Source organism: Nonomuraea sp. ZG12 (assembly GCF_052068115.1).
GTDB lineage: Bacteria > Actinomycetota > Actinomycetes > Streptosporangiales > Streptosporangiaceae > Nonomuraea.
The window spans coordinates 449,593-505,080 of sequence record NZ_JBQHCW010000001.1 but is presented as its reverse complement, the minus strand read 5'-3'; the positions used below and the strand labels follow the sequence as shown (position 1 = coordinate 505,080).

Genomic DNA, 55,488 nt, shown 5'->3' with positions numbered 1-55,488 from the left:
TCCAGCCCGGACTCGCCGCCGGGGGCGGACACGAAGATCTGCTTGAAGAACGGCATCACGGCGCGGGCGCTCGGCCCCGGCAGGGCGCGGTCGACCGGCACGTCCCGCCAGCCGAGCACGGTGAGGCCCTCTTCGGCGGCGATCTCCTCGATCATGCCGACACCGATCGCGCGAGCCTCGTCGTCGATCGGCAGGAAGGCGATGCCGGTGGCGTACCGGCCGCTCTCGGGCAGGGTGAACGGCACGTTCGCCCGGTAGAACCCATCAGGGATCTGCGTCAGGATCCCGGCTCCGTCGCCGGTGTCCGGCTCGCTACCCTTGGCCCCCCGGTGATCGAGATTGCACAGTGCCGTCAGCGCCTTGACCACGATGTCGTGCCCCCGGCGACCAGCGACGTCGGCGACCATCGCGACACCGCAGGCGTCATGCTCGTTCGCGGGGTCGTAGAGGCCCTGGGGCTCGGGGAACCCGAGGTGGGCAGCAGGCATTGAATCCCTCCCGTCGTCTTCGTCTGTCTGAACTGCTTTACAGGCGGGGACGACGTTGGCCCTGCTGCGTATCGATAGAGGTTACCGCACGCTGCCAGAATGGTGCCCGCCCTGTCCACCCAGCGAACATTCACCACATTTCCGGACATTCTGCTTAGCTTCTGGCCCTCGATAGGGTTGCCCCATGGAGCGTGACGGGGTGGAGCGCCTGCTGGATGCGGCCGGGGCGGACAGCAGGAGGCTGAGGCACGCCCTGACCCTCCTCTGCGACGGCCAGTGGTGGACCCTGGCCGACCTGGTCAGGCAGAGCGCCACGTCCAGGCGCACGATCGAGGAGCTGCTGCGGGAGCTGCGCCTGGAGCGCTCCGGCGACCGGTTCCGGGTGCCGCCGGAGCACTCCCCCGACTACCAGGACCTGCTGGCCGTCGCCCCTCCGCCCGAGGACCCCGTCGCCCACCTCCTGTCCCACTACGGGCCGGTGCTGGAGCGCCTGGGCGAGCTCATCGCCAAGGCGCCACGCGCCCGGCACACGCTCGACCACGTGGCGGCCACCCCCGACACCGTCCTGCGCAGGGCCCTGCTGCTCGGCGCCCGGTTCTGGCTGCCGGGCGCCCGGCTGCTCTGCGTGGGCGACCACGACCTCACCTCGCTCGCCGTCAAGCTCGTCCACCCGGAGACGGACGTCACGGTGGTCGACGTCGACGAGCGCATCCTCGCCTACATCGACGAGCAGGACCTGGGCGTCCGCACCCGCTGGGCAGACCTGCGCCTCACCCTGCCCCCGTCGGCCCGCGACCACGACCTGGCCATCACCGATCCGCCGTACACCCCTGAGGGCATCAGCCTGTTCACCGCCCGCGCGATCGAGGGCCTGAAGGACGACGGCCGGATCCTGCTCGCCTACGGCGCGAGCGAGCGCACCCCGGCCTTGGCCCTCAAAGTGCAAAATTCGCTCGCGGCGTTGAACCTAACTTTCGACGCCATATACCCGGATTTCAACCGATATTTCGGTGCGGAGGCCATCGGGTCCGCCGCCGACCTCTACATTCTCCGCCCCACCACGAAAACCCGCCCCGCCGCGGCCGCCCGCCTCGACCGGGCCGTCACCGCCATCTACACGCAGGGCCCCCAGTCGATCGAGTCCACCCGGACCGGTGCCGAGCCCGCCACCTCCACGGCCGACCTCCTCGTCGGCGACTGGCCCAAGTCCCTCCCCCAGCCCAGGGCCAAGCTCACCACCTGGCTGACCAAGCCCTACGCGGCCACCCTCGGCAGCGTGGCCGTCGCCGTGCCCGCCGGCCTGGAGAGCGCCGTCCCCCGCCTCCTGCTCGCCACCCGCGCCACCCACGTCGACCTCCACCTGACCGAACCCCCGGCCCGCCTCCCCGCCGTCCTGGCCACCGTCTACGACTGCACCACCGACGGCACCGTCCTGCACGCCACCCGCCGCCCCCAGCCGGCGGACCCCGAGGACCAGGTGCTGCGCCGCATCCTCGACCACGGCCACGCCAAACTCGCCAACACCTGGCGCGAGGCCCTCATCTCCCTGGCCCGCGCCCAGGGCTCCACCCTCACCAAGAACGAGGCTCGCACCCTCATCCGCCAGGCCGCCCCCTGGGCCGAAGACCTCACCCCCCTGGAAACCCCCCTCCACCACCTGGCCTCCCTCCCCGCCCAAGTCACCACCACCATCCACGCCCTCACCACCACCACCTGATCCCCAACCCCGCGATCCCCCCAGGCCCGAAGTCCGCCCACCGCACCACCCAACCCCCCCATCCCCAGGCCCGGATTGGCGTCTCGCCTCACCTCCTGACCTCCTGACGGCACAAAGTGCCGCGCCCTGCCTGGTGGCCATCCGGCCCACCGTCGCGCCAGGGCCAGCTCGGCGTGCCGCCCTCCCAGCGCGCGACGCGCTGTTGGCTGAGGGCGACATTGTGTACGGCGCGGCCCGGGGAACACCGGCCTCCGGCCCACCATCGGGCGCGCTGGCGGCGTGTCCCGAGGGTGGGGTGATCTCTCGCCGTGACGGCGCTTGCTTCACCCTCCAAGGGGCGAGACCCGGCCATGCGGCCCACTCGACACACAGGACCCGCGGTCAGCGGGTCGGCTCAGGTGGCGGCCAGGACGCGGGCCTGGATCGCGTTGCCGAGGGCGTCGAGGGCGATGAGAGGGCGGACCAGGTCGGTGCCTCGCGCTGCGGTGGTGGCGCCCAGCCAGCTCACCGTGACGTAGTGGCCCAGGGCACGGACTTCGGCGCGGCTCCGGGCCGGGTCGAACGGCGTCGCCTGCCGTACGAAACCGTCCGCGCGCAGGGCGGCCACCAGGGCGTCGGCGGTGCGGCCGTCCGGGAGGTTGAAGATGACGAACTGGCCGGCGACGGACGAGCCTCTGTAGGTGGCTCGCAGGGCCTGGGTGCAGCCGGGCGCGGAGGCGCCCCAGAGGGCGTCGTCGCAGTCGACGAGCTCCTCCACGGCCTCCCTGGTCAGGTCGCCGAGAGTCTGCGTGCCCGGGGTGAAGATCTCGGCCACCGTCACGGGGGCGGCGTCGGCCTGGCGGGAGTCGACCAGGGCGTACAGGGCGGAGGTGGGCTCGGCGCGGAGGGCGGCGGGGCGGGGCAGGTCGCGGCCGAACCACAGCCAGGCGCCGCCGACCGCCACGGCGAGCGCGGCGGCCACCAGGGAGACGGTGAGGCGTCGCGCCATCAGGAAGCCGGTCCCGTGATCGCGACGACCCGCCGGTAGACGGCCTTCTCGGCGCCCCTGAGGGTGAGGGCGAGGGAGACGTAGTCGTCCCTGGCGGTGGGCTCCGCGCCGTCTGCCCTGCCGATCCAGACGAGGCCGACATAGTGACCGAGGGCGTAGGCGCCCGCCTCGGTGTAGCCGCCCGCGGGATAGGCCGCCTTGGTGCTCTCCAGCGGCAGGGTCCAGCCGCCCCGGTGCAGGGTTTCGAGCGACTCGACGAGCTCGGCGGCGGTTTCGCCGTCACGGAGGTTCAGCAGGGTGTACTGGCCGACGTAGCGGCGGTCGGAGCTGAGGTAGAGGCCGCGGACGGCCTGCGTGCACTCCGCGTTCGTCACCTGCTCGATCAGGTCCTCGCCCCACAGCGCGGCGGAGCAGTCGGCGTCGAGCTTCCGGCTGACGAGCCGCAGCGAGAGTTTCTTCTCGCCGGTGAGGGTCTTCTGGCCGAAGACCTCCTTGGCGGTGAGCGGCGCGGTGTCGTTGGCGCGGTCCGAGATCGGCGCGAACAGCTTGGGCGAGGTCCACCCCTGGAAGTCGCGCGGCAGCGCCGCGCCGGAGCGGACGACGGCGGCCGCGCTGGCCTGACGCTCGGGGGTGTAGCTGCCGAGCGAGCCGATGACGGCGACCAGCCCGACGGCGCCCACGAGGACGCTCGCGGCGGTGGCGATGATGACGAGGAGCCGCTGCTGCTTGGGCCGGAAGCCCCAGTGCGTCAGGAGCGGCAGCTCCCAGTCGGAGCGGGGAGGACGACGCCGCTTGCGGGGCCTGCTGCCGCTCACAGTCCGGACGCCCCGATCGCGTTGCCGAGCGCGAACGTGAGCGCGGCCGCCACCGAGCCCACCACGAGCTGGCGGAGCCCTGAGTACCACCAGCTTCGCGCGGTCACGGTGGAGACGATGACCCCGGCGATGAACAGCGCCGCGCAGGAGAGCACGGCCGAGACCCAGAGGTTGACGACGCCGAACAGGTACGGCAGCAGCGGCAGCGCGGCCCCCACGCTGAACGCCAGGAACGACGACATGGCCGCCAGCTTGGGCGAGGGCAGGTCACCCGGCTCGACGCCGAGCTCGTTCTGGGCGTGAACCTCCAGGGCCTGCTCGGGGTCACGGGAGATCTGCCTGGCCACCTCGACCGCCAGCGCGGGCTCGACGCCCCTGCCGATGAAGACCTGGGCCAGCTCCTCCAGCTCGGCCTCGGGATGGCGGTCGAGCTCGCCGGCCTCGACGGCGATCTCGGCCTGGGCGAGCTCCCGCTGGCTGGCGACGGAGACGTACTCGCCGCCGGCCATGGAGAACGCGCCCGCCGCGAGCCCGGCGACGCCCGCGAGCGAGATGATCTTGGTGTCGGAAGTGCCGCCGGCGACACCGGCGATGAGCGCGAAGTTCGACACCAGGCCGTCCATCGCGCCGAACACCGACGGCCTGAGCCAGCCACCGGTGACGTCGCGATGCTGGTGGTGGCTCTCCGCGCGGCCGTTCATCGCGAGTTCTTCTCCTCCGGCACGCCTGAAGCCTTGACCTCGTGCTCGGACCCGGACTCGGAGGTGACCCCGGACTCTGACTCGACCCCTGAGCCGGACCCGGAAACCGACTCGGCCTTAGCCTCGGCCTCAGGCTCGGAAACCGACTCGGCCTTGGACTCGGGCTCGGAAACCGACTCGGCCACGGGCACCTCGGTCTCGGCCTCTTTCTCGCCCGCGGGTTTCTCCGGCTTCTCCTCCTTCTCGGAGGAGTCCGCCGCGGTGGCCGTCGAGGTCACGACCTCGTGCTCGGAGTCCGCCAGGCTCGACGGATGGGCGGGATCGGCGTCCCCATCGACGATGACGGACTCTTCGCCCGTCTTGTTCCTGGTGGCCCAGAAGTAGATCAGCGCGCCGACGAAGAGCACGATCGCGGTGTACTGGTTGATGCGCAGCCCGAAGAACTCGACCGCGTGGTCGACCCCGCCGACCGGGTCGATGCGCAGCCCCTCGATCCAGAAGCGGCCCAGGGTGTAGCCGGCGACGTAGAGGGCGAACAGCCGGCCGTGCCGCAGCCCGAGCCGCTTGCCGATGATGATCAGCGCGATGCCGAGCGCCAGGTTCCACAGCGACTCGTACAGGAAGGTCGGGTGATAGAGCACCCCGGGCTCCCCGCCGTGCTGCACGTCGATCTCCAGGCCCCACGGCAGGGTGGTGGGCGCGCCGTACAGCTCCTGGTTGAACCAGTTGCCCCAGCGGCCGATGGCCTGCGCGAAGGCGATGCCCGGCGCGACCGTGTCGGCGACCGCGCTCAGCGACAGGCCGCGCCGGCGGCAGGCCAGCCAGACGCCGACGCCGCCGAGCGCGACCGCGCCCCAGATGCCGAGCCCGCCCTCCCAGATGAACAGGGCCTGGTAAGGCTCCTTGATCGCGCGGGCGCCGAAGTAGGTCTGCCAGTCGGTGATGACGTGATAGAGACGTCCACCGATCAGACCGAAGATCACCGCGGGCACGGCGATGTCGATCATCGTCCCCGGCTGGCCGCCGCGGGCACGCCAGCGGCGCTCGCTCAGCCAGACGGCGAGGACGACACCGAGCACGATGCACAGGGCATAAGCCCGGATCGGCACGAATCCGAGATACCAGACCCCCTGGGAAGGGCTGGGAATCGAGGCTAGGGGCATGTCAGGTGAGAGTAGCGGACGCTGAGCTACTTGGCGGCCTCGGTGACCGTATCGCGAAGCTCCTGAGGCGCGGCGGCGACACCGTTGTCGATGGCCTCGCCGTTGAGCTTGATGGTCGGCGTGCCCTGCAGCTGCTGATCGGCCATGACTCGCTTGCTGTAGTCGAGCTGGGCCTGCGCGTGCTTCTGCGAGGTGACACAGGCCTCGAAGCCGGGCGTGGTGACGCCGGCCTCCTTGCCCCAGGCCAGGAGCTGGTCGGTGGTGAAGCCCTCGACGGTCTCGCTGGGCTGGTTTCGGTAAAGAATGTCGTGGAAGGCCACCCACTGCTTACCGTCGGCCACGCAGCGGGCGGCGGCTCCGGCCCGCACCGAGTTGGACTTGGTGGGCTCCTGGGAGAAGATCGTGATCGGGTGGTAGACCACCTTCGCCAGGCCCTCGGCGGCGAGGTTCTTGAAGGTCGGGCCGCTGACCCGCTCCAGCTCCTTGCAGGCGGGGCACTGGTAGTCCTCGTAGATGTCGAGCACCGGCGCGTTGACGCCGGGGTTGGCCATCACCACCGTCCCGTCGGCCTGCACCGTCGTGGGCGCCAGCGACTCTCCCGCCACCTCCGACTGCGACCTGCTCGCGGTGTACCACCAGCCCGCGCCCACGGCGGCCAGCGCCACCGCGCCCGCCGTTATGTAGGTGACCACACGCTTACGCTGATCCCGCGCACGGTCGGCGGCCTGCTGCTCCCTGATCTTGTCACGCGCCGACTTCGCCCGGCCGCCCTTGCTCATCACCGTTCTCCTCTTCGTCGAGCAGGTGCTCCGCACCCGCCAAGCCCAGTGGCCGGTCCAACGCGAAGCGTCCCGGCGGGAAACGCACGATCCAGGCGCCCAGCAGCACGAGGCCGAAGTCGCGCACGATGTCGAGCAGGTAGGTCGGCTCCTGCCCGGCACCGAGCTGACCACCGCCGCCGAAGCAGCCGCAGTCGATGCGCAGCCCGTGAGCCCACGCCCAGGCAATGCCGAACACGAAGGCGAACATGAGCAGCGCGGCGATGACGGCAGCCACCCTGGTCATGAGGCCCACGATCAGCAGCACCCCGACCACTACCTCCACAATAGGCAGGCCGTAACCAGCGGCCGTGGCCACCTGCTCGGGCAGCAGTTCGTACGCTCTGACCGCCACCACGGAGTCGGCCGGGTTGCCGATTTTGAGCCCTCCGGCCGCTATCAGCACCCCGCCCAGGACCAACCTGGCAACGGTCGTGACCCAGGGTATCGCTGATCTCGCGCTCTGTGACGCAGCTGACGCGTTCACGGGGCATCTCCTCTTCCTCTGTGCCGGTAGCCGCACAGTATCCGGGTCCTATCCGATCACGCTTGAGATAAGAGTCGGCTAAGGAGCGTTTCCCGGCCAGGCCTGCCTCCGAACTGCGGGAAGGTCAGCATTTCGCTGGACGCGGAAACCCGGCGCCCAGTCGGCGGCACCGGCTGGAGCGCCCATGACCACACCCAGAAAGTCCCGAAAGCCCGTACGAGTCACCGGCGAACGCGGCAGAGCACGTCGAGGGGGCCCACGCAGGGCATCTCGAGGATGTACCCGAAATCAGGAAAGCCCACCGAACCCCGGGACCTGCACCCGAACCATGGGAGCCGCACCCGAACCCGCGGAAAGTCCACCGAACCCGGAAGCCGCGCCCGGAGCCCCACGGGTGGCCTGCCGAAGCCCGAAACCGTACTGAACCCCGGAAACCGTAACGAACCCCTGAAAGGAGTCAGGCGCGGGAGCGGACGCCCTGGGACATGTCGCGGGCCAGTTCGGCGATCGAGGCGTAGCCCGCGGCCTCGTCGGGAGCGTCCAGGATGCGGCGGATGAACGCCGAACCCACGATGACGCCGTCGGCGTAGGCCGCGACGTGGGCCGCCTGCGCGCCCGTGCCGACGCCCAGGCCGACGCAGACCGGCAGGTCGGTGTGCGCGCGGGTGCGCTTGACCAGGTCCTCGGCGGCGACGTTGACGGTCTCGCGCGCGCCCGTGACGCCCATCAGCGAGGCGGCGTAGACGAAGCCGGTGCAGCAGTCGACGACGGCCTTGATGCGCTCCTCGGTGGAGCTGGGCGCCACCAGGAAGACGGTGTCGATGCCCGCCGCCGCCGACGCGGTGCGCCACGGCTCGGACTCCTCCGGCGTGAGGTCGGGCGTGATCGTGCCGACGCCGCCCGCGCTCGCCAGATCGCGGGCGAACCGCTCGGCGCCGTAGCGGTCGATCGGGTTCCAGTAGGTCATGACGAGCGTGGCCGCGCCGGTGGCGGCGACCCCTTCGACGGTGCGCATGACGTCGGCGATGCGGGTGCCGTTGAGCAGCGAGCGGTGCACCGCGTCCTGGATGGTCGGCCCGTCCATGAGCGGATCGGAGTAGGGCAGGCCGATCTCGATGACGTCACACCCGGCCTCGACCAGGGCCGTCGCCGCGGCGATGGCGCCGTCCTTGGACGGGAAGCCCGCCGGGAGGTAGCCGACGAGCGCGGCCCGGTTGTCCGCCTTCGCCTTGGCGAACACCGTCTGAAGAGTCGTCATTGGTCGTCCGTTCTCACATCGTCGAGCCCCGCCTCCCCGGGCTCCGATCGCCGCGTCCCCCACCGCGACGGCGGTGGGGGACGCCCGGCGTGCTCGCGGGGCGGCCGACCCGGTCAGGGTCGTCAGAGATTGAAATACTTCATGGCCGTGCCCATGTCCTTGTCGCCACGCCCGGAGAGGTTGACCAGGATGGTCGCCTCGGGGCCCAGCTCCCGGCCGAGCTCCAGCGCGCCCGCGAGGGCGTGGGAGGACTCGATGGCCGGGATGATGCCCTCGGTCCTGGCCAGCAGCGAGAAGGCGGACATGGCCTGGTCGTCGGTGACGCCGTGGTAGGTGGCGCGGCCGGTGTCCTTGAGCCAGGCGTGCTCGGGGCCGACGCCGGGATAGTCGAGCCCGGCCGAGATCGAGTGGGACTCGATCGTCTGGCCCTCGTCGTCCTGCAGCACGTAGGTGCGCGAGCCGTGCAGCACGCCGACCGAGCCCGCGGTGAGCGTGAGCGCGTGCTCGCCGCTGTCGAGCCCGTGTCCGGCCGCTTCGTAGCCGTGGAGCTGGACGGCCTCGTCGCCGATGAAGGCGTGGAAGATGCCGATGGCGTTGCTGCCGCCGCCGACCGCCGCGCAGATCGCGGTGGGCAGGGCGCCGGTCAGCTCCAGCATCTGGCGGCGGGCCTCGACGCCGATGATGCGGGCGAAGTCGCGGACGATCTCCGGGAACGGGTGCGGCCCGGCGACGGTGCCGAACAGGTAGTGGGTGGTGTCGACGTTGGTCACCCAGTCGCGGAACGCCTCGTTGATGGCGTCCTTGAGCGTCTGCGAGCCGTTGGTGACGGGCACGACCTTGGCGCCGAGCAGCTTCATCCTGGCCACGTTGAGCGCCTGGCGCTCGCAGTCGACGGCGCCCATGTAGATGACGCACTCCAGGCCGAGCAGGGCCGCCGCGGTGGCGGTGGCCACGCCGTGCTGGCCCGCGCCGGTCTCGGCGATCACGCGCTTCTTGCCGAGCCGCTTGGTCAGCAGCGCCTGGCCCAGCACGTTGTTGATCTTGTGCGCGCCGGTGTGCGTGAGGTCCTCGCGCTTGAGCACGATCCGCGCGCCGCCCGCCTGCTCGGCGAAGCGCGGCACCTCGGTCAGCGTGGTCGGCCTGCCGGCGTACGTGCGCAGCAGGTGGTCGAACTCGCGCAGGAACTGAACGTCGTTCTTGGCCGTGGCGTAGACCGCGGCGACCTCGTCGAGCGCCGGGATGAGCGCCTCGGGCACGTAACGGCCCCCGAAGATGCCGAACTTGCCGCGCACGTCGGGGTCGTCGCCGTGAACGCCGTTGCCCGCCAGGTCGGCGGCCGTCAAGATGGAGCCTTCGTGTGCCACTGCTATCCCTCTGCTCCGTGGTCGGGGCGGGTCGCCGGGTGGGCGCCGGCGGTCACCAGCGCCTCCACGGCCTTGCGCGGGTCCTTGCCGGTGACCAGGCTCTCCCCCACCAGGACGGCGTCGGCGCCTGCCCTGGCGTAGGCGAGCAGGTCGTGCGGCCCGCGCACGCCTGATTCGGCGATCTTGATGACATTATCCGGGACCTTGGGCGCCAGCTTGGCGAAGACATCCCGATCGACCTGGAGTGTCTTCAGATTGCGGGCGTTGATCCCGATGACGCGGGCGCCGGCCGTGACCGCCCGGTCGAGCTCTTCCTCGGTGTGCACCTCGACGAGCGGGGTGAGCCCGATGGACTCGGCCCGCTCGATCAGCGACACCAGCGCCTCCTGCTCCAGGCAGACGACCATCAGCAGCGCCAGGTCGGCGCCGTGGGCCCTGGCCTCCCAGAGCTGGTAGGAGGTGAGGATGAAGTCCTTGCGCAGGATCGGGATGTCCACCCGGGCGCGGACGGCGGCCAGGTCGTCCAGGCTGCCGCCGAACTTGCGCCGCTCGGTGAGCACGCTGATGACGTGCGCGCCACCCGCCTCGTAGTCGGCGGCGAGCGCCGCCGGGTCGGCGATGGCGGCGAGCGCGCCCTTGGACGGGCTCGAACGCTTCACCTCGGCGATCACCGAAACCCGGTCACCGCCGACGGCGGCGAGCGCGTCACGGGGCGCGGGAGCCCGGTCGGCCCGCTGCTTGAGGTCGTCAAGCGACACGGTCTGCTGCCGTGTGGCGAGGTCGGCGCGCACCCCGTCGAGGATGTCGTCGAGGACACTCGGTCCTTCGGTCCGCTCACTCACCGCTTGGGGTCCCTCCGGTCGACAGTGGGGGTGGAGACCAGGAGTTCGCGTCGCGTCCGCTCCTGGCCTTGTCTTGCGATGGTATCGGCCCGGGGAGGGCTTCTGGTCACAGGGGCGCGGCTACGGCGCCAGGAACTCCCCGAAGGGAAGGTTGCGCACCACCCAGTACACGAGGACCAGCGCGAGGAACGCCCACAGGTAGGCGGGATGCGCCAGTGTCGTGCGCCGGGGCCTGCCCCGCCAGGCGTTGACCAGCCAGCGCCCCCACCAGAACAGCAGGAAGGGCACCATGGCCAGGGCGAGCGGGTTCAGGCCGATCGCCGTCACCGGGTCCAGGTGGGCGAGGGCGTGGATGGTGCGCATCGTCCCGCAGCCCGGGCAGTACAGACCGGTCGCCCACAGGAAGGGGCAGGTGGGGTAGTGGCCCGGCTCGTTGGGGTCGATCACGCCGACGACCGCGAAGACCGCTCCCGTGGCCGCGGCGACGCCGAGCGGCGCGAGCACCGACCTGAGGCGGTCGGTGCCGCGCCGTTCGAGGTTCGCGTTCGTCATGGTGGTCAGTACGTGGTGGTCGGAATGGTCGAGACGCTCGCCGCGATGATGACGAAGAACAGGACGTAGGCCACGACGATGAGCACCCAGGCGATGGCGCCGAAGATCAGCGACCGCTTCCACCAGGTCTTGGCCTCCTCGGAGGCCTCCATGGCGCCCTGGTAGTCGCCGGACTGCCACTTCTGGTTGACCTGCGACGACTTGACAATCGACACGATACCGAGCGGCAGACAGCAGAACAAGGTCGTGAGGATGGCCGCGACCAGGTGGTTGTCCGGGGGCGCGCCACCGGGAGGCTGGGCTCCGTAGCCGGGGGGCGGGTAGCCGCCACCGCTCGGCGGCTGCTGGCCGTAGCCACCGCCGCTCGGCGGCTGCTGACCGTAACCGCCACCACTCGGCGGCTGCTGACCGTAGCCACCGCCGCTCGGCGGCTGCTGACCATAGCCGCCACCGCTCGGCGGCTGCTGACCGTAGCCGCCACCGCTGGGCGGCTGCTGGCCGTACCCGCCACCGCTCGGCGGCTGCTGACCATAGCCGCCGCCACTCGGGGGCTGCTGACCGTAACCGCCACCGGGAGGCTGCGACCCGTAGCCGCCGTCGCCCTGATTTCCGTAACTCATCCGTAAGACTCCTATGTCGTCATGTTTGCGCTGACTTGCGCGCGGCAGCCTAGCGACAAACCTTGGACGACATGCAACAACGTTCGCCTTGCGAACAACTTGTAACCTGCCTGCACGTCTGCGTGACCGCACGTTGTCCCAGGTGAAGCCGGAACCTGCTCGATGCCGAACGAGTACGCGTCACGGGAAGCTAGCGCGACGCGGTGGGGTCGTCCCCCCGGTCGAGCGCGTCCCACAGGGCGCGGTCGTCGGCCGGGCGCGGCGCCGCCGGGGCGGGGGTCCGCTCGTACCGGTCCGACATGCCCGCCCACCTGCCGCCCCACGCGACGGCGGCGACGCCGCCCGCGAGCATCAGCGCCGCCCCCAGACCGGCCAGCACGGGCCAGAGCGCGACGGTGTCCCAGGTGGCCGAGGCGGTGCCGGCGAGCACATGGTGCTCGCGCAGCCAGGTCCGCACGCCAGCGTCGTCGGTGGCCGTCCAGGTGCCGAGGCCGGCGGCCAGCCCGCACAGGGCCAGCAGCGCGCCGATGAGGCGGCGGCCGAGGCCCTTGGCCGCCAGCACGGCCACCACGCCTGCCAGGCCCGCCAGCGCGAGCGGTGTCAGCACGGGGCTGAGGTCACCGCCCGTCGGCGAGGCCATCTCGGCCAGGCCGCCGGGATCGCGCGCGTTCGTCACCCAGGCGCGGCCCGCGGCGAGCAGCACGAGCAGGCAGCCGGCCGCCGTGACGGCCGGCCAGGTCCACCGCCCGCGCCGCCGCCCGGAGTCGCGCTGCGGGGCCATGCGCGTGGCCATCTAGCGCTCCGCGCGCGCGGTCGTGACGCCGCCCTGGACCGGCGTCAGCGGGTCGGCGTCGAAGCAGGTGCGGTCGCCCGTGTGGCAGGCGGCGCCCACCTGGTCCACCTTGAGCAGCACGGTGTCGCCGTCGCAGTCCAGCGCAATGGCCTTGACGTGCTGCACGTGCCCCGAGGTATCGCCTTTCACCCAGTATTCGCCGCGGCTGCGCGACCAGTAGGTGGCTCTGCCGGTGGTGAGGGTGCGATGCAGCGCCTCGTCGTCCATCCAGGCGAGCATGAGCACCTCGCCGGTGTCGTGCTGCTGAACGATCGCGGGCACCAGCCCGTTGCCGTCGCGCTTGAGCCGCGCGGCGATCCTGGCGTCAAGGGACATGTCGTCATTCAACCAGGCGGTACGAGTGGTCCGGCGGCGGCGGTGCCGTTAGTCGAGCGCCTGGGACAGGGTGTCGTAGATGGGGAACAGCGGCGCGAGGTTGGTCCTGCGCAGCCGGCGCAGCACCTGGCCGTCGGGGGCGACGAGCGCCATGGTGCCGTCGCGGTCCTGCAGGGTGGCGAGCTGGCGCACCAGCATGCCCAGCCCTGTCGTGTCGATGAAGGTGAGGCTGCTCATGTCGACGACGAGACGTGGTCCGTGTGTCTCCACCGCCTCTTCGAGGCATTTGCGGACCTTGGACACGTTGTCCGCGTCGACTTCGCCCGCGAGGCTGACCACCACCAGCTCCCCGTAGCGTCGACGCGTCATCTGCAGCTCGTCCACGTCATGCTCCTCACGCCCCTGCCACAAGGCGGCTCCAGATGAAGCTACACCTTCCAGGGTCTATCACACTGCGTTTTACAGAGAACGCGGAACGTGATAATCCTCCGGATGGCAAGCGCATGGAAACGTCTGGTAAGGAGGACGCCATCGTGCTACCCGCCGCCGACGCCGTCCTCGATCCGGACTTCGGGGACCACGTCTGCCTGCCGTTCCGCGGCGAACAGGAGCGCCGGGCGGCGACCGGGGCGTTCACCCTGAACGGCCTGCGCCGGCGGGCGAACGTGCTGATCATCACGCACGCCGACTCCCCCGGCCGGACCCGTGCGTGGCTGGCGCCGCTGGTGCCCGGGTTCGCCGCCGCCGAGTCCGCGGGCGAGATCGCGATCCGCGCGAGCACCGCGACGCACTTCACCGGCGGCCGCCTGGATTCCGGCCGGGCCCTGGCCTGCCTGACCGAGGCCGGCGAGCGGGCGCGCCGGCAGGGCCGCCACGGCGTCTACGCGCTGATCGACGCCTCGTGGGGGGCGCACGACCCGCCGGGGCAGATCGCCTTCGAGGCGGCCACCAACGAGCTGTTCGGCCGGCGGTGGCTGGCCGTGGTCTGCCAGTACGACCGGGCGCTGTTCGCGCGCGAGGCCATCGACCGGGTGGGCTGCGTGCATCCCATCTCGCCCGACCAGGCGGCGCTCCGCTACGAGCGCCGTCACCACCCCGCCGGCCTGCGGCTGTGGGGCGAGGTCGACCTGACGAACCGGCACGCGTTCTCCACGGTCCTGATGCCGCTCCGCCAGGAGGCGGGCGAGGTGGTGATCGACGCGGGCGGGCTCCACTTCATCGACGCGGGCTCGGCCCAGCTCCTGGTCGCCACGGCCACGGCCAGGCCGCACGGGCGGACGGTGCTGCGGTGCGGCGAGCCGATGGCCAGGCTGCTGCACCGGATCGGAGCGGACGGCGTCATCGACATCCGCCCGGTGGACGATGCGTAGGCAGGTGCTCTGCGCGAGCTTCTCGCGGGGGCACATCACCGTGCTCCGCAGGACCGTCAGCGAGCGGGCCGTCAGGGAGGGACTGACCGGCAGGGGCCTGGAGGACTTCGTGGTGGCGGTCAACGAGATCACCACCAACGCCGTGCTGCACGGCGGGGGCGGCGGGCGGCTGCGCCTGTGGTGGCAGCACGACCGGCTGTGGTGCGAGGTCACCGACGACGGGCCCGGCCTGCCGCTCGGCTGGAGCAGCACCACCCCGCCGCCGTCCGGGTTCGAGGGCGGCGGCAGGGGGCTGTGGCTGACCCGTCTGCTGTGCGACCAGGTCACGATCGTGTCGGGTCCCGGCGGCACGATCGTGACCTTCGCGGCGGCGACGTGAACGCCGGCGGGCGCGCGGTCAGGAGTGGGCCGCCGACACCCAGGAGGCGTGCATGTCGGCGTACACCCCCGGCTCGTCGACCAGCTCCGCGTGCGGCCCCCGCTGGACCAGGCGGCCGCCGTCGAACACCAGCACCTCGTCGGCGTTCTCCGCGGTGGACAGCCGGTGGGCGATCGAGACGGCGGTGCGGCCGCGGGTGACCCCTTCGAGCGCGCGGGCCAGGCGCACCTCCGTGGCCGGGTCGACCGCCGAGGTGGCCTCGTCGAGCAGCAGCAGGTCGGGGTCCGCCAGGTAGGCGCGGGCCAGTGCGACGAGCTGACGCTCACCCGCCGACAGCGACTCGCCGCGCTGGCCGACCGGCGTGTCCAGGCCCGCCGGCAGGCCGTCGAGCCAGTCGGCCAGGCCCAGCTCGGTGAGCGCGAGCCCGATCTCCTCGCGCGTGGCCGCCGGCTTGCCGTACCTGACGTTCTCCTCCAGCGTCCCGTCGAACAGGAAGCCGTCCTGGGGGACCATCACGATGCGCGCCCGCAGCGAGGAGAAGCGGACGTCGCGCAGGTCGTGGCCGTCGACCGTGACCCGGCCGCCGACGGGGTCCATGAGCCGGGTGAGGAGCTTGGCGAAGGTGGTCTTGCCCGAGCCGGTCTCGCCCACGACCGCGACGCGCGAGCGCGGCTGGATCCGCACCGACAGCTCCCGCAGCACGGGCGGGCCGCCGGGATAGGAGAAGTGCACCTGTTCGAAGGCCACCGAGATGGGGCCGCGCGGCAGCTCGACGCCGTCGTCGCCGGGGTCGGCCACGTCCGCCGGGGTGTCGATCACGCCGAGGATGCGCCGCCAGCCGGCGACCGCGTTCTGGGCCTCGTTCAGCACCTCGGTGGCGGTCTGCAGCGGGGAGACGAACAGCGTGATGAGGAACAGGAAGGCGATCAGCTGCCCGGCCGAGATGTCGCCGGACACGCCGAGCCGGACGCCGAGCACGACGATCCCGGCGATGGCCACGGCGGCCACGATCTCGGTCAGTGGGAAGACGAATCCGACGATGGTCTGCGCCCTGACCTGGGCGGCCTTGTTGGCGTCCACGGACTTGTCGATGCGCTCGGCGGTGCGCCGCTCGGTGGCGTACGCCCTGATGACGGCGGCGCCGACGACCGACTCGCTGACGGCGGCGAGCATGTCGCCGGTGCGCTCGCGGACCACGGTGTAGGCCCGCGACAGCCAGCGCTGGAAGCGCGGCAGGGCGATCATCAGCGGGATGAAGCAGATCCAGACGAGCAGCGTGAGCTGCCAGGAGTAGATGATCATCAGCACGCTGGCCACGAAGAGCTGGCCGAACGCCACGATGATCATCAGCCCGCCCCACTGCATGAAGGTGCTGATCTGGTCGATGTCGTTGGTGACCCGGGAGACGAGGGCGCCGCGGCGCTCGGTGTTCTGGGTGAGCACCGACAGGTCGTGCACGTGGCGGAAGCCGCGCACCCGCAGCGTGGCCAGCGAGGCCTCCGTCGCCTTGTACAGGCGCACGTTCATCAGATAGGCGGCCAGGGCGGTCAGGATCACGGCGGCCGCGCAGAGCACGACCGCGCGGGTGATGTACGGCATGTCGGGGGCGCCGTCGCCGATCCCGGTGTCGATCGTCTGCTGCACCGCGATCGGTACGATGATCTTGCCGAGGGTGGCGATGACGGCCAGGGCGAGCGTGCCCACCAGTCCCTTGCGGAACTCGGGCGTCAGCGCCAGTCCTCGGCGGATGGTGGCCCAGGCCGAGCCGCCGGCCCCGGCGCCGATGCGCTCCTGCTCCGGCGCGATCTCCACGGTCATGCGCTGACCTCTGTCTCTTCGAGTCCGAGCGCGGCGTCGGCGTCGAGCGCGGCGCGCACGGCCTCCTCGCGCTCGTAGGCGGTCACCAGGTTGCGGTAGCCGGGGCAGCGCTCCAGCAGCTCCTTGTGCGTGCCGCGGTCGGCCACCCGCCCCCGGTCGAGGTAGACGACCTCGTCGGCGAGCGCGATCGTGGCCAGCCGGTAGGCGACGACCACGACGGTGGACGCCTCGGCCCGGTCCCGCAGGCCGTACAGGATCCTGGCCTCCACCTGGGGGTCCACGCTGGAGGTGGCGTCGTCGAGAATCAGCAGGCGAGGGCGGCGGGCGATCGCGCGGGCCAGCGCGAGGCGCTGGCGCTGGCCGCCCGACAGGGACGTGCCGCGCTCCCCCACGCGGGTGTCGAGCCCGGAGCCGAGGCCGCTCACGAAGCCGTCGGCCTGGGCCACGCGCAGCGCCGCCCAGACCTGCTCGTCCGGCATGCTCAGATCGAGCGCGACGTTGCCGCGCACGGTGTCGTCGAACAGGAACGTCTGCTGCGGCACCAGGGCCACCGACTCGGCGAGTTTGCCGTAGGCGAGCTCGCGCAGGTCCGTGCCGTCGAGCAGCACCCGGCCGGTGTCGGGGTCGACCAGCCGGACGAGAAGCTGGACCAGGGTGGACTTGCCGGAGCCGGTGGGCCCGACGAGGGCGACGGTGCGGCCGGGCGGCAGGTCGAAGGTGACGTCGTGCAGCACCTCGGTCTCGCCGTAGGAGTAGGACACGTCCGAGACCGCCAGGGTGGCGGGCTCGTCGCGGTCCGGGGCCGCCTCGCCGTAGGCCATCGAGCCCTCGGCCTCCAGCACGGCCTGCACCCGGCTCCAGCCGACGACGCTGCGCGGCAGCTCGGCCAGCACCCAGCCGAGCGCGCGGATCGGGAAGGACAGCAGCGTGAACAGGTAGGCGATCTGCACGAGCTGGCCGGAGACGATGTCGCCGGTGGACAGGCGCATCGCCCCGACGCCCAGGACGGCGAGCACGCCGAGCGTGGGCAGGGCCTCCAGCATCGGGTCGAACATGCCGCGCACCCGGCCGACGGCGACGTTGGCGTCGCGCAGCTCGTGCGCGCGCCGCCGGAAGCGCTCGGTCTCCAGGTCCTCGCGGCCGAGCGTCTTGACCACGAGCGCGCCGTCGAAGCTCTCGTGCGCGATCTCGCTGACCTCCGCGCGCAGCTGCTGCGCGCGGGTGACCAGCGGGCTGAGCTTGCGCTGGTAGACGAGGTTGAGCACGGCGATCGCCGGGAAGACGAGGAAGCCCACCAGGGCGAGCACGGGGTCGGTGATCAGCATGCCGACCGCCGCGGTGACGAGCATGACGACCACGCCGACGGCCATCGGCAGCGGCGCCAGCGGGGCCCACGCCGCCTCGGCGTCGGAGCTGGCGTTGGACAGCAGCTGCCCGGTCGGGTGCCGCTGGTGCCAGGCCAGCGGCAGCCGCAGGTACTGCTTGGTGACGTCGCGGCGGGAGCGGGCCTGCATGCGGTACTGCATGACGCCGGCGAAGATGCGCCGGCCGGCGATGCCGATCGACTTGAGCAGCGCCGTGCCGATGATCAGGAACACACCGGTCCAAAGCGCGCCCGCGGCGATCTCGCCCTTGCCGAAGGTGGGGATGATGACGTTCTGCGTTGCCCAGCCGAGCGCCCATGCGGAGGCCACGGTCATGCCACCGTAGAGCGCGCTGGCCACGACGGCCGACGCGAACACCGCCTTCTCGGTGCGGATGGCCACCCCAAGGACGCGGAGTCCCTGACGCATGACGGCCGAGGTGACCTTATTCGTCACTCGGTGTGTTTCCTTCCAGAGCCGAATTTTCCACATACTGACAATCACGTCTGATCAATGACTTATTCCCCACGGGTAGGGTTGCGATGTGACTCACGCTCGTGGCGAACGCGCCGCACTGTGCGACCTGTTCGACCGGCTGGGCCCGGACGCCCCGACCTTGTGCGAGGGCTGGGACACCGCCGACCTCGCCGCGCATCTGGTGCTGCGCGAGCGCAGGCCGGACGCCATGCCCGGCATCGCGGTGCGGGCGCTGGCCGGTCACACCGCCTCGGTGCAGCGGCGCCTGAAGGCCAGGCACCCCTTCCCCGAGCTGGTCTCCCTGGTTCGCAAGCCTGGCGGAGTCTACGGTGTGCTGCCGTTCCTCGACACAGCGGTCAACACCCTGGAGTTCTTCGTCCACCACGAGGACGTACGGCGCGCCCAGCCCTCCTGGGAGCCCCGCGAGCTGCCGGCCGACTTCGAGCGGCTGATCTGGAAGCGGGTGTCCGCCGGGGCCAAGATGATGCTGCGCCGTTCCCCCGTCGGCGTGGTGCTGCACCACCCCGGCGCGGGCGGCGCGCGGGCCGTGGTGCTCGGCGGCGCGCAGGAGGGCCCCAAGGTCGAGGTGATCGGCGGGGCGGGCGAGTTGCTGCTGTTCTGCTTCGGCCGCCAGGCGCACGCCCGGGTGGAGTACGCCGGCGACCCGGACGCGATCGCCCGACTGAAGACCACCGGCTTCGGCGTCTAGCCGGTCGCCCGGTAGGTCTCCACCGACAGGTGGGCCTGCGCCAGCCGGCGCATGGCCGCCAGCAGCGTGTCGCCGAGCAGCGTGCCGATCACCACGACCTCCACGGCCCGCTCCCGGTCGGTCACGTCGCCCAGCACCCGCAGGTCCACTCCGGCGGCCGTCTCGGCGGCGTCGGCGTAGTCGTCCAGCGCGCCCAGGATGTCGTCCAGGCCCAGCTCCAGGAGGCTCACGAGCACGCCGGCCAGGGTCCGGGCGGCCTGGTGGCCGGCGGTGCCGGCCCATCCCCTGCGGGCCAGCAGGTCCGCCACGAGGCGCTCGGCCTGCCGGACGTGCTCACCGGCGCGCGCGTCGTCGCGCGCCGTGACGGTCCCCTGGGCCACGCCGAGCAGCTCGGTCCGGGCGACGCCAGGATCGTCCAGGTGGCCGACCAGGTCGCGGATGGCGGAGATGCTGAGGCCCGCGTGGTCGGCGAGGGCTCGCACCAGCCTCAGCCTCTTGACGTGTGCCGGGCCGTACTCGGCCTGGTTGCGGCCCAGCGGCCGGCCAGGAGGCAGCAGGCCCTCCCGGAGGTAGTACTTGATCGTCGGGACCGGAACCCCTGTGCCCGCACTCAGGTCCGCCATGCGCACGACCGAGACCCCCATGAAGTAGTGACTGGAGAGTGTAGCTATCGATAGTGAAGCTATCCAATTGCTGCCCGTCGCGGCGGACAGATCACCGAACCTTCGGCGGAGAAGGCGCTCCCGTCCCGTTCTCAGGCCGTACGATGGCTGAGGAAACACGCCCCCCGGTTATGATCAAAAACATCTTCACAGAAGATGCCAGTGATCGCCCAGATCCGGGTATATACGGCTGGGAATGGACTGCAGGAGGCCCCCCATGCAGGTCAAGAAGGTGATCACGTACGTGGCTGTCGCGTTCGTGGTCTTCTACCTGTTCACCCGGCCGGCCGACGCGGCCGCCGCGGTCAACGGTGTGTTCGACGGGATCGTCAATGGAGCCAATCAGCTGGCTGTCTTCTTCACCAATGTTCTGACCTGATCCTTGGTCCTGCCTGCCCGGTCGTGTTACGCAGGCAGGATGAGAGATCGTACAGGCACCGCCAAGCCCGGCCCGTCCGATCCCGGCCTCACCCGCATCCGCGAGCGAGCCGAGGTCGAAGAGGTCGAGCTGATCCGATTCCTGTATGCCGACCACGGTGGTGTCATACGTGGCAAGGCGGCATCCCGGGCACGGCTCGCGGATCGGCTGGACACCGGCATCGGGCACACGGTGGCCATGATGGCGATGAACATGCTCGACCAGCTCCAGGAGGTCGAGGACATGGGTCCGGTGGGCGAGGTGCGCATCGTTCCCGACCCGTCCACCTATGTTCCGCTGCCGTACGCACCGGGAGCGGCGGCGATGCTGTCGGATCTGCGGCTGCCCGACGGCTCCCCCTGGTCCGCCTGCCCGCGTACCTTCCTCAAGGACGCGATCGGCACGCTGGAGGCCGAGGGCTACACGCTGGTGGCCGCGTTCGAGCCGGAGTTCACGCTCGGGCGGCGGGTACCCGACCCCGGCGGCGGCCTCGACCGGCTGGCGCCGATCGACGACTCACTCTGTTACGCCGGCACCGGCTTCGACGCCGCCCACGACTACACGATCGCACTCATGCGCGCCCTGCAGAGCCAGGGGATGCAGGTCGAGCACTGTCACCCGGAGCTGGGGCCCGGTCAGCAGGAGATGTCCGTACGCCACGCGCCCGCGCTGCGTGCCGCCGACAACCACGTCCTCTACCGGGAGACCGTGCGCGGCGTGGCCATGCGGATGGGCCTGTGGGCCTCGCTGGCCCCCAAACCGCTGGCCGATCAGGCGGGCAACGGGGCCCATCTGCACCTATCCCTGTGGAGCGAATCCCATAACCTTTTCGGCGGCGACAGCGACGTGCAGGAGTGGTTCGTCGGCGGCCTGCTCGCCCACCTGCCCGCGCTGACCGCGCTCACCTGTGGCAGCGTCAACAGCTTCCGCCGGCTGGCGCCCCGGTCCTGGGCGGGCGCCTACGCCGTCCACGGGCCCGACAACCGGGAGGCGGCCGTACGCGTCTGCTCGCCGCTGGGTGCGAGCGGTGAGCCCAACCTGGAGCTGAAGCCGTCGGACTCCTCGGCCAACCCCTACCTGTCGCTGGGCGCGGTCATCCATGCCGGCCTCGACGGCATCCGCCGCAAGCTCGACCCCGGCGAGCCGGTGGACGTCGACCCGGACACGCGCCCGGGCCGCTATCAGCGCCTGCCGTCATCGCTCGGCGAGGCCCTCGACGCGCTGGAGGCCGACGAGGTGCTCATGGAGGCGCTGGGGCCGCTGCGCCGCCGTGCCTATCTGGCGGTGAAGCGCTCGGAGGCGACCGCGTTCGGCGCCGAGGACGCCTCCTACGAGCTCTTCCACCACCTGCGCGTCTTCTAGCGGCCGCTAGCGGACCGGGTGGCCCGCCAGCGCCAGAGTCCGCTTCACCTCCGGGATCTTCAGCGTGCCGAAGTGGAAGACGCTCGCCGCCAGCACGGCGTCGGCGCCTGCCGCCACGGCGGGCGCGAAGTCCTCCAGGCGGCCCGCCCCGCCGCTCGCGATCACCGGCACGCGTACGGCCGCCCTGACCGCGCGCAGCATCTCCAGGTCGTAGCCGTTGAGCGTGCCGTCACCGTCCATGGAGTTGAGCAGGATCTCGCCCACGCCCAGCTCCTCGCCACGGGCGGCCCACTCCACGGCGTCGATGCCGGTGCCGCGGCGACCGCCGTGTGTGGTCACCTCGAACCCGCTCGGCGTGCCCGGCGCCCTGCGCGCGTCCACCGACAGCACCACGCACTGGGCCCCGAAGCGCCGCGACGCCTCGGTGAGCAGCTCGGGCCTGGCGATGGCCGCCGTGTTGAACGACACCTTGTCGGCGCCGGCCCGCAGCAGCCGGTTCACGTCGTCCACCGAGCGGACGCCGCCGCCCACGGTGAGCGGGATGAAGACCTGCTCCGCCGTCCGGCGCACCACGTCGAGCATGGTCTCGCGCTCGCCCGACGACGCGGTGATGTCGAGGAAGGTGAGCTCGTCGGCCCCCTCCTCGTCGTAGCGCCTGGCCAGCTCGACCGGGTCGCCCGCGTCACGCAGGTTCGCGAAGTTGACCCCTTTGACGACGCGTCCGGCGTCGACGTCCAGGCAGGGGATCACCCTGACGGCCACGGTCATGCGCGCATCGCCTCGATCTCGATCTCGACCAGCATCTTCGGGTCCACCAGCCCGGCCACCCGCACTCCGGTGCAGGCGGGCCGCACCTCGCCGAACACCTCGGCGATGGCCCGGCCGACCAGGTCGAAGTGCCGTTGCTCGACGACGTAGTAGCGGACCATGACCACGTCGTCCCGGGTCAGGCCGCCCTTGGCGACGGCCTCCAGGGCGATCTCGATGGCCGTCAGGCTCTGCCGGTAGGCGTCATCCGGGTGGCGGACCTCCCCGTCGACGGTCGCCGTGCAACCGGACACGATGACCCGCTCGCCCACGACCACCGCACGGGAGTATCCGTACTTTTCCTCCCAGATTCCACCCGAAAACACCCTCATTCCGGTGCTTTCCATGCTTGTACTGCCCATCACGCCCCCTCCCGACTCTTAAGCGCTCACTGTGGCCAGCGCGCTCTCCAGCGTGAAATTCCGGGCGTACAGGGCTTTGCCCACGATGGCGCCTTCCACGCCGTCTGGAACGAGACAAGACAGTGCGATCAAGTCATCAAGGGAGGAGACTCCGCCGCTGGCCACGACGGGCTTGTCGGTGCGGGCGCACACCTGCCGCAGGAGGTCCAGGTTGGGGCCGCGCAGGGTGCCGTCCTTGGTGACGTCGGTGACGACGTAGCGGGGGCAGCCGTCCGCCTCCAGCCGGTCCAGCACCTCCCACAGGTCGCCGCCCTCCTCGGTCCAGCCGCGCGCCGCCAGCGTCGTGCCGCGCACGTCCAGGCCGACCGCGATCCGGTCACCGTGCTCGGCGATGATCTCGCGGCACCAGGCGGGGTTCTCCAGCGCGGCCGTGCCGATGTTGACCCGGCGGCAGCCGGTGGCCAGCGCGGCGGCCAGGGAGGCGTCGTCACGGATGCCGCCCGACAGCTCGACGTTCACATCCAGCTTGCCGATCATCTCGGTGATCAGCTCGCGGTTGGAGCCACGGCCGAAGGCGGCGTCCAGGTCGACCAGGTGGATCCACTCCGCTCCGGCCTCCTGCCAGGCCAGCGCGGCGGCGAGCGGCTCGCCGAAGCCGGTCTCGGTCCCGGCCTCACCCTGCACCAGGCGCACGGCCTGGCCGTCCGCCACGTCCACGGCGGGGAGCAATACGAGCGACATCAGGTCCTCCGGTCGAAAGCGAGAGTCACGAGAACAGGAACCAGCAGCAGGGAGAAGATCAGCACGCCGAAGCTCAGCAGCGCCGACCCCCAGACGATCCAGGCGAGCACCTGGACGATCACGAAGGCCAGCGCGACGACCGCGTTCTGGGCACGCTGCCGGCGGGCGATCAGCCCTCCCTGCCGGGCCAGGCGCACCGGGCGCGGGGTCAGGCGCAGGATCACCGCACGGCGGCGTGCCCTGCGCGCCTGACGCTCCGCGTTGCGCCGGATGGCCAGCGCGCGCTCCGCCTCGCGCACGGCGCGACGGTGCGCCCGCTCCTTACTCAACGGTGCCGAGCCAGTTTTCCAGCAGCGCGGCCCCGGCGTCACCGGACTTCTCCGGGTGGAACTGGGTCGCCATGAGCGGGCCGTTCTCGGCGGCGGCCACGAACGGCACGCCGTGCTCGGCCCAGGTCACCACCGGCTCGGCGAACCCGTCGCCGGGCCGCAGCTCCCACTCGCGCACGCCGTAGGAGTGCACGAAGTAGAAGCGGGTGGCGGGGTCCATCCCGGCGAACAGCACGCTGCCCTCCGGCGCCTTGACGGTGTTCCAGCCCATGTGCGGCAGCACCGGCGCCTCGAGCCGCTCGACCGTGCCGGGCCATTCGCCGCAGCCCTCGGTCTCCACACCGTGCTCGACGCCTCGGGCGAACAGGATCTGCATGCCGACGCAGATGCCCAGCACCGGCCGGCCACCGGCCAGCCGGCGGCCGATGATCTGCTCGCCGCGGACGCCCTTGAGGCCGGCCATGCACGCCGCGAACGCACCGACGCCCGGCACGACCAGCCCGTCGCAGTCGAGGGCCGCGTCGAAGTCGGCCGTGACGGTCACCTCGGCGCCTGCCCTGGCCAGGGCGCGCTCGGCCGAGCGCAGGTTGCCGGAGCCGTAGTCCAGCACCACGATGTTCTTCACCACCACAGCACCCCCGCCGTTACCGCCATCACCGCGCCGACGCCACAGAGCGCCGCACCGATCTTGAGCCCCTGCCTGGCCAGCGCGATCACGCCGCCGATGAGGAACAGCCCGACGAAGACCAGCGCGATCGCGATCACGTTCTCGGTCATAGGACTCCCTTGGTGCTCGGCACTCCCGTCGCCCGCGGGTCGAGCTCGGAGGCCGCGCGCAGCGCCCTGGCCAGCGCCTTGAACTGGGCCTCCACGATGTGGTGGGCGTTACGGCCGTAGGGCACCCGCACGTGCAGGCAGATCGCCGCCTGGGCGACGATCGACTCCAGGACGTGCCGGGTCATCGTCGTGTCGTAGTCGGGGCCGATCATCGGCGCCATGCCCTCGGGCTCGGTGTGCACGAGGTAGGGGCGGCCCGACAGGTCGACGGTCACCTCGGCGAGCGACTCGTCCAGCGGGCAGGACGCGTTACCGAACCGCCTGATGCCCGACTTGTCGCCCAGCGCCTCACGGAACGCCGCACCCAGCGCCAGCGCGGTGTCCTCGATCGTGTGGTGAGAGTCGATGTGCAGGTCGCCCTCGGTCTTGACCGTCAGGTCGAACAACCCGTGCTTGCCGAGCTGCGCCAGCATGTGATCGAAGAAGCCCACCCCGGTGGACACCTCCACCAGCCCGGTGCCGTCGAGGTTCACCTCGACCAGGACGGACGTCTCCTTCGTCGTACGCTCGACGCGACCTACGCGACTCACAGAATCCCCTCCAGCGCGGCACGGAAGGCCGCCATCTCCTCGCCGGTGCCGATCGACACCCGAAGCCATTGTGGCGGCCCGACCTCGCGGATGAGCACGCCCCTCGCCAGCAGCCCCTCCCACACCGCGCGCCGGTCGGGAAACCGCCCGAACAGTACGAAGTTCGCGTCGGAGTCGGCGACCGTCAACCCCTTGTCGCGCAGCCACCGGACCGTGTCGTCGCGCTCCCGGCGCAGCGCGTCGACCGTGCCGAGCAGCTCCGCGCGGTGCCGCAGCGCCACGCGCGCCGCCGTCTGGGTGAGCGTCGACAGATGGTACGGCAGGCGCACCAGCAACAGCGCCTGCACCACGGCCGGGTGCGCGGCCAGATAGCCCAGCCTGGTGCCGGCCATGGCGAACGCCTTGGACATCGTCCGCGTGACGATCAGGCGCGGGTGGCTCGGCAGCAGCGTGAGCGCCGACGGCGTGCCCTGCCGGGCGAACTCGGCGTAGGCCTCGTCCACCACGACCATTCCGGGGGCGACGTCGAGGATGGCCTCGATCGTCGACAGCGGCTGCGCGGTGCCGGTCGGGTTGTTGGGCGAGGCCAGGAAGACGATGTCGGGACGGTGCTCCCCGATCGCCGCGACGGCCTTGCCGGGGTCGAGCGAGAAGTCCTCCTCCCGGACCGCCTGGATCCACTCGGTGTTGGTGCCGGTGGTGATGATCGGGTGCATCGAGTAGGAAGGCTCGAACCCCAGCGCCGTGCGGCCGTGGCCGCCGAAGGCCTGCAGGATCTGCTGGAGGACCTCGTTGGAGCCGTTGGCGGCCCACACCTGCTCGGCGACCAGGCCGTGCCCCAGGTAGGAGGCCAGGTCGGCGCGCAGCTCGCCGGCGTCCATGTCGGGGTAGCGGTTGAGGTCGCCCGCGGTGCGCCGGATCTCCTCGGCCAGGTCGCCGACCAGCTCCGGGGAGGGCGGGTAGGGGTTCTCGTTGGTGTTGAGCCGGACCGGGACGTCGATCTGGGGCGCGCCGTACGGCCTCTTGCCCCGCAGGTCGTCGCGGATGGGCAGGTCGTCGAGGTTCACGAGGGCACCTGCCAGTCGAAGCGGGCGCGCACGGCCGCGCCGTGAGCGGGAAGGTCTTCGGCGTCGGCCAGGACGGACACGTGCGCCGCGGCCCCGGCCAGGGCCTCGCGGGTGTAGTCGACGACGTGGATGCCGCGCAGGAACGACTGCACCGACAGGCCGCTGGAGTGGCAGGCGCAGCCGCCGGTGGGCAGCACGTGGTTGGACCCGGCGAGATAGTCGCCGAGCGAGACGGGCGCGTAGGGGCCGACGAAGATCGCGCCGGCGTTGCGGATCCGGGCCGCCACCGCGGCGGCGTCCTCGGTGTGGATCTCCAGGTGCTCGGCGGCGTAGGCGTCGACCACCTTGATGCCGTCCTCGATGCCGTCGACCAGGACGATGGCCGACTGCCGTCCGCCGAGAGCCTCGGCGATCCGCTCGGAGTGCCGGGTCGCCGACACCTGGCCGGGCAGCTCCTTCTCGACGGCCTCGGCCAGCTCGACGCTGTCGGTGACGAGCACGGCCGCCGCGATCACGTCGTGCTCGGCCTGGCTGATCAGGTCGGCGGCCACGTGGACCGGGTCGGCGGTGTGGTCGGCGAGGATCGCGATCTCCGTCGGACCGGCCTCGCTGTCGATGCCGATGCGGCCCTTGAGCAGCCGCTTGGCCGCGGCCACCCAGATGTTGCCGGGCCCGGTGACCATGGTCGTGGGCTCGCACTCCTCGGTGCCGTAGGCGAACATGGCCACGGCCTGGGCGCCGCCGACGGAGTAGACCTCGTCAACGCCCAGCAGCGCGCACGCGGCGAGGATCGCCGGGTGCGGCAGCCCGCCATGATCCTTCTGGGCCGGACTGCTGACGGCCAGCGAGGGCACCCCGGCCTCCTGGGCGGGCACCACGTTCATCACCACGCTGGAGGGGTAGACGGCGCGGCCGCCGGGGACGTAGAGCCCCACCCGGTCGACCGGCACCCACCGCTCGGTCACGGTGCCGCCGGGCACCACCTGCGTGGTGACGTCGGCACGCCGCTGGTCGCGGTGGACCAGCCTGGCCCGCCTGATCGACTCCTCGAGCGCCGCCCGCACCTCGGGCCGCAGCTCCGCCAGCGCCCTGGTGATCGCCGCACGCGGCACCCGGGCGCTCTCGATCTCGACGCCGTCCAGCTCGGCGGTCAGCTCCCGTACGGCTGCCGCCCCGCGATGGCGCACGGCCTCGCAGATGGGCCGCACCTTCTCCAGGGCGGCCTCTACGTCGAGCTCGGCGCGGGGCAGCACGTCGCGCAGGTCCGCAGGGAGGGAACCTCGCATGTCGATACGGGAAATCACCCTCATAGTTTACGGAGTCCAACCCGTGAATCCCGTTCCGTCCACCATCCGGACAACGGCGTGGCGTATCGTCCCCGGCTTCGGGCGTGTCCCGGGCCAGAGATTTGACGGGAGCTTTGTAGGCACTTGTCTTTTATGTCCGTTCCCGTACTCTTTGCGCATGGGAGTCTGGCGCGGCCCGAACGGCATCCTGGTGGAAGCGATCATGCTTGACGACCGGCCGACGCTGCGCGTCTCGCACCTGGTCAACGGGCAGGTCTACCTGCAGGGCTACTGCGCCTCGGTCGCCGAGCTCGGCCGGCACGGCGTCGACCTCGCGCAACTCGTGGAACAGCCCCGGGACGCCGAACATTTGACGTGACCAGCCGCACTGCGACCGCGCGAGGAGGGGTATGGCAGCGTGCATGGCGTCGCTGCCGACCTACGCGCCGATGCTGGCCCAGCTCGGCTCCCTGCCGTCCACGGACGAGGACGAGTGGGCCGTCGAGATGAAATGGGACGGCGTCCGCGCCCTCGCCTACCTCGCCGACGGCGCCGTACGCCTCATGTCACGCAACGGCAAGGACATCACCGCCGGCTACCCCGAACTGCAGCTCATGGCGGGGGCCACCGGCCGCCGCCCGGCCGTCGTCGACGGGGAGATCGTGGCCTTCGACGAGGCCGGGCGCCCCAGCTTCGGCGCCCTCCAGCCGCGCATGCACCAGCGCAACCCGCTCAGCGTCGCCGAGCTGGCCAGGACCGTGCCGGTGACCTTCCTGGCCTTCGACATCCTGCACCTGGAAGACGGCGAGGCCGGCGGGAGCACGATCGCGCTGCCCTACACCGAGCGGCGTGAGCTGCTGGAGGCCACCTTCGTGCCCGGATTCCGGTGGCAGGTGCCCGTGTGGTTCCGCGACCACGCCGAGGACGCCTTCGGCTTCTCCCGGCGGCTCGGGCTGGAGGGGGTCGTGTGCAAGCGGCTGACCTCCCCCTACAGGCCGGGCAAGCGCACCTCCGAGTGGACCAAGGTGAAGAACGTCAGGGCCGTCGAGGTGGTCATCGGGGGCTGGAAGCCCGGGGGCGGGCGGCGCTCCGGGACGATCGGCTCCCTGCTGCTCGGCTCGTACGACGACGCCGGACGGCTGCTCTACATGGGGCACGTCGGCACCGGGTTCACCCAGGCGATGCTCCGGGACCTGCACCAGCGGCTGGCCCCGCTGCGACGGCCCGACCCGCCCTTCGACGAGCCGGTGCCGCGCGAGTTCGCCCGCGACGCGCAGTGGGTGGAGCCGGTGATGGTGGGCGAGGTGCAGTTCGCCGAGGTGACCGGGGACAACAGGTTGCGCCACCCCTCCTGGCGCGGACTCCGCCCCGACCGCGACCCCCGCGAGGTGCGCGCGACCGGCGGCGAGGGGCCCGGCGACGCGTCCGCCGTCGGCTGAACGACCGAACGGCCGGGCCGGGCATAGGGGCCGGGCGTCACCCCTTCCGGCCCGCCGGTGGGGCGGCCGTGCCGGTGGCGTCCGTCTGGGACGGCTCGGTCAGGGTGCGGGCGAGCAGCCAGGCCAGCACCGGGAACGGCACCAGGCACGCCAGCGCCACCCGCAGCGACACCGCCTCGGCCACCATCCCCACCAGCGGGCTGGCCAGCCCGCCCACGCTCACCGCCAGCCCCAGCGTGACGCCGCCCGCCGTGCCCACCCGGCGCGGCAGGAAGTCCTGCCCCAGCGTCACATGCAGCGAGAACGGCGCGTAGAGCGTGATCGACGCCGCCGCGATGAAGACGTACGCCCCGATTCCCGGCGCCAGCACCACCCCCGCCACGGCCGGCACGGCGGCCGCGTACGCCAGCCGCATCGTGCGCACCCGGCCCCAGCGGGCGGCGAGCCTGCCGCCCAGCACCGTGCCCACGGCGCCCCCGGCGAACAGCACGAACAGCGCCACCGCCCCCGCCGCCCCGCCCCCGAGGTAGAGGGCCACGAACGTGCTGAGCCCGACGTACACCACCGACCGGAAGACGATCACCAGTGACAGGCGGACGAACGACGGCCAGTCGTCACGGCCGGCGGGCGGCGTCGCGCGGCCCGCCCGCGCCGGCCCGGTCACGGAGCGGAGGACGGTGAGCGTCAGCAGCGCGCCCGCCACGGCGGGGATCACCAGGTACGGGGACGCGCCCAGTCCGCCGGCCGACAGCAGCGGCGTGACGATGATCGGCGCGGAGGCGAACCCCAGCGTGCCGCCGAGCGAGAACCAGCTCATCCGCACGTGACTGCCCTGGCTGGCGATCCTGGCCAGGCGGGCCGCCTCCGGATGGTAGGCGGCCACGCCGAGCCCGGACAGCGCCACGGCCAGCCAGGTCAGCGCGTACGAGCCCGCCACGCCGCTGAGCGCCACCCCGAGCCCCGCCGTGGTCATGCTGACCGGGATGAGCCAGGGCATCCGCCACCGGTCGGTCAGCGCGCCGAAGACGGGCTGGACGACCGACGACAGCAGCGTGGCGGCCAGCACGACGCCCGAGGCGGCCACGTACCCGTAGCCGCGCTCGGCCACGAGGAACGGCACCAGCGCCGGCACCGCCCCCTGGTAGACGTCGACGCAGGCGTGCCCGGCCGCGAGAAGCGTGATCCTGTTCGACTTCACGTTCCGATGGTGGCCCGCGGTGCTCTGGCATGCTTCCGATAAAATGCCAATCCATGCTGGAAATTCGCCATCTGTCGCAGGCGCCCACCGGCAGGCGCCCGCTGGCGCCCGGTGGCGGCATCGGCGCCCACCGGCACGACACCCACCAGATCGTGTACGCCTGCCGCGGCGTGCTGTCGGTCACCACCGACGCCGGGACGTGGGTGGCCCCGGCGAACCGGGCCATCTGGATACCGGCCGGCACCGTGCACGAGCACCGCGCCCACGGCAGCACCGACCTGCGCCTGGTGGGCCTGACCAGCGACCCGCTCGGGCTGGCCAGGCCCGCCGTGCTCGCGGTCGAGCCGCTGCTGCGCGAGCTGATCATCGCCTACACGGCGGACCCGGGCGACGGCGCGGAGCGGGACCGGCTGCTCGCCGTCCTGCTCGACCGGTTGCGCCGCTCCCCCGAGCGGCCGTTCCACCTGCCGACCGCCCGGGATCCACGGCTGGCGGCCGTCTGCGCGATGCTGGGCGACGATCCGGCCGACGGCCGCACCCTGGCCCAGCTCGCCGCCCAGGCCGGCACCAGCGGCCGCACGCTCGCCCGGCTCTGCCGTGCCGAGCTCGGGATGACGTTCCCGCAGTGGCGCACGCAGCTCCGGCTCCAGCGCGCGCTGCTGCTCCTGGCCGACGGGATGAGCGTGACGGCTGTCGCGCACCGCTGTGGCTGGGCCTCCGCCAGCGCCTTCATCGACGTGTTCCGGCGGGCGCTCGGGTACACCCCAGGCCGCGCCTTTACATTGTAGATTCGCTACACTGGAGTGCTGTGAGCAAGAAGACCAAGGGCGGCGGCACCCCCGCGACCGCGGCGCTGGCCCAGGCCGGGGCGGAGTTCACGCTGCACCCCTACGAGCACGACCCCGCCGCGCAGGCCTACGGCGAGGAGGCCGCCGACGCGCTCGGCCTGCCCTACGAGCGGATCTTCAAGACCCTGGTGGCGGAGCTGGAGAGCGGGCTCGCGGTGGCCGTCGTGCCGGTGTCGGGCAAGCTCGACCTCAAGGCGCTCGCGGCGGCGCTCGGCGGCAAGCGGGCCGCCATGGCGGACGCCGCCAAGGTCGAGCGGGTCACCGGCTACGTCGTGGGCGGGATCAGCCCGCTCGGGCAGCGCAAGCGGCTGCCGACCGTGGTGGACGCGTCGGCGCTGGAGTTCGGCACGATCTTCTTCTCGGCGGGCAAGCGCGGCCTGCAGATCGAGACCGCCCCCGCCGACCTCATCCGCCTCACCGAAGCCGTGACCGCCCCCATCGGCAAACCCGCCTGACCGCCGGGCCGGACTCACCGGAGACCGGGCCCGACCGCCCGGCCTGGCGCGGGCTCGACGGTCGGCTTCGGGCGGGCTCACCTATGGTGGCGGTCGCGCCTGCCGTGCGCGGGTTCGCGTCCGTGGTCGCGTCGCACGCGCGGGTGCCGCTGCCTGGCCTGTGGTCGCTCCCGTCGCGCCTGTGGATGCTCCCGGGCCGTCCTCGGATGCTCGCGGGAGGCCCGTGGGCGGTCGTGACGCGGGCGTCGTGGGTGCTCGCCTCTCGGGTGATCGGCGTCCGGCCGTGCCCGGCGGCCGCGCGGCTCGCCACGACCGCGGTCCGGACGTCCCAGCAGCCACTCGAACAGCCCGCCGTGCCGCCTGGAGTGCGCCCTGTGCCCCCCGCGGCGGCGGCCCCGGTCCTCGCGTGCCTCGCGCTCCTCGGCCTCCTCCAGCCCCGGCGTGTGCCCGCCGCCGAAGCGTGACATGTCCGGCCCGGGGAAACCCTTCGGTTCCGTGTCGCGCAGTGCGTCGCTCATCGAGTCCACCCAGATCGGCCCCGGCAGCGACGCCCCCTGCACGGAGCCGTAGTACTGGTCGCCGATCTGCACCCCCGTCAGCGGATGTTTGTAGGAGCCGCGGATGTCGCCGACGCTGACCGCCGCCGCCAGGTGCGGCGTGTAACCGGCGAACCAGGCCGAGGTGTAGCCGTTGTTGGTGCCCGTCTTGCCCGCCGCCGGCCGGCCGAGCCCCTGCCCCCGCATGGTGCCCTTGTCGAAGACGCCCTCCAGGACGTGGTTGACCGCGTCGGCGACCTGCCGGTCGATGACCTGGTCGCAGGCGGGTGACACGGGGGTGCGCCCGCCGTCCCTGCCGACGATCTCCACGATCGCGAGCGGCCGGCAGTACCTGCCCCGGGCCGGGAACGTCGCGAAGGACGCCGCCACCGTCAGCGGGTCCATCTCGTTCACGCCCAGCGTGAACGTGGGCACCTCGCGCAGCGGCGTGCCGTCGGCCCTCCTGACGCCGAGCTGCCGGGCCGTCTTGACCACGTTGCACAGGCCGACCTTGCGCTCCAGCATCATGTAGAAGATGTTGACCGACTGCCAGGTGCCGGTCTCGATGCTGTACGGCCCGCCCTTGCCCTCGCCGCTGGCGTTGTGGATGCTCGTCCCCGGCGCGTTGACGGGCCGGCCCGCACAGTCGCGGTAGCCCTCCGACGGCTCCAGCACCCCTGGCGTGTCGAAGCCGTCGCCGAACTTCCAGCCCTGCTTCAGCGCCGTGGCCAGGGTGAACACCTTGAACGTGGACCCGGCCTGGAGTCCCTGGCCGCCGCCGTGCCGTACGTCGGCGACGAGGTTGAAGGTGGTCCTGGGACCGTTCTTGTGGTCGCCCGGGTTGCGGCCGAACTTCTTGCTCGCCGCCATCGCCCTGACCCAGCCCGTGCCCGGCTCCACCATGGCCTCGGCGGCCACCTCGGTGTCAGCGGGCGCGACCCGCTGCCGGATCGCCCGCTCCGCCGCCCGCTGCGCCACCGGGTCCAGGCTGGTCCTGATCACCAGCCCGCCGCTGGCCATCCGCGACCGCCGCGCCGTCGCCGTGCTGCCGAACGCCTCGTTCGTCATCAGCTCGCGGTGCACGTACAGGCAGAAGTACGGATGCTCGCTCTGCGCGCAGCCGCCGGGCTCGGGGCGCAGCCTGATGGCGAGCTTGCTCCGCTTGGCGTGCGCGGCCTCCTGCTGGGTGATCAGTTTCAGCCCGGCCATCCGGTCGAGCACGAGGTCGCGCCGCGTCTTCAGCTTCGCCCGGTGGGCGTCGCCGAGCGAGGGGTCGGTCGAGTACGGAGTCCGTACGGCGCCCGCGAGCGTGGCCGCCTGGGTCAGGGTCAGGTCGGCGGCCGTGGTGGAGAAGAAGCGCCTGGCCGCCGCCTCGATGCCGTGCGCCCCGGCGCCGAAGTAGGCGATGTTCAGATATTTCTCCAGGATCTCGTCCTTGCGGTACTTCTTCTCCAGGGCCAGCGCGAGCCGCAGTTCGCTGATCTTGCGGGCGAGGTTGGGCGCGCGGGCCCGGTCCCGCTCGGCGTCCGTGCGTGAGCTCTCCACCAGGATGTTCTTCACCAGCTGCTGGGTGAGCGAGGAGCCGCCCTGCCTGATGCCGCCCGCCTGGGTGTTGGTGAGCAGTGCCCGGAGCGTGCCGATCACGTCGAGCCCGCCGTGCTCGTAGAAGCGGGCGTCCTCGATGGCCACGATCGCCTTGCGCATCACCGGCGCGACCTTGGCCAGCGGCACCGCCGTCCGGTTCGCCTCGTAGAACTGGGCAAAGGTCCGGCCGTGGATGTCCACCAGCCGGGTGACCTGCGCAAGCGGTTCCTCGCGGGGCGCCGGCGGCAGGTCGAGGAAGGTGGTCGCGACATTCTTCGTGGCGAGTCCGGCCCCGCTGACCACGGGGGCGGCCATCGCCGCCACCAGCACCCCGCTGAGCGCCCCCGCCACCCCGAGCCGGGTGATGGATTTGAGCACAGTCACGCAGATGATCTGCTTCCAGAAGATCAGCGGGAAACGCCCGGCTGTTGATTCTTTACTGTCCTCGGCGGATGTTCAGACCAAGGGACTCGAACTGCTCGAACGGCTGGTGGTAGCCGCGTTCGATGTGGTGCACCCCGCGCAGCGTGGACGGCCCGTCGGCCACCGCGGCGGCCAGCACGGCGGAGAAGCCGGCCCTGATGTCGGGCAGCGTCACGTCGGCGCCCCTGAGCTGGGAGACGCCCCGCACCACCGCCGAATGCCTGGCGTTGGTGTCGTGGTAGCGGCAGGCCGGGCCGCCGAGGCACTGGTCGAAGACCTCGATCTCGCAGCCCATGCTCTTCAGCGCGGGCACGTACACCAGGCGGTTCTCGAAGACGGTCTCGTGCAGCACCGACATGCCCTGGCTCTGCGTGAACAGCACCATGAGCGGCGTCTGCCAGTCGGTCATGAACCCGGGGTGGGTGTCGGTCTGCACGGCCGCGGCGCGCAGCCCCTCGGGCGGGGCGGTGGCGCACAGGTACTCGTCGTTGATGGCGAACTGGGCGCCCATCCTGGCCAGCGTGGTGATCGCGGTCACCAGGCGGTCCTGCGGGCACCCGTGCACCCGCACCTCGCCGCCGGTGATCAGGCCCGCGACCAGGTAGGAGAACGCCTCGATGCGGTCGCCGGCCAGCCAGGTGGAGGCGCCGCGCAAGCGCTCGACGCCCTCGATCACGATCCTGCGGTCGGGCGACAGCTCGATCCTGGCGCCCATCCGCTGCAGGAACAGCGCGAGCTCCACCACCTCGGGCTCCATCGCGGCGTTCTTCACCACGGTCTTGCCCTCGGCCAGCACGGCCGACATCAGGATCGTCTCGGTCGCGCCCACGCTCGGGTACGGCAACTCCAGCCGGGTGCCGTTGAGCCGCTTGGCCTTGGCGAAGATGCCGGTGTCGCCCACCTCCACCTCGGCGCCCATCGCCCGCAGCGCCTCGACGTGGAAGTTGACCGGCCGCCGCCCGATCGGGTCGCCGCCCACCAGCGGCACGAACGCCTCCCCCGCCAGGTGCAGCAGGGGGCCCAGCATGAGGATCGGAATGCGGTTGAGCCCGGTGAACGCGTCAGGCACACGCGGCCTGATCTCGGCGCCCGGCTCGATGCGGATCTCCGTACGGCCGATCTCCACGTTGATGCCCAGGGCGGTGAGCATGTCCGCGGTGATGCCCACCTCGCCCACCTCGGGGGCGTTATGGATAGTGCTCTCGCCGCTGCCCAGCATGGCGGCCACCATGTGCTTGGACACGCCGTTCTTGGAGCCGCGCACGACGACGTCGCCTCGCAGCGGGCCAGAGGGTTCGATGTGCCAGAGCTTCTCTTCAATCACGAAGTGAGCCTAACCGGGAGATACCATCGATCTGGTTCGGACGCCGATGTGAAGGGGAGTGGCGTGGCGAGGCACATTCGCGCTTTCGCGGTCACCGTCCTCACACTCGCCGCCCTGGGGGTCCCCGCCGGGCTGGTCTGGTCCGCCCTGTCTCCCCGGCCGCCCTACCGGATCACCGACCAGGCCTCGGTGCTCGCCGATCCCGCGACGCAGACGCTCATCGCCGCCGACGGCTGGTTCGCCACCATCACCGGCGGGCTCGGCCTGGCCTGCGGCGCGCTGGGCTGGTTCCTGAGCCGCCGTCGGCAGCTCGCCGTGCTGCTCGGCCTGTGCGCCGGCGGCGTGCTCGCCTCGTTCGTGACGCTCTGGACGGGCACCACGTTCACCCTCGGCGTGGTCGCGGTGGAGGCGTCGGCCGCGCCCGGCGTCACGCTCGTCGCCGGGCCGCTCGCGCTGACGGCCGACGGCGTCCTGGTGTCCTGGCCGCTGCTCGCCGTCGGCCTGTTCGGGCTGCTCGAAGGCATGCACGGCTATCGCGAGTCGCCGCTGCGCACTCCGTACGGGATCGGCCCGGGAACGCCCGCGGCGGACCCGTACCGGATCGGTGAGCCACCGCCGCGCGGCGACTAGAGCGGCGGGCGGCGCTCGCCGAACCCCGTGGCGCGCTCGAACGCGCGCGCCACGCGCAGCACGCGGGCGTCGGCGAAGGGACGTCCGACGATCTGCACCCCGACCGGCAGCCCCGACGGCGTGAACCCGGCCGGGACCGACGCCGCCGGCGCGTGCAGGACGCTGATCCAGTAGGCCGAGCGCATCCACGTCAGGTAGTCGGGGAGCGGGACGCCGTTGATCTCGCGGACGTACGGGTCCTCGACGGGGAACGGCGGCACCTGGCTGACCGGCGCGATGAGCACGTCGTAGCGGTCGAAGAAGGCGGCCATCCGCTGGTATAGGCCGCTGCGCGCGCGCTCGGCGCGGGCCAGGTCGGCGCCGGTGACCTGACGGCCCCGCTCGACGTTCCAGGCGGTGTTGGCGCCCAGCCCCTCCAGCTCGCCGTAGGACAGCGCGTAGAACCAGGCGCGGTAGGTGCGGAAGGCGTCCTCGGCGTCCGACAGGTCGAGCTCGACCTGCTCGACGTGTGCGCCGAGCCGCTCGAACACGCCCGGCGCGGTCGCGGTGACCGCCGCGGTCGCGGCGTCCACCGGCAGCCCGCCCAGGTCGGGACTCCACGCGACGCGCAGCCCCGCCACGCCCTCCTCGGGCTCGGCGGCGAACCTCTCCATGATGGAGTACGGGGAGCGCGGGTCGAAGCCGGAGATCACCGACATCATCAGCGTCAGATCCTCGACCGTCCTGGCCATCGGCCCCTGCACCGACAAGGTGTACCAGGCGGCGGTCTCCGACGGGCTCGGCACCCGCCCCGGCGTCGGCCGCAACCCCACCACATTGCAGAACGAGGCCGGGTTGCGCAGCGAGCCGCCCATGTCGGAGCCGTCGGCCAGCGGCACCATCCCGCAGGCCAGCGCCGCCGCCGCGCCGCCGCTGCTCCCCCCGGCGGACTTCGACAGGTCGTACGGGTTGCGGGTCACCCCGAACACCTCGTTGACCGTGTGCGACCCGGTGCCGAACTCGGGCGTGTTGGTCTTGCCCACGCTGATCGCCCCGGCCTGCCGCAGCCGCCGCACGATCACGTCATCCTTGTCCGGGATGTTTCCGGAGAAGAGCGGCGAGCCGTACGTGGTGCGGATCCCGGCCGTGTCCACCAGGTCCTTGTGCGCCACCGGCACCCCGTGCAGCGGCCCCACCGGCTCCCGCGCGTCGGCGGCCACGGCCGCGGCCATCGCCCGCTCGGCCGTCAGCGTCACGATCGCGTTGACCCGGGGGTTGACCCGCTCGACCCGGTCGAGGTGGGCCTGGAGCACCTCCACCACGCTGACCTGCCGTGCCCTGATCAGGCGCGCCAGCTCGGAGGCGGTGAGGTAGTGCAGCTCGGTCATGCCGCGCCCCCGCCCCACTCGCTCCCCCGCCACGACGGCGAGGAGTCGCTGGACGACATGGAGCGGCGCCTCCGATCCGATCCGGTGTGCGCTTCGACTCTAGTGGTCCCGGCCGACACTTCGGGCGCCGGATGCGACGGCGTGCCGGACCTGCCCGCGCCGCTCCCCCCGATATCGTCGACGTCACCCACTGTGACGAAGGAGACACTGCGTGCGCGCGGAGACGGACGAGGGCTACAGCAAGGCTCTGGGCAACCGGCAGGTCCAGATGATCGCCATCGGCGGGGCGATCGGGGTGGGCCTGTTCCTCGGCGCCGGCGGCCGGCTCGCCGCCACGGGCCCGGCGCTCGTGCTGTCGTACGCCGCCGCCGGGATCGCCGCGTTCTTCGTCATGCGGGCCCTCGGCGAGCTGGTCCTCTACCGCCCCGCCTCGGGCTCCTTCGTCGAGTACGCGGGCGAGTTCGTCGGGCCGTGGGCGGCCTTCGCCAGCGGCTGGATGTACTGGATCAACTGGGCCTTCACCGGCATCGCCGAGCTGACCGCGATCGCCCTGTACGTCCACTACTGGGCGCCCGCCTTCCCCCAGTGGGTGACGGCGCTGATCGCGCTGGGCTTCGTGCTGGTGGTGAACCTGCTGTCGGTGAAGCTCTTCGGCGAGCTGGAGTTCTGGTTCGCGATGCTCAAGGTGCTGGCCATCGTCACATTCCTGGTGGTCGGGCTGGTGCTGGTGGTCGCGTCGGTGGGCCAGGCCGGGCCGCACAATCTCGTCTCCCACGGCGGGTTCTTCCCCACCGGGTTCCCGCTGGTGCTGATGAGCCTGCAGTCGGTGGTGTTCGCCTACGCCTCCATCGAGCTGGTCGGGATCACCGCGGGCGAGACCGCCCGGCCGCACGAGATCATGCCGAAGGCGATCAACGGCGTGGTGTGGCGCATCGCGATCTTCTACGTGGGCTCGGTGGTGCTGCTGTCGATGGTGCTGCCGTGGACCGCGTACGAGGCCGGCACCTCGCCGTTCGTCACGGTCTTCGCCGGCCTGGGCGTGCCGTGGGCGGCCGACGCGATGAACCTCGTGGTGATCACCGCCGCGCTGTCGTCGTGCAACTCGGGCCTGTACGCCACCGGGCGCATCCTGCGGTCGATGGCCCGCAACCGGGAGGCGCCGCGCTTCACCGGGACGCTCAGCGCCCGGCACGTGCCGATCGGCGGGATCGTGTTCACCGCCGCCATGTTCCTCGGCGGTGTGGCGCTGTTCTACTTCCTGCCAGAGCGGGCCTTCAACATCGCCACCGCCGTCGCCTCGCTCGGTGTGGTCACCACCTGGGGCACGCTGGTCTACTGCCAGCTGCGGCTGCGGAAGTCGGGGCACCGCTCGTCGTTCCCGATGCCGGGCACGCCGTACACGAACTGGCTGACGCTGGCCTTCCTGGCGCTGGTGGTGCTGCTGATGCCGTTCGCGGACGCCGACCAGCGGGTCGCCTTCTTCCTCGTCCCCGTCCTGATCGGGGCGATCGCGCTCGGCTGGCTGGTGCTCAGCCGCAGGCGCGCGGCCGCGGCGGCCGCCGCCGCGGCGACGGCGAGCCCGGCGGTCAATCCCGCCGAGTGAACGACGCGCCGGTCGCGCGGCGTCCCGGGCCGCGCGGATCTACTCTCGAAGGCGATGGCCGACGACCCGGGGGAGAGCGCGCTGGACGAGAAGACGCGAGCGGCGCGCGGGATCGCCGGACTCGCCGACCTGGCCGGAACGATCAGAAGGGCCGCGGCGACCAGGATGACCGGGGTGGCCGGGATGGTCGTCGCGGCGGCGCTCGGCGTGGCGCTGGCCCTGGCGGCGTTACCGCTCGGGCTCCCGGCCTGGCTGGGCTGCGCCGTACTCGGCGAGGTCTGTGAGGGCGGCGAGGAGCCGCCCGCGCTCCCCCGGCTGACCCGCCTGACGCCGGCGCAGGTCGCGCTCTCAGGCGGCTACGTGGCGCTCGGCGACTCCTACTCCTCGGGCGAGGGCGTCTACGTCGCCGGCGGCGCGCCGCTGAACGGCGGCGCCGACCGCTGCCACCGCGCCGAGGGCTCCTACGTCCCGCTGGTCGCGGGCGCGCACCGCTTCGGCGGCGGCACCGGCTTCTGGGCCTGCAGCGGCGCCACCACCCGCCAGATCCTGCGCGGTCAGTACGGCCAGCGCCCCCAGATCAGCCGGGTGGACGCGACGACGAGCCTGGTGACGGTGAGCGTCGGCGGCAACGACGCCGGGTTCGTCCCGGTGCTGACCGCCTGCATCGCCAAGCTGCCCTGGTCCTCGGCCTGCGTGGACCAGGAGGCCGAGGTGACGCGCCGTCTGGAGCGGTTGCGTCCCAGCCTGCGCGAGGTGCTGCGGGAGATCAGGAGCCGGGCGCCGCGGGCTCGCGTCATCGTGCTCGGCTACCCCCGGCCGTTCCCCGCCGGCCCGTCCGGCTCCGTCAGCAACCTCAGCGCCGCCGACCAGCGCTGGATCAACGCCATGACCCGGCGGCTCAACGACGTGGTGGCCACGGTGGCGGGCGAGTTCGAAAGACAGATCGTCGCCTTCGGGGCTCCGGGCAGTGTGGAGTACGTGGACGCCCACGAGGCGTTCGACGGCCACGAGGTGGGCAGCCCGCGGCCGTACGTGAACGGGCTGATGGTGGACCTCGGCGAGTTCACCGTCGAGCCGCGCAGCTTCCACCCGACGGCCGACGGCTACCGCCGCTTCGCCGAGCTCGTCAACCGCCAGATCGCCGCCGGACCGGGCCGCCCCATGAACGACTTCCGGCTCACGACGGCCGCCGTCAGCCGGTCGCGCGCTCCTCTGCCAGGTGCAGGCCCGCTTCGATGACCGCGTTCATGATCGGGGCCAGGCGCTCCTGGCCCAGTCCGGGGGCGCGCTGGGCCATCCGGGCCACCAGGTCGCGCTCGCGGGCGTGGTCGCGGCCCGCGAAGCCGCCGACGGGCTTGAGCCGCTGCACGATGCCGGCCAGCTCGGCCCGGCGCTCCAGCAGGGTCGCCAGGGCGGCGTCGACGCGGTCGATGGCCTGCCTGCACTCGGGCAGCGTGGCCGGGGCCTCGGGGCGGAGCAGGGCGCCGACGAGGGTCACGGCCTCCTCCGCCTCCTGGCGGCCCGCCGGGGTGCCGTCCACGATGAGCCCGTCCGCCCCAGCCGCCACCGCAGCCGTACAAAGACCGATATTTCCGGACACGTCGGCGAGGGCGGGGCGGCCGGACGCGGCCCGCGCGGCCCGCAGCAGGCCCAGATCCGAACGCTCGCAGAGGATCACCTGATCGTTGCCCTCCGCGACGCAGTAGTCCACCACGCCGAGCCACTCCGCCAGCGCCGCGCCGTGGCGGCGCTCCACCACCACCGGCAGCCCCAGCGCGGCCACCGCGCGCACCAGCGGGATGTCCCGCGTCCACGCCGCCCCGATCACCACGCCACGCGCCCGCGCCGCGATCACGGGCAGGTCGTCCACGCCGGCCGGCTCGGCCAGCGCGACCCCCTCGGGCAGCAGCTCGCGGGCGTCGCCGCGCTGCTCGCGCAGGCTCACCCGATCGCCGATCACCACGGCGGGCCCGCCGCCCACGCGCTGCGCGCCCAGCGCGACCACATGCCGTTCCAAGGTCGATGACATCTCGGCTCCCCACTCCGCCGGCTCCCCTTGAGCCGGCGGAAAAACCAAAAAGGCAGAGACGCGGCGTCTCTGCCTTTGCCGACTCCAGGTGGTCGCTAGCTGACGACCGGCCCTCCCGGAGCCGGCTCGGTAAACACGTAGCGACAAGTCATGTCTGCACTTTACACCTGGGCTCCACCTGCTGGACATGCTTCCCGAATGATGGACTGTCCTTGCGGCGAGTCGCCGTTGATCCCTCGCTATGGGAGTATTTCTTGGCCTAGAGGGAGGGTTTGAGGCCGTTGATGTCGGATCGCAAGCCGGACGGACGCCGCATCGCCGGTCGTTACCAGCTGCAGGAACCCATTGGCAAGGGTGGCATGGGCATCGTCTGGCGAGCCCATGACGAGCTCCTTGATCGCACTGTCGCGGTCAAGGAGGTCCGCTATGCCGCCGCTCTGGGTGACGAAGTGCAGCTGCTGAACCGGCGTACGATGCGTGAGGCGAGGGCGGCGGCCAGGTTCGAGCACCCCAACGTGATCGTCGTTCACGACGTGATCGAAGAGGACGACCGTCCCTGGATCGTCATGCAGCTCGTGGAGTCACGTTCCCTGGGAACGGTGATCAAGCAGGATGGGCCACTACCGCCACGAAAGGTGGCCAAGATCGGCCTGGCCGTGCTCGACGCCTTGCAGCGCGCGCACGAGTCGGGTGTGCTGCACCGCGACGTCAAACCCGAGAACGTGCTGCTCGCCGACGACGGCCGGGTGGTGCTGACCGACTTCGGCATCGCCACGCTGGAGACCGAGACGCAGCTGACGGTGACGGGCCTGGCGGGCACTCCGGCGTTCATCGCGCCGGAGCGGCTCAAGGGGCTGCCCGCGCGCCGCGAATCGGACCTGTGGTCGCTGGGCGCCACGCTCTACACCGCCGTCGAGGGCCGCTCCCCGCACGAGCGCGGGATGGCCCTGGCGACCATGCACGCCGTGCTGACGGACGAGCCGGATCCCGCCACCCACGCGGGACCGCTGGCCTCGGTGATCGCCGGGCTGCTGGCCAAGGAGCCGGTCCAGCGCCTGTCGTACGACGAGGCTGCGCAGTTGCTGCGCCGGGTCATCTCCTACTCCGGCGACCCGGCACCGCTTCCGCAGGAGTCCCGGGCCCCGGCGACCATGGTGCAGCCGGCGGTCGAGGACGACATGCCGACGGACCCCGACCTGGCACCGGTCAGGAGCGCCCCGCCCGTCGCCGTACTGCCGGAGACGGGGGCCCGGCTCCAGCCCGCCACCCAGGAGCCGCCGCCTCCGGGGGACCACCCGGAGACCGAGCCGAGCGGCTCCGACCGCCGGCAGGCGGTGCCCGTCATCGCCGCGGTCGCGGCGGTGGTGCTGGTCGCGGCCGTGGGCGGCTATCTCGGGCTGCGCGCGGCCCCGGACGACGGTCCCGCCGCCGACCCGCACTCGCTGGCGGTCAGCACGGGCACGTCGCAGCCCTCGTCCGGCGCCTCGGCGCCGCCGTCCGCGCCGTCGACGAAGCCCAGCGCCGAGCCCACCCCGTCACCGACCGCGGCGCCCACCGACACCCTGACTCCCACGGAGCCGAAGGCGACGGAGGCCGCCCTGCCGGCCGGCTGGAAGCTCTACAAGGACAAGAAGCTCGACTTCACCATCGCGCTGCCGAAGGGCTGGGACGAGTACAAACGCGAGGGCAGCCAGGTCTTCTTCCGCGGGCCCGGCGCGGGCTCCAACGCGTTCATGGCCGTCGACAGAGCGTCGAACCCCGGCTCCGACCCGCTGGCGGACTGGAAGAAGCAGGAGAAGTCCGCCAAGCACAACTTCGGCGGCTACCAGTTGATCGGCATCAAGAAGGTCGACTTCCACAAGGCCGCCGCCGACTGGGACTTCACCTGGAACACCAACACGGGCCCGACCAGGGTGCGCAACCGGGGGTTCATCACGGACAACGGCCGCGGCTACTCCATCTACTGGCACAACCTCAACAGCAGATGGAAGAAGGACTACCACTTCTTCGAGACCTTCTGCGCGACCTTCAAACCCGACCGGTAGGTGCGTGCGTGGACAGGCAGGTCGCGGGCCGGTACCGCCTCATCGAGCCTCTCGGTGAAGGCGGTATGGGCGTGGTCTGGCGCGCCCACGACGAGCTGCTCGACCGTCTGGTGGCGGTCAAGGAGGTCCGCTACACCGGGGTGGGCGACAAGCGACGGGCCGAGCTCAACAGCAGGACCATCAGGGAGGCGCGGGCGGCGGGCCGCCTCGACCATCCCTCGGTGATCGTCATCCACGACGTCGTCGAGGAGGACGGGCGCCCGTGGATCGTCATGCAGCTCATCCGCTCCCGGTCGCTGGCCGAGGTGATCCGCGAGAGCGGGCCGCTGCCGGTGCCGCAGGTGGCGACGATCGGCGCGCGGGTGCTCGACGCGCTGCGGGCCGCGCACGCCACCGGGGTGCTGCACCGCGACGTCAAACCCGAGAACGTGCTGCTCGCCGACGACGGCCGGGTGGTGCTGACCGACTTCGGCATCGCCACCCTGGAGACCGAGGCCGGCCTGACGGCTACCGGGGGCCTGGTGGGCACGCCCGCCTACATGCCGCCCGAGCGGCTCAACGGCGAGCCGGCCCGGCCCGAGGCGGACCTGTGGTCGCTGGGCGCGACGCTCTACGCGGCGGCGGAGGGCGCCCCGCCGTTCCGGCGGGAGTCGTGGGCGGCCACGGTGGCGGCGGTGCTGCGCGACCCGCTGGAGCCTCCGCGCAGGGCCGGGAGCCTCGCGCCGGTGATCGTCGGGCTGCTGCGGCGCGACCCGACCGCCCGGATGTCCGCGGCGCAGGCGGCCGAACTGCTGGCCGGGGCCGCCGCCGCGCCGGACAGCACGGTTCCCGTCACCCGGCCGCGCCCGCCCGGCCGGCGCCGGGGGGTCATGGTGGTCGCGGCCGCCGTGGCGGTGGTCGTGCTGGGCGCGGGCGGCGCGCTGTTCGCCAGCTGGGCGACGTCCACGCCCGGGACGGGGGTCGCGGGCCCGTCCACACCGACCCACACCCCGTCCCAGACCCCCACCACGACCACGGCACAGCCGACCAAGAAACCCACCAAGGGCCCCACTCCCGCGCCGTCCCCGCGGCTGCCCGACGGCTGGCGCTCCTACCGGAACAACGACGGGGACTTCACGATCGCCATGCCGCGCGGCTGGCGCGCCGCCAAGCACTCCACCAGGGACAGCGTCACCCTGTCGGGCCCCGGCACCACCGGCTCGATGATCGTCGAGTGGACCGTCCCGGACCAGCAGTGGACCAGCGCCGTGCGGCACTGGACGGCCCTGGAGCGGGAGCTCATCGGCTTGGGCGAATTCAAGGATTACCAGCGGATCGGCATCCGCCCGGTCGATTATCTCGGCCGGAAGGCGGCCGACTGGGAGTTCACCCGGGTGCGCGAAGGTGAGCGCATCCACGTGATCAACCGGGGCTTCCGCACCGCGGACGGCCGCTACTTCGCCCTCTACTGGGAGACGCCCCACTCCCGCTGGTCGAAGGACCGGCACTACGTCGACGCCTTCGTCGGCAGCTTCCGCGCGGAGGCCGGGACACCGTGAGCGACGGGGAGCGGGCACGCTTCTGGCGGCACCCGGCGGTGCCGGAGGTCGACCTGCTCAAGGCCCGCTACGTCACCCACCGTTTCTCCCGGCACGTGCACGACGGCTACGCCATCGGCGTCATCATCTCCGGGGTGGAGGAGTTCGAGTATCGCGGCACCACGCACCGGGCGGGCGCGGGCGAGCTGGTGCTGGTCAACCCCGACTCGGCGCACACGGGCCAGGCCGGCACCGCGGGCGGCTGGGCGTACCGCATGCTCTATCCGTCGGTGGAGGCGATCGGTGAGATCGCGACCGAGCTCGGCCTGACCTACGGCACCCCGAACTTCCCCGAGCAGGTCGTGCGCGATCCGGCGGTGGCGGCGCTGATGGACAGCGCGCACCGGGCGACCGAGCGCGGCGATGACCTGGCCGCCTCCACGATGACGCGGACGCTGTTCGCGCGGCTGCTGACCCGCTACGCCACGCCGCGCCCCGCCGTGGCGCTCGCCCCGGAGGGGGCGCGGGCGGTGCGCGCGGCGCTGGACGTGCTGCACGAGCGCCTGGTGGACCCGCCGACGCTGGAGGATCTGGCGCGGGTGGTCGGGGCCAGGCCGTTCCCGCTGCTGCGCGCGTTCAAGGAGGCGACCGGCCTGCCGCCGCACGCCTACCTCAACTCGCTGCGGGTGCGGCGGGCCCGCAGCCTCCTGCGGTCAGGGGTACGGCCCGCGCGGGTGGCCGCCGAGGTGGGCTTCACCGATCAGGCGCACCTGAGCCGCCACTTCAAACGCGTCGTCGGCGTCCCTCCGGCCGCCTACCAACGGGCCGCAGGAACGTACAAGAAATAGTCCTGACCTGGACATACCCTCGGGTGACATGGAACAGACGACATCTCGCTCCGCGGCCATCCGGGACGGCCTGGGGGTGGGCCTGGCGGTGGGATTGTCCGGGGTCGCCTTCGGCGCCGCGGCCATCACCGCGGGGCTGAGCGTGCCGCAGGCGTGCGTGCTGAGCCTGCTGGCCTTCACCGGCGCCTCCCAGTTCGCGCTCACCGGCGCGGTCGGCGCGGGCGGCGACCTGCTCTCCGCCACCTCGGGCGCGCTGCTGCTCGGTGGCCGCAACACGCTGTACGGCCTGCGGATGGCGGATGTGCTGAAGGTGAGCGGGCCGCGCAGGCTGGTGGCCGCGCACGGCGTGATCGACGAGACCACCGCCGTGGCGCTCGCCCAGCCCACCCCGGAGGCGGCCCGGGCCGGGTTCGCGACCACGTTCGGCACCCTCTACGTGACCTGGAACCTCACCACGCTCGCCGGCGCGCTCGGCACCTCCGCGCTCGGCGACCCCGGCATGCTGGGGCTCGACGTGGTGGGGCCCGCGACGTTCCTGGCCATCCTGTGGCCGCGGCTGGCGGGCAGCGCCGAGCTGCGCTGGCTGGCCGTGGGCGGCGTGGCCATCGCGCTGCTGGCCACGCCCTTCTTCCCGCCGGGGGTGCCGGTGCTGCTGTCGGCCCTGGCCGTCCTGGTGGTGCTGGCGCGATGACGCTCTGGTGGGCCATCGCGGCCGTCTGCGCGGGCTGCTACGCGCTCAAACTGGCCGGGCTCGCGGCCCCTCGCCAGGTGCTCGACCATCCCGTGGTGCGCCGCTTCGCGGAACTGGTGCCGGTGACGCTGCTGGCGGCGCTCATCGCCGTCCAGATGTTCACCCAGCAGGGCGCGCTCGCCTTCGACCCGGCCCGGACCAGCGGTCTGGCGGCCGCGGTGATCGCGTTGCTGCTGCGTGCCCCGTTCCTGGTCGTCCTGGCGGCGGCGGCTGCCACGACCGCGCTTGTCCGAGTCCTTTTGGGGTAGTCGCCCCGCATGTCCGATTCTGTGGGGATTGTTGGAGGCCGCTACCGCTTGGTGAGGACGATCGGCCGGGGCGGCATGGGCACCGTCTGGCAGGCCTATGATCAGGTGCTCGGCCGCGACGTGGCGCTCAAGGAGGTCCTCCCTCCCCCCGATCTGACCGGACCCGAACGCGACCTTTTCACCGTACGGACCTTCCGTGAGGCCAGGGCGGCCGGCCGGGTCGCCCATCCCTGCGTCGCCGCGGTGTACGACGTGCTGGAGGAGCACGGCCACCCGTGGATCGTCATGCAGCTCGTCCGCTCCCGCACCCTCGGCGAGCTGGTGCGCGACGACGGGCCGATGTTCCCCGTGGAGGTCGCGCACATCGGGCTGCAGATGCTGGAGGCGCTGCGCGCGGCCCACGCGGCGGGGGTCCTGCACCGGGACGTCAAGCCCGACAACGTGCTGCTGAGCGAGGACGGCCGGGCGGTGCTCACCGACTTCGGCATCGCCACCACCGAGGACGAGGCCCCCGTGACCAGGACGGGGGTGCTCGTCGGCACGCCTGCCTACATGGCGCCGGAGCGGGCGGCGGGCGGCCAGGCGCAGCCGGCCTCCGACCTGTGGGCGCTGGGCGTCACGCTCTACGTGGCCGTCGAGGGTCACTCCCCCTTCCACCGCGAGAACGCGCTGGCCACGCTGGGGGCGGTCATGCACGCCGAGCCGGCTCCGCTGGCCCGCGCGGGCGTGCTCGGTCCCGTCCTGCTCGGCCTGCTGCGCAAGGACCCCGCCGAACGGATGTCGCTGGACGAGGCGGAGCGGCGGCTGTCGGCGATCATCGCGGGCAACGCGCCCGAGGCGACCGGCCCGGTGCCGATGCCGGTCACGGCCCAGGGCCGGGCCACGCCGCCGGGCAAGCGCAAGCCGCCGCTGCTCGCGCTGGGCGTGGGCACGGTCATGGTGGCACTGGTGACCGGGGGCGCGGCCTGGTGGTCGCACCGGCCCGCGGAGACGAGTGCCCCACCGCCCGGGCCGGCGGTGGTGCAGTCATCACCCGGCTCCCCCCGGAGCCCGGCTCCCAGCACCGCCACCGAGACGACCCACCCGCCACCGTCCAGCACCGCCACCCGGCGCGCCGACCCATCCCCCACCGTGTACGACTCACCCCGCACGATGTACGACTCACCCCGCCGCGACGAATCGGGACCCACCGCCGAGCCGTCCAAGAAGCAGGCCCGGCCCGAGCCCACCAGGTCCACCCGCACGGAACGCGAGGAGCCCGAACGGACCACGCCGGACACCCGTGACAGTCCGGAGAACGAGGACGACGATCGTACGAAGACCCCCGGCCAGGTGGACCCGGACGACGGGAACGGGCAGGGCCAGGAGGCCCGCGAGAACCCCGGCAAGAAGCCGAAGAAGGACAAGCGGGACCGGGCCTGAGGCGTCAGGACTCCGCGCGTACGGCGTCCAGGGCCTTCTGCAGGTCGTCGGGGTAGTCGGTGCTGAACGACATCCACTCGCCGGTGGAGGGGTGCTCGAACCCGAGCGAGACCGCGTGCAGCCACTGCCTGCTGACGCCCAACCGGGCGGCGATCGTCGGGTCCGCGCCGTACATCATGTCGCCCACGCACGGGTGGCGCAGCGCGGACATGTGCACCCGGATCTGGTGGGTGCGGCCGGTCTCCAGCTTGATGTCGAGCAGCGAGGCCGCCCGGAACGCCTCGATCGTGTCGTAGTGGGTGATCGACGCCTTGCCGCCCGCGACCACCGCCCACCTGCCGTCGCCCGCCGGGTGGCGGTCGATCGGCGCGTCCACGGTGCCCCTGAACGGGTCGGGATGCCCCTGGACCAGCGCGTGATAGCGCTTGTCGACCGTACGCTCCTTGAAGGCGCGCTTGAGGTGGGAGTAGGCGTGCTCGCTCTTGGCCACCGCCATCGCGCCGGTGGTGTTGGCGTCGAGCCGGTGCACGATGCCCTGGCGCTCGGCCGCGCCGCTGGTCGCGATCGTGTGCCCGGCGCCGAGCAGGCCGCCCAGGACGGTGGGGCCGGTCCAGCCGACGGTCGGATGGGCGGCCACGCCGATCGGCTTGTTGACCACCACGATGTCGTCGTCCTCGTAGACGATGCGCATGCCCGGCACCGGCTCGGCCACCGGCATGGGGGTGCTCACCGGGGGCGGGAGCGTCACGTCGAGCCAGGCGCCCGCGTGCACCCGGTCGGACTTGGCCGGCTGCCTGCCGTCGACCAGCACCTCGCCGGCGCCGATCAGCTCGGCCGCGCGGGTGCGCGAGAACCCGAACAGTCTGGACAGCGCCGCGTCGACCCGCTCGCCTTCCAGCCCGTCGGGGACGGGGAGACTACGCTGCTCGGCCACTCTTGCCCTCCCTCGTCCCGTCAAGCTGATAACCGCGCCAGGCCAGGATGACCGCGAGGATGCCGCCGCACACGATCGCCGAGTCGGCGACGTTGAAGATCGGGAAGTAGTCGATCACCGGGAAGTTGCCCGGTAGCACCTCGACGAAGTCGACCACGTGTCCCTGGAGCTGCGTGGACCTGCCGAAGCCCGACGGGTAGCGCAGCAGCCTGTCGGTGAGGTTGCCGAGCGCGCCGCCCAGCAGCATGCCCAGCGTGATCGCCCACGGCAGACTACCCAGCTTACGCGCCGCCCGGATGATGGCGACCACCACACCGGCGGCGACGAGGGTGAGGATGAAGGTCATCCCGGTGCCGATGCTGAACGCGGCGCCCGAATTGAAGATCAGCCTGAACTGCAGCACACCGGGGATCACCACCAACGGCGGCTCACCCTCCAGCGTCTTCAGCGCCACCGTCTTGGTGATCACGTCGGACGCGTAGAGGACGGCCGCCAGCGCGGTGAGTGCGGCCAGCAGCCGGCCTCGCCGCCTGCCTACCGGCGCTCCTCCTTCTGCTTGCAGGCCACGCACAGCGTCGCCCTCGGGAACGCCTGAAGGCGCTCCTTGCCGATCGGCTTGTGGCACGATTCGCACACTCCATAAGTCCCTGCGTCGATCCTGGCGATCGCACGTTCGTTCTGCGCGACCAGGTCGCGTGCATTCAGGGTAAGGGCGATCTCGCGTTCGCGCTCATAGGTCTTGGCGCCGGCGTCCGCCTGGTCGTCGCCGGCCCCTTGAGTGACGTCTCCCGATGCGATTTCGGACTCATGGCGGAGAATGTCCGCGTTAAGCTCCTCGATCTCGCTCTGCAGCGTGCCGCGTACCTCGGCCAGCTCCTGCTTCGACCACATCGACGGTGTAGCGGTCTGCGTGACTGCCACCATGGCTGCCTCCATGCTGATCAAGGCCCTTGAATCGTGCGGGCAGCTTAGGTCTCCGATAACGGAACGGCAAACGACCCGCCGGACGGTTTACCTCTCCTGTACTATCCCGCCTCGCCCTGCTAACTCCTTCTCAGCCGACTCCATTCCCACAACTTTGTCGCCTCTGGGGGCGGGAGACGTGGAAGCCTTCCGGGCCACTCTGCGTTATGGTGTGAAGCTGCAAGGCGTTGATGGGGCCCTCCTGTGAGGGATATCACCCCGGAGCCGCCGGAAGAACGGCTCGCATCGAGCTCACTAGACCCGGCCGCACCCCGAATGGAGAGGGCCTCACCCGAGGCCAAGAAGGGTGGTACCGCGGAGCCCCACCGGCTTCGTCCCTTCACGCAAAGCCCGTCTACCGGCCTGTGACGCGTGGAGGTCCCGCCCGACATGTCTTCGCCATCTTTCCGCTCTCTTCCCGCGCAGGTCGACCTGCCCGCGCTCGAGCGCGAGGTCCTGGACCGCTGGCGGGACGGGAAGATCTTCGAACGCTCCATCGAGCAGAACGAGGGCAACCCGTCCTGGGTCTTCTACGAGGGCCCGCCCACCGCCAACGGCCTGCCCGGCGTCCACCACGTCGAGGCGCGCGTCTTCAAGGACCTGTTCCCGCGCTACAAGTCGATGCGCGGCTTCAGCGTGCCCCGCAAGGCCGGCTGGGACTGCCACGGCCTGCCCGTCGAGGTCGGCGTCGAGAAGGAGCTGGGCCTCACCGGCAAGCGCGACATCGAGGACTACGGCATCGCCGAGTTCAACGCCAAGTGCCGCTCGTCGGTGCTGCGGCACGTCGACGCCTTCGAGCAGCTCACCGAGCGGATGGGCTACTGGATCGACCTGTCGACGGCGTACCGGACCATGGACCCCGCCTACATCGAGGCCGTCTGGTGGTCGCTCAAGGTCGTCTTCGACAAGGGCCTGCTGTTCCGCGACTTCCGCATCACGCCCTACTGCCCGCGCTGCGGCACCGGCCTGTCGGACCACGAGCTGGGCCAGCCCGGCGGCTACGAGACCGTGTCCAGCCCGTCGGTGTACGTCCGCATGCCGGTGACCTCCGGGCCGCTGGCCGAGCTGGGCGCCTCCCTGCTGATCTGGACGACCACCCCCTGGACGCTGGTCTCCAACACCGCCGTCGCCGTACACCCCGACGTCACCTACGTCGCCGCGCGCACCGCGGACGGCGAGGTGCTGGTGGTGGCCGAGCCGCTGCTGCCGGTGCTCGGCGAGGACGCCACCGAGGTGGCCCGCCTCACCGGCCGTGAGCTGGAGCGCACCACCTACCAGCGGCCCTTCGACCTGGTCGACGTCCCCGACGCCCACTACGTGGTGCTCGGCGAGTACGTCACCGTCGAGGACGGCACCGGCCTGGTCCACCAGGCGCCCGCGTTCGGCGCCGACGACCTGGCCGTCATCAGGCGTTACGACATGCCGGTGATCAACCCGATCGGCCCCGACGGGCGCTTCCTCGACGACGTGCCCATGGTGGGCGGGCAGTTCTTCAAGGACGCCGACGAGGCGCTCACCGAGGACCTGCGCGGCCGTGGCCTGCTGTTCCGCGGCGGCCACTTCGACCACAGCTATCCGCACTGCTGGCGCTGCCACACGCCGCTGCTCTACTACGCGCTCCCGTCCTGGTACATCAGGACCACCGAGGTCAAGGACCAGATGCTGGCGGAGAACGCCAAGACCAACTGGTACCCCGACACGATCAAGTGGGGCCGCTTCGGCGAGTGGCTGCGCAACAACGTCGACTGGTCGCTGTCACGCTCACGCTACTGGGGCACGCCGCTGCCGCTGTGGGTGTGCACGGCCGACGAGTCCCACGTGACCTGCGTGGGCTCCCTGGCGGAGCTGGGCGCCCTGGCAGGCGAGGACCTGTCGGCGCTCGACCCGCACCGCCCGTTCGTGGACGACGTGGCCTTCCCCTGCCCGACCTGCTCGGCCGAGGCCCGCCGGGTGCCCGACGTCATCGACGCCTGGTACGACTCCGGTTCCATGCCGTTCGCCCAGTGGGGGCAGGCGGGCAAGCCCGAGGGCCTCTACCCGGCGCAGTTCATCTGCGAGGCGACCGACCAGACCCGCGGCTGGTTCTACTCGCTGATGGCCGTGGGCACGCTGGTGTTCGGCCAGTCCTCGTACGAGAACGTGCTCTGCCTCGGGCTCATCCTGGCCGAGGACGGCCGCAAGATGAGCAAGCACCTGGGCAACATCCTGGAGCCGCTGCCGCTGATGGACGAGCACGGCGCCGACGCGCTGCGCTGGTTCATGGCCTGCGGCGGCTCGCCGTGGTCGGCCCGCCGGGTCGGCCACAACGCGCTGGAAGAGATCGTCCGCAAGGTCCTGCTGACCTACTGGAACACCGCCTCCTTCTTCACCCTCTACGCCAACGCCGAGTCGTGGTCGCCCGCCCGGCTGGCCGACGCGCCCCCGGCCGCGCAGCGCCCGCTGCTCGACCGCTGGGCGCTGGCCGAGCTGCACCGCACGGTCGCCGACGTCACCGCGTCGCTGGACGAGTACGACACCCAGCGGGCCGGACGCAGGCTGGCCGAGTTCCTCGACGACCTGTCCAACTGGTACGTGCGCCGCTCGCGCCGCAGGTTCTGGCAAGGGTCGCCGGAGGCGTTCGCCACCCTGTACGAGTGCCTGGAGACGGTGACGCGGCTGATGGCGCCCTTCACGCCGTTCGTCACCGACTACCTGTGGGACGTGCTGCGCGGCTCCGACGCCCCCACCTCGGTGCACCTGACCACCTGGCCCGCCGTACGCGACGACCTGCTCGACCCGGCGCTGTCGCAGCAGATGGCCCTGGTGCGGCGGCTGGTGGAGTTGGGCCGCTCGGCTCGCGCCTCCTCCGGCGTGAAGACCCGGCAGCCGCTCGGCCGCGCCCTGGTGGGCGCGCACGACTGGCCGTCGCTGCCCGGCGAGCTGCGTGATCTCATCGCCGACGAGCTGAATGTCCTGGCGTTGCAGGACATGTCGGGCTTCAGCGCCGACCTGGTCTCCTACACCGTCAAGCCCAACTTCCGGGCGCTCGGCAAGCGGTTCGGCTCCCAGACCAAGCTGGTGGCCGCCGCCGTCGGCGCCGCCGACGCCACCACCCTGGCCCGCGCCCTGCGCTCCGGCGAGACGGTCACCGTGGAGGCAGCCGAGCTCGGCCCCGTCACGCTCGGCTCCGACGACGTGATCGTCACCGAGCAGCCGCGCTCCGGCTGGGCGGTGGAGACCGGCGCGATCGACACGGGCACCGGCGAGACGGTGGCGCTCGACCTGGAGCTCACCGACGAGCTGCGTCAGGCGGGCCTGCTGCGCGAGGTCATCCGCCTGGTGCAGGACGCCCGCAAGTCGACCGGCCTGGCCATCACCGACCGCATCGACCTGTGGTGGACCGCCGCCGGCCCCGACCTGGCGCAGGCCCTGCACTCGGGCGGCGGGCTGGTCGCGGACGAGGTCCTGGCGTCGTCCCTGACGGAGGGCGAGCAGCCCGGCCTCCCGTCCCACACGGACACCGACCTGGGCCTCACCTTCCAACTCCGCCGCGCCTGACCTCCCACGGCCGGCCGCCGTCACAGCGGCCGGCCGGGGAGTCGCCCCCACAGCCGGCCGGGGAAGTCACCCCCGGCCCGCTCATCCCCTTCCGCTGACCCCGCTCAACGTCGGTATCAGAGCTCGACGCTCTCGCCCGGCAGCAGCCGCCGGACATCGGCGTCGAGCGCCCCGGCCTCGCGCTCCAGCACACTGTCGAGCACCTTCAACCCCCACTCGTTGAGCAGCCCGTCATGGATCGCGTACGCCCGGCGCGGCCCCATCTCCCGCAGGTAGCCGACCAGATCGGGCACCGTCATCCACGGAGCCTGCCCCGGCACCAGCAGCGTCGGCACGTCGACCAGCGGCAGCGCGTCGCCAGGATGAAACACCTCACCGTCGAGAAGGAACCCGACGTTGTCCACGGGCTCGGCGTCGGGGTGACTGAAGTGATGCTTCTCCCCGACGGCCACGACCTCGAACCCGGCGACCGTCAGCACGTCCCCGTCGCCCACCACCCGCACCTGATCCCGCATTCTCGCCAGCCGCCGAGCCACCCCGGGACAGGTATAGACGGCGAACTCGGAATCAGCCGCCGCGGCCGCGTACAGACGCTCGGCCTCGAAGTGGTCGAAATGCTCATGGGTGATCAGCACCGCCTCGGCACCGGCCAGCGCCTCAGGCTCCGGCGTCATCGCCCCGGGATCGATGACGATGGCCCTGGAGTCCTTCTCCACCCGCACGCACGCATGCCCGTACTTGGTCAGTCTCACGGCCCCCATCCTGTCCCGCCGGTCACCTCCGCCTAAAGGAGATCTCCGACAGCGAACACCACCCCGAACAGACCAAGAGTGTGCCTCAACACCCGAAACCCAAGCGTTCAGGACACGAACCGCCGCCCCCGGACCACCCGCGCAACGACGAAGCGACGCAGACCGCGAGGCGGGCGATGCCGAGAACCAGCGCATGTCATGTGTAAGCAGCGCGTGTCATGTAAGCAGCGCATACCGCAGCTGCGGCCGATCCAGTGAAGCGCCGAATGCTGACAAAGAACCCACGACTGCCATCAGCCGACAGTCGCCACCGCGAATCAACTCACAGCTTCACGATCATTCTGACAAACAGAACAACTCGTCATACTCGCCGCCTCAGCCCGGGCCAACGTCATGCTCTCCACCCCGGACTCTCCAGCACCCTCGATCAACGGGCAAGCGGTGCCGTGGTACCGGCGGGTGCCGATGATGACCTTCACCATGGTGGCGCCGGCCTTCTTCCCGTCGCCGTTCTTGCCCTTGGCAGAGCCGGGCTCATCCGACGACCCGCTGTCCTTGGAGGCCACCTCCTTGGCGGTGGAGGAGGCGGGCCGCCCCTGAGCGGCGGCGTCGGACGAAGCCCCACCTCCCGGCTTCGCGCCGGCAGCCTGCTCGCCGCTCTGCTTGGAGCCAGCCTGCTCGCCGCCCGGCCTGGGGCCGACGGACTGCTCGCCGCCCGGCCTGCCGGCTGGGGATCGCTCGCTGCCCTGCTTGGGGCCGGTGGGCCGCTCGCTGCCCAAAGACTGCGACTGCCCCCTCGAACTGCTAGCGGGCTTCTCCCCTGTCGCCCTGTCAGGCGCTCCGGTGGGAGTCGGCAAGGCCCGGGACTTGGCGGACTCGGCCGACGACGCCGGCCGCTCCGGCGTCACGGCACCACTCGAAGCCGTACCCCGATCAGCGCCGCCCTGCGACGACTTCGCCTCAGCGTCACCGAACGCGGCGAAGCCTCCCTGAGGCTTGCCACCACCTGGGCGCGAAGGACCGCTGGACGAGGCGCCGCTCCCCGAGGAAGCACTGCCGCCAGAGGTCCGGGCACCGCTGCCCGAGGGACGGACGTCACCGCCCGAGGGGCGAGCGTCGCCGCCCGGGGACCCGGCTCCGGTGCCCCGCTCAGGTCGCCTGTCCGAGCTCTCCGATCGCAGCGACGAGGTGGCGTCGCCCGATCCGGGCCGTGTCCGGGCAGCAGCGGGGCTGCCTTGTGCCGGGCGGCGTGGTGGCTCTGCCGACGGATCGGAGTCCTGTGACACCGGTGTTCCGGAAGCGGTGACGCGAGGCTGGGGGCGCGTGTCGGGGCCCGAGGAGTCGTTGTCAGGCTCGCCGGTCATCGCCTGTGAGGACCGCTGCCCTGCCTTACCGGCATCCGGCTCACGGCGCTCACCGTCTCGTCGCTCCGGCCGCTCATCACGCGCACCGCCGCCCGCCGCCTTCCGCACGGGCGGCGTACCGCTACCGGCATCCGGCTCATCGGGCCCAGCACTGCCACCCGGGCGCTCCGCC

General features: G+C 71.8%; 57 protein-coding genes (1 of these 57 only partly in view). 20 read left to right on the top strand and 37 right to left on the bottom strand.

Going from position 1 to position 55,488, the window contains the following annotated elements; genetic code table 11:
• Positions 1-488, bottom strand: the beginning of a protein-coding gene (gene gltB / locus ACTMTF_RS02340; protein ID WP_441108986.1) for a glutamate synthase large subunit. Its footprint begins 4,018 nt before the window's first position; 488 of the gene's 4,506 nt are visible here — the first part of the coding sequence; it begins with the start codon at positions 486-488; the stop codon falls past the left edge of the window.
• Between the two features lie 184 nt (positions 489-672).
• On the opposite strand from gltB, the gene ACTMTF_RS02335 reads away from it, so the two are divergent.
• A complete protein-coding gene (locus ACTMTF_RS02335) occupies positions 673-2,205 on the top strand; it encodes a bis-aminopropyl spermidine synthase family protein (RefSeq protein WP_441108985.1) in 1,533 nt (510 codons plus the stop codon).
• Between the two features lie 394 nt (positions 2,206-2,599).
• Here the strand turns inward: ACTMTF_RS02335 and ACTMTF_RS02330 are convergent, their stop codons facing one another.
• From ACTMTF_RS02330 to ACTMTF_RS02265, 14 genes are all read right to left on the bottom strand, one after another.
• Positions 2,600-3,193, bottom strand: coding sequence for a hypothetical protein (locus ACTMTF_RS02330; protein WP_441108984.1), 594 nt, complete (start codon positions 3,191-3,193; stop codon positions 2,600-2,602).
• Positions 3,193-4,008 carry a hypothetical protein gene (locus ACTMTF_RS02325; RefSeq protein WP_441108983.1) on the bottom strand — a complete coding sequence of 272 codons (816 nt, stop codon included), beginning with the start codon at positions 4,006-4,008 and terminating at the stop codon, positions 3,193-3,195. The genes ACTMTF_RS02330 and ACTMTF_RS02325 overlap by 1 nt, the downstream gene beginning before the upstream one ends.
• Positions 4,005-4,709, bottom strand: coding sequence for a VIT1/CCC1 transporter family protein (locus tag ACTMTF_RS02320; protein ID WP_441108982.1), 705 nt, complete (start codon positions 4,707-4,709; stop codon positions 4,005-4,007). Before ACTMTF_RS02320 ends, ACTMTF_RS02325 begins: the two co-directional genes overlap by 4 nt.
• A complete protein-coding gene (lgt, locus tag ACTMTF_RS02315; RefSeq protein ID WP_441108981.1) occupies positions 4,706-5,872 on the bottom strand; it encodes a prolipoprotein diacylglyceryl transferase in 1,167 nt (388 codons plus the stop codon). Before lgt ends, ACTMTF_RS02320 begins: the two co-directional genes overlap by 4 nt.
• Positions 5,873-5,898: 26 nt before the next feature.
• Positions 5,899-6,651: a DsbA family protein gene (locus ACTMTF_RS02310; protein WP_441108980.1), complete on the bottom strand. Its 753-nt coding sequence runs from the start codon at positions 6,649-6,651 to the stop codon at positions 5,899-5,901.
• Positions 6,617-7,177: a MauE/DoxX family redox-associated membrane protein gene (locus ACTMTF_RS02305; RefSeq protein ID WP_441108979.1), complete on the bottom strand. Its 561-nt coding sequence runs from the start codon at positions 7,175-7,177 to the stop codon at positions 6,617-6,619. Before ACTMTF_RS02305 ends, ACTMTF_RS02310 begins: the two co-directional genes overlap by 35 nt.
• Before the next feature lie 457 nt (positions 7,178-7,634).
• Positions 7,635-8,435, bottom strand: coding sequence for a tryptophan synthase subunit alpha (trpA, locus tag ACTMTF_RS02300; protein ID WP_441108978.1), 801 nt, complete (start codon positions 8,433-8,435; stop codon positions 7,635-7,637).
• A gap of 122 nt (positions 8,436-8,557) precedes the next feature.
• A complete protein-coding gene (gene trpB / locus ACTMTF_RS02295; RefSeq protein WP_441109812.1) occupies positions 8,558-9,778 on the bottom strand; it encodes a tryptophan synthase subunit beta in 1,221 nt (406 codons plus the stop codon).
• Between the two features lie 23 nt (positions 9,779-9,801).
• Positions 9,802-10,641: an indole-3-glycerol phosphate synthase TrpC gene (gene trpC / locus ACTMTF_RS02290; RefSeq protein ID WP_397000771.1), complete on the bottom strand. Its 840-nt coding sequence runs from the start codon at positions 10,639-10,641 to the stop codon at positions 9,802-9,804.
• Between the two features lie 120 nt (positions 10,642-10,761).
• Positions 10,762-11,193, bottom strand: a complete 432-nt coding sequence (locus tag ACTMTF_RS02285) for a DUF2752 domain-containing protein (RefSeq protein ID WP_441108977.1) — start codon at positions 11,191-11,193, stop codon at positions 10,762-10,764.
• Positions 11,194-11,198: 5 nt separating this feature from the next.
• Complete coding sequence (locus ACTMTF_RS02280; protein WP_397000773.1) at positions 11,199-11,813, bottom strand: CD225/dispanin family protein; 615 nt, start codon at positions 11,811-11,813, stop codon at positions 11,199-11,201.
• 190 nt (positions 11,814-12,003) lie between these two features.
• Positions 12,004-12,606, bottom strand: a complete 603-nt coding sequence (locus ACTMTF_RS02275; protein ID WP_441108976.1) for a Trp biosynthesis-associated membrane protein — start codon at positions 12,604-12,606, stop codon at positions 12,004-12,006.
• Positions 12,607-12,981, bottom strand: coding sequence for a phosphoribosyl-AMP cyclohydrolase (hisI, locus tag ACTMTF_RS02270; protein WP_441108975.1), 375 nt, complete (start codon positions 12,979-12,981; stop codon positions 12,607-12,609).
• Between the two features lie 48 nt (positions 12,982-13,029).
• The gene (locus ACTMTF_RS02265; RefSeq protein WP_397000776.1) at positions 13,030-13,365 is read right to left on the bottom strand and encodes an STAS domain-containing protein; all 336 of its coding nucleotides are present in this window, start codon (positions 13,363-13,365) and stop codon (positions 13,030-13,032) included.
• Between the two features lie 119 nt (positions 13,366-13,484).
• On the opposite strand from ACTMTF_RS02265, the gene ACTMTF_RS02260 reads away from it, so the two are divergent.
• Together ACTMTF_RS02260 and ACTMTF_RS02255 are read left to right on the top strand one after the other, a co-directional pair.
• Positions 13,485-14,351 carry an MEDS domain-containing protein gene (locus ACTMTF_RS02260; protein ID WP_441108974.1) on the top strand — a complete coding sequence of 289 codons (867 nt, stop codon included), beginning with the start codon at positions 13,485-13,487 and terminating at the stop codon, positions 14,349-14,351.
• Complete coding sequence (locus ACTMTF_RS02255) at positions 14,344-14,730, top strand: ATP-binding protein (protein WP_441108973.1); 387 nt, start codon at positions 14,344-14,346, stop codon at positions 14,728-14,730. Before ACTMTF_RS02260 ends, ACTMTF_RS02255 begins: the two co-directional genes overlap by 8 nt.
• Before the next feature lie 18 nt (positions 14,731-14,748).
• On the opposite strand, the gene ACTMTF_RS02250 is transcribed toward ACTMTF_RS02255, so the two are convergent.
• Both ACTMTF_RS02250 and ACTMTF_RS02245 read right to left on the bottom strand, forming a co-directional pair.
• A complete protein-coding gene (locus ACTMTF_RS02250; RefSeq protein ID WP_397000780.1) occupies positions 14,749-16,548 on the bottom strand; it encodes an ABC transporter ATP-binding protein in 1,800 nt (599 codons plus the stop codon).
• A complete protein-coding gene (locus ACTMTF_RS02245; protein ID WP_441108972.1) occupies positions 16,545-18,404 on the bottom strand; it encodes an ABC transporter ATP-binding protein in 1,860 nt (619 codons plus the stop codon). The genes ACTMTF_RS02250 and ACTMTF_RS02245 overlap by 4 nt, the downstream gene beginning before the upstream one ends.
• 52 nt (positions 18,405-18,456) lie before the next feature.
• Here ACTMTF_RS02245 and ACTMTF_RS02240 point away from each other — a divergent pair, with 52 nt between their 5' ends.
• Positions 18,457-19,098, top strand: a complete 642-nt coding sequence (locus ACTMTF_RS02240; protein ID WP_441108971.1) for a TIGR03085 family metal-binding protein — start codon at positions 18,457-18,459, stop codon at positions 19,096-19,098.
• On the opposite strand, the gene ACTMTF_RS02235 is transcribed toward ACTMTF_RS02240, so the two are convergent.
• Positions 19,095-19,721, bottom strand: a complete 627-nt coding sequence (locus ACTMTF_RS02235) for a MerR family transcriptional regulator (RefSeq protein ID WP_441108970.1) — start codon at positions 19,719-19,721, stop codon at positions 19,095-19,097. The two genes, ACTMTF_RS02240 and ACTMTF_RS02235, sit on opposite strands and share 4 nt — an antisense overlap.
• A 256-nt stretch (positions 19,722-19,977) precedes the next feature.
• Between ACTMTF_RS02235 and ACTMTF_RS02230 the strand changes: the two genes are divergently transcribed.
• Positions 19,978-20,139 (top strand): hypothetical protein, encoded by a 162-nt coding sequence (locus tag ACTMTF_RS02230; RefSeq protein ID WP_397000788.1) that lies wholly within the window; start codon positions 19,978-19,980, stop codon positions 20,137-20,139.
• A gap of 39 nt (positions 20,140-20,178) precedes the next feature.
• Complete coding sequence (locus ACTMTF_RS02225) at positions 20,179-21,540, top strand: glutamine synthetase family protein (RefSeq protein WP_441108969.1); 1,362 nt, start codon at positions 20,179-20,181, stop codon at positions 21,538-21,540.
• Between the two features lie 6 nt (positions 21,541-21,546).
• Here the strand turns inward: ACTMTF_RS02225 and hisF are convergent, their stop codons facing one another.
• The 9 genes from hisF to hisD are packed head-to-tail and all read right to left on the bottom strand — an operon-like array spanning position 21,547 to position 27,517.
• Positions 21,547-22,308, bottom strand: a complete 762-nt coding sequence (hisF, locus tag ACTMTF_RS02220) for an imidazole glycerol phosphate synthase subunit HisF (protein ID WP_441108968.1) — start codon at positions 22,306-22,308, stop codon at positions 21,547-21,549.
• Positions 22,305-22,679 carry a RidA family protein gene (locus ACTMTF_RS02215; protein ID WP_441108967.1) on the bottom strand — a complete coding sequence of 125 codons (375 nt, stop codon included), beginning with the start codon at positions 22,677-22,679 and terminating at the stop codon, positions 22,305-22,307. Before ACTMTF_RS02215 ends, hisF begins: the two co-directional genes overlap by 4 nt.
• 48 nt (positions 22,680-22,727) lie before the next feature.
• Positions 22,728-23,450 (bottom strand): bifunctional 1-(5-phosphoribosyl)-5-((5-phosphoribosylamino)methylideneamino)imidazole-4-carboxamide isomerase/phosphoribosylanthranilate isomerase PriA, encoded by a 723-nt coding sequence (gene priA, locus ACTMTF_RS02210; protein ID WP_397000796.1) that lies wholly within the window; start codon positions 23,448-23,450, stop codon positions 22,728-22,730.
• Positions 23,450-23,749 (bottom strand): hypothetical protein, encoded by a 300-nt coding sequence (locus ACTMTF_RS02205; protein ID WP_441108966.1) that lies wholly within the window; start codon positions 23,747-23,749, stop codon positions 23,450-23,452. The genes priA and ACTMTF_RS02205 overlap by 1 nt, the downstream gene beginning before the upstream one ends.
• 22 nt (positions 23,750-23,771) lie before the next feature.
• Positions 23,772-24,407 carry an imidazole glycerol phosphate synthase subunit HisH gene (hisH, locus tag ACTMTF_RS02200; protein ID WP_441108965.1) on the bottom strand — a complete coding sequence of 212 codons (636 nt, stop codon included), beginning with the start codon at positions 24,405-24,407 and terminating at the stop codon, positions 23,772-23,774.
• Positions 24,401-24,556: a hypothetical protein gene (locus ACTMTF_RS02195; RefSeq protein WP_441108964.1), complete on the bottom strand. Its 156-nt coding sequence runs from the start codon at positions 24,554-24,556 to the stop codon at positions 24,401-24,403. Before ACTMTF_RS02195 ends, hisH begins: the two co-directional genes overlap by 7 nt.
• On the bottom strand, positions 24,553-25,146 hold the full coding sequence (gene hisB, locus ACTMTF_RS02190) for an imidazoleglycerol-phosphate dehydratase HisB (RefSeq protein WP_397000804.1): 594 nt from the start codon (positions 25,144-25,146) through the stop codon (positions 24,553-24,555). The genes ACTMTF_RS02195 and hisB overlap by 4 nt, the downstream gene beginning before the upstream one ends.
• Complete coding sequence (locus ACTMTF_RS02185) at positions 25,143-26,213, bottom strand: histidinol-phosphate transaminase (RefSeq protein WP_441108963.1); 1,071 nt, start codon at positions 26,211-26,213, stop codon at positions 25,143-25,145. Before ACTMTF_RS02185 ends, hisB begins: the two co-directional genes overlap by 4 nt.
• Positions 26,210-27,517 (bottom strand): histidinol dehydrogenase, encoded by a 1,308-nt coding sequence (gene hisD, locus ACTMTF_RS02180; RefSeq protein ID WP_441108962.1) that lies wholly within the window; start codon positions 27,515-27,517, stop codon positions 26,210-26,212. The genes ACTMTF_RS02185 and hisD overlap by 4 nt, the downstream gene beginning before the upstream one ends.
• Positions 27,518-27,677: 160 nt before the next feature.
• Here hisD and ACTMTF_RS02175 point away from each other — a divergent pair, with 160 nt between their 5' ends.
• Together ACTMTF_RS02175 and ligD are read left to right on the top strand one after the other, a co-directional pair.
• Positions 27,678-27,878, top strand: a complete 201-nt coding sequence (locus tag ACTMTF_RS02175; protein WP_441108961.1) for a hypothetical protein — start codon at positions 27,678-27,680, stop codon at positions 27,876-27,878.
• 31 nt (positions 27,879-27,909) lie between these two features.
• Positions 27,910-28,938, top strand: a complete 1,029-nt coding sequence (gene ligD / locus ACTMTF_RS02170) for a non-homologous end-joining DNA ligase (RefSeq protein ID WP_441108960.1) — start codon at positions 27,910-27,912, stop codon at positions 28,936-28,938.
• A gap of 37 nt (positions 28,939-28,975) precedes the next feature.
• Here the strand turns inward: ligD and ACTMTF_RS02165 are convergent, their stop codons facing one another.
• Entirely contained in the window at positions 28,976-30,136 is a 1,161-nt protein-coding gene (locus ACTMTF_RS02165; protein ID WP_441108959.1) for an MFS transporter, read from the bottom strand.
• A gap of 53 nt (positions 30,137-30,189) precedes the next feature.
• Between ACTMTF_RS02165 and ACTMTF_RS02160 the strand changes: the two genes are divergently transcribed.
• Complete coding sequence (locus ACTMTF_RS02160) at positions 30,190-30,924, top strand: AraC family transcriptional regulator (protein ID WP_441108958.1); 735 nt, start codon at positions 30,190-30,192, stop codon at positions 30,922-30,924.
• 20 nt (positions 30,925-30,944) lie between these two features.
• A complete protein-coding gene (gene ybaK / locus ACTMTF_RS02155) occupies positions 30,945-31,439 on the top strand; it encodes a Cys-tRNA(Pro) deacylase (RefSeq protein WP_441108957.1) in 495 nt (164 codons plus the stop codon).
• 77 nt (positions 31,440-31,516) lie between these two features.
• Here ybaK and ACTMTF_RS02150 read toward each other — a convergent pair whose 3' ends face one another.
• Complete coding sequence (locus ACTMTF_RS02150) at positions 31,517-33,943, bottom strand: transglycosylase domain-containing protein (RefSeq protein WP_441108956.1); 2,427 nt, start codon at positions 33,941-33,943, stop codon at positions 31,517-31,519.
• Between the two features lie 52 nt (positions 33,944-33,995).
• Positions 33,996-35,306 (bottom strand): UDP-N-acetylglucosamine 1-carboxyvinyltransferase, encoded by a 1,311-nt coding sequence (gene murA / locus ACTMTF_RS02145; protein WP_441108955.1) that lies wholly within the window; start codon positions 35,304-35,306, stop codon positions 33,996-33,998.
• 63 nt (positions 35,307-35,369) lie between these two features.
• Between murA and ACTMTF_RS02140 the strand changes: the two genes are divergently transcribed.
• Positions 35,370-35,936, top strand: a complete 567-nt coding sequence (locus ACTMTF_RS02140; protein ID WP_441108954.1) for a hypothetical protein — start codon at positions 35,370-35,372, stop codon at positions 35,934-35,936.
• On the opposite strand, the gene ACTMTF_RS02135 is transcribed toward ACTMTF_RS02140, so the two are convergent.
• The gene (locus ACTMTF_RS02135; RefSeq protein WP_441108953.1) at positions 35,933-37,303 is read right to left on the bottom strand and encodes an amidase; all 1,371 of its coding nucleotides are present in this window, start codon (positions 37,301-37,303) and stop codon (positions 35,933-35,935) included. The two genes, ACTMTF_RS02140 and ACTMTF_RS02135, sit on opposite strands and share 4 nt — an antisense overlap.
• A gap of 211 nt (positions 37,304-37,514) precedes the next feature.
• On the opposite strand from ACTMTF_RS02135, the gene ACTMTF_RS02130 reads away from it, so the two are divergent.
• Both ACTMTF_RS02130 and ACTMTF_RS02125 read left to right on the top strand, forming a co-directional pair.
• Positions 37,515-38,906, top strand: coding sequence for an amino acid permease (locus tag ACTMTF_RS02130; RefSeq protein WP_441108952.1), 1,392 nt, complete (start codon positions 37,515-37,517; stop codon positions 38,904-38,906).
• Between the two features lie 54 nt (positions 38,907-38,960).
• Positions 38,961-40,145 (top strand): SGNH/GDSL hydrolase family protein, encoded by a 1,185-nt coding sequence (locus ACTMTF_RS02125; protein WP_441108951.1) that lies wholly within the window; start codon positions 38,961-38,963, stop codon positions 40,143-40,145.
• Here the strand turns inward: ACTMTF_RS02125 and ACTMTF_RS02120 are convergent.
• Positions 40,099-40,935, bottom strand: coding sequence for a chorismate mutase (locus ACTMTF_RS02120; RefSeq protein ID WP_397000831.1), 837 nt, complete (start codon positions 40,933-40,935; stop codon positions 40,099-40,101). The genes ACTMTF_RS02125 and ACTMTF_RS02120 overlap by 47 nt on opposite strands.
• Positions 40,936-41,219: 284 nt before the next feature.
• Between ACTMTF_RS02120 and ACTMTF_RS02115 the strand changes: the two genes are divergently transcribed.
• From ACTMTF_RS02115 to ACTMTF_RS02090, 6 genes are read left to right on the top strand one after another with little or no spacing between them, the layout of a single operon-like run.
• Positions 41,220-42,980, top strand: a complete 1,761-nt coding sequence (locus tag ACTMTF_RS02115; protein WP_441108950.1) for a protein kinase domain-containing protein — start codon at positions 41,220-41,222, stop codon at positions 42,978-42,980.
• An 8-nt stretch (positions 42,981-42,988) separates the two neighbouring features.
• Entirely contained in the window at positions 42,989-44,518 is a 1,530-nt protein-coding gene (locus ACTMTF_RS02110; protein WP_441108949.1) for a serine/threonine-protein kinase, read from the top strand.
• Positions 44,515-45,345, top strand: coding sequence for an AraC family ligand binding domain-containing protein (locus ACTMTF_RS02105; RefSeq protein ID WP_441108948.1), 831 nt, complete (start codon positions 44,515-44,517; stop codon positions 45,343-45,345). Before ACTMTF_RS02110 ends, ACTMTF_RS02105 begins: the two co-directional genes overlap by 4 nt.
• A gap of 28 nt (positions 45,346-45,373) precedes the next feature.
• Positions 45,374-46,036: an AzlC family ABC transporter permease gene (locus tag ACTMTF_RS02100; protein WP_397000841.1), complete on the top strand. Its 663-nt coding sequence runs from the start codon at positions 45,374-45,376 to the stop codon at positions 46,034-46,036.
• The gene (locus ACTMTF_RS02095; RefSeq protein ID WP_397000843.1) at positions 46,033-46,344 is read left to right on the top strand and encodes an AzlD domain-containing protein; all 312 of its coding nucleotides are present in this window, start codon (positions 46,033-46,035) and stop codon (positions 46,342-46,344) included. Before ACTMTF_RS02100 ends, ACTMTF_RS02095 begins: the two co-directional genes overlap by 4 nt.
• Before the next feature lie 51 nt (positions 46,345-46,395).
• Entirely contained in the window at positions 46,396-47,766 is a 1,371-nt protein-coding gene (locus ACTMTF_RS02090; RefSeq protein ID WP_441109811.1) for a protein kinase domain-containing protein, read from the top strand.
• 4 nt (positions 47,767-47,770) lie between these two features.
• On the opposite strand, the gene ACTMTF_RS02085 is transcribed toward ACTMTF_RS02090, so the two are convergent.
• Genes ACTMTF_RS02085 through ACTMTF_RS02075 form a run of 3 tightly spaced genes read right to left on the bottom strand, consistent with a single transcriptional unit; the run spans position 47,771 to position 49,624 of the window.
• Positions 47,771-48,700 carry an RluA family pseudouridine synthase gene (locus tag ACTMTF_RS02085; RefSeq protein WP_397000847.1) on the bottom strand — a complete coding sequence of 310 codons (930 nt, stop codon included), beginning with the start codon at positions 48,698-48,700 and terminating at the stop codon, positions 47,771-47,773.
• Positions 48,684-49,271: a signal peptidase II gene (locus ACTMTF_RS02080; protein WP_441108947.1), complete on the bottom strand. Its 588-nt coding sequence runs from the start codon at positions 49,269-49,271 to the stop codon at positions 48,684-48,686. Before ACTMTF_RS02080 ends, ACTMTF_RS02085 begins: the two co-directional genes overlap by 17 nt.
• Entirely contained in the window at positions 49,235-49,624 is a 390-nt protein-coding gene (locus tag ACTMTF_RS02075) for a TraR/DksA family transcriptional regulator (protein ID WP_397000851.1), read from the bottom strand. The genes ACTMTF_RS02080 and ACTMTF_RS02075 overlap by 37 nt, the downstream gene beginning before the upstream one ends.
• Positions 49,625-50,053: 429 nt before the next feature.
• Between ACTMTF_RS02075 and ileS the strand changes: the two genes are divergently transcribed.
• Positions 50,054-53,200 (top strand): isoleucine--tRNA ligase, encoded by a 3,147-nt coding sequence (ileS, locus tag ACTMTF_RS02070; RefSeq protein WP_441108946.1) that lies wholly within the window; start codon positions 50,054-50,056, stop codon positions 53,198-53,200.
• A 116-nt stretch (positions 53,201-53,316) separates the two neighbouring features.
• Here ileS and ACTMTF_RS02065 read toward each other — a convergent pair whose 3' ends face one another.
• Both ACTMTF_RS02065 and ACTMTF_RS02060 read right to left on the bottom strand, forming a co-directional pair.
• Entirely contained in the window at positions 53,317-53,961 is a 645-nt protein-coding gene (locus ACTMTF_RS02065; RefSeq protein WP_441108945.1) for an MBL fold metallo-hydrolase, read from the bottom strand.
• 308 nt (positions 53,962-54,269) lie between these two features.
• On the bottom strand, positions 54,270-54,731 hold the full coding sequence (locus ACTMTF_RS02060; protein ID WP_441108944.1) for a hypothetical protein: 462 nt from the start codon (positions 54,729-54,731) through the stop codon (positions 54,270-54,272).
• Positions 54,732-55,488: the final 757 nt, after the last annotated feature.

What these genes read in the sequence shown, in the direction of transcription:
- ACTMTF_RS02115 (WP_441108950.1), top strand. Translation starts at nt 41,220, where the DNA reads ATGTCGGATCGCAAGCCGGACGGACGCCGCATCGCCGGTCGTTACCAG.
- ACTMTF_RS02245 (WP_441108972.1), bottom strand. Translation starts at nt 18,404, where the DNA reads ATGTGGAAAATTCGGCTCTGGAAGGAAACACACCGAGTGACGAATAAG.
- ACTMTF_RS02335 (WP_441108985.1), top strand. Translation starts at nt 673, where the DNA reads ATGGAGCGTGACGGGGTGGAGCGCCTGCTGGATGCGGCCGGGGCGGAC.
- trpA (WP_441108978.1), bottom strand. Translation starts at nt 8,435, where the DNA reads ATGACGACTCTTCAGACGGTGTTCGCCAAGGCGAAGGCGGACAACCGG.
- ACTMTF_RS02230 (WP_397000788.1), top strand. Translation starts at nt 19,978, where the DNA reads ATGCAGGTCAAGAAGGTGATCACGTACGTGGCTGTCGCGTTCGTGGTC.
- ACTMTF_RS02330 (WP_441108984.1), bottom strand. Translation starts at nt 3,193, where the DNA reads ATGGCGCGACGCCTCACCGTCTCCCTGGTGGCCGCCGCGCTCGCCGTG.
- ACTMTF_RS02225 (WP_441108969.1), top strand. Translation starts at nt 20,179, where the DNA reads ATGAGAGATCGTACAGGCACCGCCAAGCCCGGCCCGTCCGATCCCGGC.
- ACTMTF_RS02255 (WP_441108973.1), top strand. Translation starts at nt 14,344, where the DNA reads ATGCGTAGGCAGGTGCTCTGCGCGAGCTTCTCGCGGGGGCACATCACC.
- ACTMTF_RS02095 (WP_397000843.1), top strand. Translation starts at nt 46,033, where the DNA reads ATGACGCTCTGGTGGGCCATCGCGGCCGTCTGCGCGGGCTGCTACGCG.
- ACTMTF_RS02260 (WP_441108974.1), top strand. Translation starts at nt 13,485, where the DNA reads ATGGAAACGTCTGGTAAGGAGGACGCCATCGTGCTACCCGCCGCCGAC.
- priA (WP_397000796.1), bottom strand. Translation starts at nt 23,450, where the DNA reads ATGTCGCTCGTATTGCTCCCCGCCGTGGACGTGGCGGACGGCCAGGCC.
- ileS (WP_441108946.1), top strand. Translation starts at nt 50,054, where the DNA reads ATGTCTTCGCCATCTTTCCGCTCTCTTCCCGCGCAGGTCGACCTGCCC.
- ligD (WP_441108960.1), top strand. Translation starts at nt 27,910, where the DNA reads ATGGCAGCGTGCATGGCGTCGCTGCCGACCTACGCGCCGATGCTGGCC.
- ACTMTF_RS02175 (WP_441108961.1), top strand. Translation starts at nt 27,678, where the DNA reads ATGGGAGTCTGGCGCGGCCCGAACGGCATCCTGGTGGAAGCGATCATG.
- ACTMTF_RS02280 (WP_397000773.1), bottom strand. Translation starts at nt 11,813, where the DNA reads ATGAGTTACGGAAATCAGGGCGACGGCGGCTACGGGTCGCAGCCTCCC.
- hisF (WP_441108968.1), bottom strand. Translation starts at nt 22,308, where the DNA reads ATGACCGTGGCCGTCAGGGTGATCCCCTGCCTGGACGTCGACGCCGGA.
- ACTMTF_RS02275 (WP_441108976.1), bottom strand. Translation starts at nt 12,606, where the DNA reads ATGGCCACGCGCATGGCCCCGCAGCGCGACTCCGGGCGGCGGCGCGGG.
- ACTMTF_RS02235 (WP_441108970.1), bottom strand. Translation starts at nt 19,721, where the DNA reads ATGGCGGACCTGAGTGCGGGCACAGGGGTTCCGGTCCCGACGATCAAG.
- ACTMTF_RS02135 (WP_441108953.1), bottom strand. Translation starts at nt 37,303, where the DNA reads ATGACCGAGCTGCACTACCTCACCGCCTCCGAGCTGGCGCGCCTGATC.
- ACTMTF_RS02250 (WP_397000780.1), bottom strand. Translation starts at nt 16,548, where the DNA reads ATGACCGTGGAGATCGCGCCGGAGCAGGAGCGCATCGGCGCCGGGGCC.
- ACTMTF_RS02120 (WP_397000831.1), bottom strand. Translation starts at nt 40,935, where the DNA reads ATGTCATCGACCTTGGAACGGCATGTGGTCGCGCTGGGCGCGCAGCGC.
- ACTMTF_RS02075 (WP_397000851.1), bottom strand. Translation starts at nt 49,624, where the DNA reads ATGGTGGCAGTCACGCAGACCGCTACACCGTCGATGTGGTCGAAGCAG.
- lgt (WP_441108981.1), bottom strand. Translation starts at nt 5,872, where the DNA reads ATGCCCCTAGCCTCGATTCCCAGCCCTTCCCAGGGGGTCTGGTATCTC.
- ACTMTF_RS02320 (WP_441108982.1), bottom strand. Translation starts at nt 4,709, where the DNA reads ATGAACGGCCGCGCGGAGAGCCACCACCAGCATCGCGACGTCACCGGT.
- ACTMTF_RS02160 (WP_441108958.1), top strand. Translation starts at nt 30,190, where the DNA reads ATGCTGGAAATTCGCCATCTGTCGCAGGCGCCCACCGGCAGGCGCCCG.
- ACTMTF_RS02125 (WP_441108951.1), top strand. Translation starts at nt 38,961, where the DNA reads ATGGCCGACGACCCGGGGGAGAGCGCGCTGGACGAGAAGACGCGAGCG.
- ACTMTF_RS02310 (WP_441108980.1), bottom strand. Translation starts at nt 6,651, where the DNA reads ATGAGCAAGGGCGGCCGGGCGAAGTCGGCGCGTGACAAGATCAGGGAG.
- ACTMTF_RS02285 (WP_441108977.1), bottom strand. Translation starts at nt 11,193, where the DNA reads ATGACGAACGCGAACCTCGAACGGCGCGGCACCGACCGCCTCAGGTCG.
- ACTMTF_RS02215 (WP_441108967.1), bottom strand. Translation starts at nt 22,679, where the DNA reads ATGAGGGTGTTTTCGGGTGGAATCTGGGAGGAAAAGTACGGATACTCC.
- ACTMTF_RS02100 (WP_397000841.1), top strand. Translation starts at nt 45,374, where the DNA reads ATGGAACAGACGACATCTCGCTCCGCGGCCATCCGGGACGGCCTGGGG.
- hisI (WP_441108975.1), bottom strand. Translation starts at nt 12,981, where the DNA reads ATGTCCCTTGACGCCAGGATCGCCGCGCGGCTCAAGCGCGACGGCAAC.
- ACTMTF_RS02195 (WP_441108964.1), bottom strand. Translation starts at nt 24,556, where the DNA reads ATGACCGAGAACGTGATCGCGATCGCGCTGGTCTTCGTCGGGCTGTTC.
- ACTMTF_RS02065 (WP_441108945.1), bottom strand. Translation starts at nt 53,961, where the DNA reads ATGGGGGCCGTGAGACTGACCAAGTACGGGCATGCGTGCGTGCGGGTG.